A 55074-nucleotide genomic window follows, 5' to 3' on the forward strand; every position below is an offset into this window, starting at 1 on the left:
GATCCACATTTCCGCGCCCAAGCGCTAGTGGCCACGCTCTCAAATACGTTTGAAACCGCCTTCCTTCACCGCCAGAGCGTGGTGGAGGAGGAAATCGATTTCATGGGCCATGTGAACAATCTGGTCTATCTGCGCTGGGCGTCTGAAATGGCCGGGCGCCATTGGGAAACGGTGGCGACGCCGGACATGGTCTCGGCGGGCCTGTGGGTCGTAATCCGCCACGAGATCGATTATCACCGCGAGTTAAAACTTGGCGATGAGGTGGAGATGCGCACCTGGGTGGAACCGCCCAAAGGCCTGCGTTTTCCGCGTCATGTCGATATTCGCAAGGCGGGTGCTGATAAACCGTCGGCCAAAGTCCTCACGACGTGGACCTATATCGACGCCAATACCCGTCGCCCGTCGCGCATGCCGGCGGAGACACGGGCGCTGTTTTATCCGGAGTGAGCTTTCACATCGCCTCGAGTTTTTCTGACCCCTGTTTCGCAAGATCAGGCGTAAAACAATTCAGCTAGAGTCATGTTTCTACTCGTCACCCTCCGACTTGATCGGAGGGTCTCTATGACGAGATCGTCCGGTCAAGCCGGACGATGACGATGGTTTCTCTTTTTCGTTTCCTTGCGTTCAATTGCTCGCGAACCGCGAACGGCGATGAAACACTACTCAGAAAGCACCGCCTCCAGCCAAGCCGTCATTTCCGCCATATCAAAGTCGGGATCGTGCTGACCGCCCTCGGTGCGGACATGGGTATAAGTCGCCCCCGCCTCCTCAAGCACGGCAATCATCTGATCGGCCTGAGCCGTCGGCACGATCGGGTCATCGGCAGAATCAATGAGATAAAGCGGCGGATCATTGGCATCGGCATAGGTGGCCGGTGAGGCCTGTACCACCAGCGGCGCCTGGGTCCGGAAATGATTGTCCATGCCCCAGTACGGCTCGCCCAGATACATCACAATGGTCTGGGCGGCATAGGAGTTCGCCTCGTTCGGATCCCCGGTGAAAACATAGGGCGCGGCAATGCCGACATAGGCCTGCAAGGCGGCGGACGTCTGATCCACAGGGTCCACGCCTTCGCCGGGCGCATCATCCATCAGCGCCGCCATGGCCGCGAGGTTCCCGCCCGATGAATGACCCAGCGCGCCAATCCGGTCGGGATCAATCCCGAACTGATCGGCGGCAAAACGCACGAACCGGACCGCCCGGCGTGTATCATTCACGGCGGCGGGAAACTGGTTACCCGGTGAAGAGCGGTGATTGATGACAAAGGCCGTAAAGCCGTCCGCGTTCAGCGCCTGCACAACGGCGCGCATATAGTCATAGCCCTCCAGGTCTTTCAGCGGCGGCGCGGAATAGATCATGGGCCGGAAAAAACCTGAGCCAGGCACCACGATGACGCCCAGACCGTTGGACTCCCCGGTTGGCGCATAGACATCCATCAGCATGGCGGCACCGGACACCATGCCGTACACGACATTCTCGGCAGCCGGCGTGATCTCGATTTCATCCTGCGCAGAACCGGCAGCGGTCAACAGGACCGCGCCAATAGCGGCAGCTATCAGGTGTTTCATCTCTGGCCTCTCCCCAAATGCATCGCGGTCAGTGTGAACGCTGTTTACCGGCGAGGGAAGGGGGATTTGTCTTCGTCATCCCGGATGACACGAAGCGGCAGTCCGGGACCCATTCCGGAATGTTGCCATTTCAGCATGGGTTCCGGGTTCGCACCTGCGGCGCGCCCCGGAATGACGAGAATTAGAGCGCTATTCCTTAACTCCCAACCGCCCCTCAACGCCTACTGCCTCCGCCGCCGCGTTCAGCTGTTTCACGGTTTCCGGATCCAGCGGAATGCCGGATTCAGACCGGCGCTTGCGCAGGGCGCGTTCCGGATCGCCGGGCGCAATAACCGGGCTGTCCCAATCAGCCGGCGGGGAGGCGGTGGCATAACTCCACATCGCTTCCATCTCACGCTCCATGTCGGCGGGATCTCCGAACGCATCCGGTTGCATAACAATCGCCAGCATCTGATTGCGGATCCCGCCGCGGCGTTCATTGCCGGGCTGGATTGTTCCGCCGCCTGAAAACGCCCCGGCCAGCAATTCCGCCGCGAAAGCGAGGCCATATCCTTTGTGATCTCCAAAGGGGGCCAGCGCGCCTTTTTGTTCAAATCCTTTAAAACCGGACGGATCATCCGTTGGCATTCCGTCCGCATCAATGATGGAGCCAAACGGGACCCGCCCGCCCTTATTGGCCGCCACGCGCGCCTTGCCCATGGCGATACGGCTGGTCGCCATGTCGAGCAAGAAGGCAGGTTTTGCGCCCGTCGGGGGCAGGGCGATACACACCGGATTTGTGCCAAAGCGGGCATCGGTTCCGCGATAGGGTGCAACCATCGGATCGTGATCGGTGACGTTCACAAAGAAGAGCGCCGCAAAGCCTTCCTGCGCGGCCAGCTCGCCATATGCGCCAATGCGGCCCAGATGATGGGCATTCGAGACTGTCACCGCACACAGGCCCAGCGCGTCAACCTTGGGGAAGGCAGCCTTCATGGCAAAATCGCCGGCCACCTTGCCCCAGCTGTCATGGGCCGCGACTTTCAGAACCGCGCCCTTGTCATGGAGAATTTCCGGGTCGGCAGTCACATCCACCAGACCCTCTACCGCGTGTTTTACATAGGCGGGTAACAGCCCGATTCCATGACTGTCATGCCCGGCCAGATTGGCCCCGACCAGATGTTTGGCGACGGTGAGGGCATCAGCAGGCCGGGCACCCGATTTTTCCAGAGCCTCGCTTGCGAATGCGGTCAGTTCAGCCGCTTGAATGCGCAGATCACCGGGTGTCATTACCGCCGCCTCCGCCGCTGTCATCCTCGACCTGCTCTTCCGGCCGCTCATGCGGCGGAGCCCAGGCGCGTTCCAGCGCGTTATCCCGCCCGGTTGCCCTGTCATTGCGCATGGTTTCTTCCATCATGTCATTCTGCCGCCGGGCAATGTCGAGATATTCCTGATTATCGAAAACCGACACGCCTTCGCGCCAGGCTGCGGCCAGCTTGCGGATGGTTTCCTTGTCATGGCGCACGAAATACCGGACGGCTTTTTCCGCTTCGAACGGGTGCTCACCCAGACCTTCCAGAGCGCTGCGCGCGGCGCGGACAGCACTGTCAAAGGTCTCGCGAATGATGTCATTCGCTCCTGCGGCATAGAGTTGATAGACGTGATGACGGTCGATGGCGCGCGCCACAATGTGAATGTCGGGCCGTTCGCGCCGGACATGTTTGACCAGCTCGGTAATCTGGTCCTTGTCGTCGATGGCGGCGACAAACTGCCTCGCCTCCTTCAGTCCCGCAGCCGCCAGCAGGTCGGGCCGCGTGGCATCGCCATAGAAGGTCTTGATGCCGAACTTGGCCATGTTCTCGACAAAATCGCTCTTGTGTTCCAGCACCACGATTTCATAGCCGCTGGCCCGCAGCACGCGGTGGACGATTTGTCCGAACCGGCCATTACCGGCAATGATGGTGGTGCCGCGCTGATCGATTTCATCGGCCTCATGCTCCGGCTCGGCCGCAGTGAATTTCTTGGCGAAGACCTGCTCGTAAAGAATGAAGAGCAAGGGCGTCACCAGCATGGACAGCGCCACCAGAAGTGACAGGAGCGGCTGCAAATCCGCCGGGATGACATTGTTCTGCACGTTGAAGGACAACAGAACAAAGCCGAACTCGCCCGCTTGCGCCAGCGCCAAGGTCGCCAGCCAGCGATCGCGGCCCTTGATGCCGAATATCATCGCCGCGACATAGACCACCGCGCCCTTGATAACGATCAGCCCGACCAAAAGCCCGAGGATCAACAGCCAGTCTGCAATCAGCACGGCAAAGCTGATGCCCGCACCGACCGTGATAAAAAAGAGCCCCATCAACAGCCCGCGGAAGGGCTCAATATCCGCTTCCAGCTCATGCCGGTATTCCGAATTGGCCAGCACCACCCCCGCCAGGAAAGTGCCCAGCGCGGGCGACAGGCCGACCAGCGTCATCAACAGGGCGATGCCAATGACCAGGAACAGGGCAAAGGCGGTGAACATCTCGCGCAGGCCCGAACGGGCGATAAACCGGAACAGCGGCCGCACCAGATAGCGCCCGCCGCCAACGACAATCGCAATCGCCGCCAGCACGGTCGGCGCATAGGCCCAGCCCGGCAATTGTTCCGTCAGATTAAGATTGGGGCCATGCCCGCCATCGCCATGGTCATTGCCGTGATCATCGCCGTGCCCGCCGCCATGATCTGCGCCATGCGCGATCACCTCTTCGGCGCCCGAACCCATGATCTCCGGCAGCGCCAGCAGTGGCAGAAAGGCCAGCATGGGAATAACGGCGATATCCTCGAACAACAGGATCGAGAAACTGGCGCGGCCGCCTTCGGTTTTTTCCAGCGACTTTTCTGACAGGGACTGCATCACGATCGCTGTGGAGGAGAGCGAGAAAGTCAGACCGATGGCCAGCGCAACCGTCCAGCCAACGCCCAGCGCCATCGCAACCGCGGCTATCAGGACAGTGGTCACGCCAACCTGGATGCCGCCCAGACCGACCAGCCGCGCGCGCATATCCCACAGCGCTTTGGGTTCCAGCTCCAGCCCGATCAGGAAGAGCATCATCACCACCCCGAACTCGGCGAAATGCTGCAAGTCCTGGGTTTCCGACCCGACCAGGCCAAAGACCGGCCCGATCAGCACCCCGGCGATCAAATAGCCCAGCACCGACCCCAGGCCGAGCCGCGTTGCGATCGGCACCAGAATGACGGCAGCGGTCAGATAGATCGTGGCGTCGAGAAGAAATCCGCCCATGGCTCAGCCCTCTTCCGTCAGCGACTTTACCTGACCATTCATCAGGGGCAGGCCGCGTGCGGCTTCAATGTCCAGCGTGCGGTCGCGCAACGCCGTTATCAGCGCTTTCCATTCGGCGATATGTTCATTGAGACGGTTGTCCCCATGCGCATGACCAGCCCGGAAAAAGGTAAAAGGCGGCAAATAGACCATGCCGCACAGATCCGCCGTCTGTTCGATCGGTGACAACAGCGTGCGCACCGGGAAATGATTATAGCCTTCTTCGCGATAGGCCTCTTCCGGCCCGCCCGCCGTCATGGCGTTGAACAGGATCTTGCCTTGCAGGGCGTCGCCGCCGGGGCCGTACGCCCAGCCATATTCCAGCACAATGTCCTGCCATTCTTTCAAAATGGCCGGCGTCGAATACCAGAAGAAAGGGTGAAGCAGGATGACAACATCATGCCCGGCCAGCCGGGCCTGTTCGGCATCCGCATCGATGTCCAGCCGCGGATATTCGGCATAGAGATCCGCCAGCGTGACGCCCTGAATACCCGTCAGGGCCCGGCGCATCGCCTTTCCGGCAAATGACCGCCGCGGCGACGGGTGCGCTGCCAGAATCAGAATGCGCCGCGTCTCGCTCGATGTGTCCACAAGGCTCATGCCGGCTCCCTCGGCCCGTCATCCCTAAAAGCAAGCATAGGCGGCTGTCTGGCGGGGCGCCATGACAAAGGCGATGAATCGATGAAATCGCCTGCTTGCGCGCAGCGCAGGCTTTTCGTATATCGCCTGTCCTCGCGGCGATGGCTGGCTAGCCTCGCCGATTGCGTGGCGGAGTAGCTCAGCTGGTTAGAGCAGCGGAATCATAATCCGCGTGTCGGGAGTTCAAGTCTCTCCTCCGCTACCATTTTCACCCCCCAATTTCCCTTCGCACCGACTCAGGCCAGTCTGCCAGATATCCGGAATCGCCAAGGGGAGGGCGTCATGCTGAAAGATTTCAAAGATTTTGCCATGCGCGGCAATGTGGTCGACCTTGCGGTCGGCTTCATTCTGGGCGGCGCGTTTTCAACCATCGTCAAATCCATGGTGGATGACATTCTCATGCCGCCGCTGGGTCTGGCGCTGGGCGGGGTGGATTTCACCAATCTTTTCATCACGCTTGGCGAAGGCGAGTATGAAAGCCTGGCTGCGGCTCAGGAAGCCGGCGCAGCGACCATCAATTATGGTCTCTTCATCAATAATGTAATCGCCTTTCTAATCCTCGCCTTTGCGCTCTTCCTCATTATTCGCGGCATGAACAATATGAAGAAGAAGGAAGAGGAAGCCCCAGCAGCTCCGCCAGCGCCACCAAAAGAACAAGTGCTGCTGGAAGAAATCCGGGATTTGTTGGCGAAAGAGCGCGCCTCTTAAGCGCGCTTACGCACTGCGGACATAGTCCCAGACTTTGGAGATGGCGACGGAGCCTTCGCCCACGGCGGAGGCCACGCGCTTGACCGATCCGGCGCGGACATCGCCAACAGCGAACACGCCGCCCAGCGAAGTTTCAAACGGCGAGTCGTTGCCGACATCCTGACCGGTCAGCACAAAGCCGCGCGCATCTTTTTCGACAGCTTCGGGCAACCAGGCGGTGTTCGGCGCCGCCCCGACCATGATGAAAAGACCGCACACGGATAGCATGCGCGTTTCGTCTTTTGCGCCGTCATGAATGTCGATGGCTTCCAGCCGGTCCCTGCCGCCCAGCGCGGTGACCTGCGTATTATAATGGACGGTGATGTCCGGATCGGCGTCCAGCCGGTTGGTCAGATAATCCGACATGGAGGCGGCCAGTGACGCGCCGCGGACCAGCACATGGACATGGCTGGCCTTGCGGCAGAGATACATGGCCGCCTGGCCTGCGGAATTGCCTCCGCCAATGATCGCCACTTCCGCGCCGGTGCAATAGCGCGCCTCGGATTCGGTCGCCGCATAATAGATGCCATTGCCCTCGAACTCGCTGAGGCGATCCAGCGGTAGTTGCCGGTATTGCACGCCGGTGGCGATGATGACCGCTCTGGCTTGAATAATCGTCCCGTCACACAGGCGCGCGGCGAAATCCCGCTCTCCTCGCTTTTTAACCTCGATAACCCGGCGCGGTACAGCAAACTGGGTGCCGAATTTCAACGCCTGAACTTCGCCCCGCCAGATCAGGTCGCCGCCCGAAATCCCGGTGGGAAAGCCCATATAGTTTTCAATCCGCGACGACGTGCCGGCCTGTCCGCCAATCGCGATCTCATCGACCACCAGCGCGCTTAAACCCTCCGCCCCGGCATAGACGGCCGCCGCCACGCCGGACGGCCCGCCACCGACAATCAGGACATCAACAGTGGCGGTGTTTTCAAGGCTTTGATCGAGGCGCAGCAGCCGGGCGACATTCTGCGCCGAAGGGTGTTCGACCCGCTCATGGCCATTATGGACGAGGCGCGGCTCGCCCTTCGGCCCGGCATACCCTTCCTGATCGCCCTCTTCGATGGTGAGCCGCCGATGCGGCACCATGTTGCGCGACAGGAAGGCCTCGACCTGACGCAAATCGCGGCTCATTTCCGTGCCGATCAGGGTCAGTGCGCTATCGCCAGACTCCAGTATCCGCCGCCGGCGCGCCGCAAACACGGTGACGATAATGTCGCTCATCTCCGGGGTCTGGGACATCAGCCGCAACATGGTCTCGCGCTCGACCGCGATGACTCGGGTGGCCTGTGCGGTGCGCAGCATCAGTGCCGCCCCGCTATTGCTCAGAAAGCTGATATCGCCGGCATATTGTCCGGGCCCCAGCGTGTTGGGCAAAGCTCGCTCATCGGTTCTGGCATCGACAACTTCTACTTCACCTTCAAGCAGATAGTAGAAATGCGTCAGCACCTCGCCCGGCCGGACCAGGACATGCCGTGCCGCGAGGTCCCGTACCTCACCGGCTTCGCGGATCAGCTCCACATGCCTGTCGTGCAAAGGCGTGCGCTGCATCTGGCGCAAATCGGGGGCGAGACTTTCCATGTCGGGCAATCCTGTCGGTTTTCATAGAAACTATGGCACGCCGCGCCTGGATGTCACCCGTGCAGATTGCGGGCGTTAACCATCTGGCCACTCTGTTCATGCCCTTCTAGGCATAAGTGATTCGCTTTTGCCAGCGGCGGGGATGCGCGTGTTTGGATTAACTCTTTCGGGACGCCTCAAAAAACAGAAGAAAGCCGAGGCGTTGGCGGCCAAGGCACGAGACGTCAATGAAGGCGCGCTGGAAGAGATCGACCGGGCCCGTATGGAGATCTATTTCCGCAGCGGCCTGTCTGCGGTCCCGATGAATGTCGTCAATGGTGTCATCCTGGGGGCCATGCTGATCGGCGAAGCACCGGTCATGTGGGTCGCGGCCTGGTTTGTGTTTGGCGTGGCCGTTGCAGCTAGCCGATATCTGTTGGCCCGTCATGCGATCAAGCGGGGCGGACGTCTACCGCCCTTGCGCGACAAGCTGTTCCTGGTGCTAACCGCCCTGTCGGGATCGACCTGGGGGGCCGCAATCTTCCTCCTCCCCCTCGGCAATATCTCGGTTGCCCATTTCGCGGTGGCGTTCATCATCGCGGGTATGACAGCCGGTGCCGCCATAACCGCTGCGACCCGGCCCATTGGAATTGTGGCCTATAACCTACCCGCCTTGTCCATTGTTGCGGTTTATCTGGTGATGATCGGAACGGTTCCTGCGCTGGGCCTCGCGGCGGTGCTCTACCTCTATCTCTTCGTTACGATGCGGCTATCGAAATCCTACCGCGACACGTTGAAAGACGCCTTTGAGGCCAACGCCTCGCTGGAAGGCGCGCGGATCCGCGTGGAAACACAGGCGAAAGCTCTGCGCGAACTGGCCAAGCGCCACGAATCGACCGCCAAAAAAGGCGAAGAGGCGATCAAGGCGAAAACTGCATTCCTCGCCAGCGTGTCGCACGACATTAAAAATCCGCTTTCGGGCATTATCGGTGTTTCGCGCCGGATCTCCGAAGACACGTCGCTGGATTCCGATACCCGCAAGAAGAACCGCCAGATCTATGAAGCCGGTGAAATGCTGATGCGGTTTGTCGGCGATCTCCGCGACGTTGCCAGTCTGGAATCCGGACAACTGTCCCTGACCCCGAGTGAAATCACGGCAGAACGGCTGGCGCGCGATACCCGCATGCTATGGGAACCCAAGGCCAAAGCCAAAGGGCTGGAATTCGAGGTCAAGGTCAAAGGTGACGCAAATTTGGTCATCGCTGGCGATGCTGCGCGCCTGAAACAAATGCTGTTTACCTATGTGCGCAACGCATTCCGCTATACGCACAACGGGCGGATCATGGTTCGCCTCAAAGTGACCGAAACCGCCGGCAAGGCTTCCCTGTCCGCGAAGGTGCGCGATACAGGGCGGGGCGTGCCACGAGAGGCTGAAGGCCGGTTGTTCAAGAGTTTCTTCGAAACCGATGATGATGGCATCCGCGTCATGGAAGGCACGTCGACCGGTCTGACGATCACACGTCATCTGGCCGAAATGATGGACGGAACCGTCGGTTTCGAGCGCCCGCAGGATGGCGGCTCCGCCTTCTGGTTCCAGGTGGAGTTACCGAGCCTTCAGCGCCATGAAGGCAACAATGAACCGGTCAGACAACCGGTTGCCGCAACCGCGATTGAGGATAGCGGGCCCGCAGCCCTGCAAACGGCTCCGGGATCCGGTCTGCCAGAGCGTCCGCTACGGGTTCTGGCGGCAGAGGACAATGCCATCAATCGCACGGTCATCGAGGGCTTTCTTGTGGCCAAGGGCTGGTCGGTTGACTTCGCCGAGAATGGCGAACAGGCGGTGGAAGCCGCAAGCAATCGGGCATTTGATGTCATTCTGATGGACATGCGGATGCCGGTTATGGACGGGTTGGCGGCCACGCGGGCGATCCGTGATTTGCCGACAACTGCGGCCATGACGCCGATTGTCGCTCTGACGGCCAATGCACGCCGCGAAGATGAAGCCGCGTGTCTCGCAGCGGGCATGGACGGGTTTATTTCCAAACCGATCGACACCGATCGGCTGTTTTCAACCATTGCCAATGTGCTGGCGGGTGAAAGCGTTTCCCAGCCAGCGGCGAAGGCCAGCTAGCCCCCCGATTCTGCACGCACCCAGTCGAGAAAGCCGGACGAGCTGCCATCCTCCTCGACCAGCCATTCCAGAATGGCCGGTTCCTCATACGGATGCACCGCCTTCACACGCTCAGAGCAAGCCTGACCTCGTGCTGTTTTGAGGATCATCACCCATTCGGCCTCTTCCTGCATCTTGCCGTCCCAGCGATAGAGCGAGGTTCCGGCCGGTAAAAGATTGGCGCAGGCGATCAGCCGCTCGGACAGCAGGGTATTGGCGGCAGCTTTCGCTGACGCCATATCTGGCCAGGTCGTATAAATCAGCGATACCTCTGACATCAGAGACCGTTTAGCCCTATAAGGCCGCGCCATGAAGTCTGAAACCGAACAAAGCGCACTCGTCCTGTTTTCCGGCGGCCAGGATTCTGCCACCGCGCTCGCCTGGGCGCTGGACCGGTTTGAGCAGGTTGAAACCGTCGGGTTTGATTACGGCCAAAGCCATGATGTCGAGCTGCAGGCGCGCCAGCGCATCCGCACGGGTCTATCCGATCTGAACCCGGCATGGGCGAACCGGCTGGGCATGGATCATCTCATTGATCTTCGCGGTTTTGGCGCGCTGGCGGATAGTGCCCTGACGGCGGAAATGGAAATCGCCTGGCATGAGGATGGCCTGCCCACTACATTCGTACCGGCGCGTAATCTTGTTTTCCTGACAGTGGCGTCCGCGCTTGCCTACCGGCGTGGAATGCGGCGTATGGTCGGGGGCATGTGTGAGACCGATTATTCCGGCTATCCCGATTGCCGCCGTGCCACCATTGATGCGGCAGAAAAAATGCTCGCGCTTGGTCTGGAACGGAAAATGCCGATTGAGACCCCGCTGATGAAGCTTACCAAGGCCGAGACCTGGGCGCTGGCCAGTGAGATAGGCGGGCAAAAGTTGGTCGCGCTAATCGTGGAAGACAGCCACACCTGTTATCGCGGCGATCGCTCGACACGCCATGACTGGGGCTATGGATGCGGTGAATGCCCGGCTTGTGAATTGCGGGCCAAGGGCTGGCGCGACTGGCTTGCCGGCAAATGACCTATGCGGTGAAAGAAATCTTTCTGACCGTACAGGGAGAAGGCGGCCAGGCCGGACGTCCGGCTGTCTTCTGCCGCTTTGCGGGCTGTAATCTCTGGAGCGGTCTGGAACGCGATCGGGCGAGCGCGGTCTGTAATTTCTGCGATACGGAATTTGTCGGCACGGACGGGCCGGGCGGCGGTAAATTCAAGACGGCCGAAGCCCTGGCCATGGCGGTAGCGGAGAAATGGCCGGGCGGTGGAAAGCCGCTTGTGGTGTGCACCGGAGGAGAGCCGCTGCTTCAGCTGGATGATCCGCTAATTGCCGCCTTCAAAGCGCAGGGCTTTGATATTGCCGTTGAAACCAATGGCACGATCGCGGCCCCTGCCGGGATTGACTGGCTGACGGTCAGTCCGAAAGCCAATGCCGAACTGGCGCAATTGTCCGGCGACGAATTGAAACTTGTCTTCCCGCAACCAGAACATGACCCGGCTCAATTCGAGCATCTGAAGTTCAAACGCTTTTCCCTGCAGCCCATGGACGGGCCGCGCCAGATGGAAAACGCCACCAAGGCATTTGAATACTGCCTGGCGCACCCGAAATGGTCACTCAGCCTGCAGACCCACAAATGGATCGGGGCGCCCTGAAGCGCCCCGTCCGCAAATAGCTTGCCTTCAGCTATGAGCCTGAATTGACGGTCTCTTCCAGACTGCGGGCCAACCGGACCGCGAACCGGTCAAAAGTCCGGTGTGTGTCCGTCCACACGCTGGCAAACTGGGCATCGCGGATATCCGGCGTTTCCCAGCTATAATCGAAAGTCGCGATCACATTGCCCGAGGCATCATGCAGTTCGGCGGTCAGATGAGCGCCACCGCGCCCATAGCTTTGCCAGCTCACTCCGGACGCGCCCTGTTGGGCAAAGGTCGGCCGGTTCGGTGTCGCGTCCTCGATTGTGACGTGCAGAACGGCAGAAGTGCCGCCGTCACCCAGCATGGAAATACCACGAAGCTCGCGCTCCAGATCCGCATTCAGCGTCCGGATCAGGCGGTCAAATTCACGAACGCCATATTCATCGCCCTTGTCGAACAGGGTCTCGCCAATCTCGATGTTTGCAAGAGCCACAGGCCCGGTCGGTGATGCGGAATAATTCGCGCTCAAGCCTTGCGCGAATGCCGGAGCCGCCAGAACGGCTGCGGCAAGGATGGATACAAGATAGCGCATGGACGCTCCTCCCTGTAATGCAACTGTCCCCGATGAACGAAACATAGCAGGCGGACGCGGCGCTGTCAGGTTAACTTATTCGCGTCCGCCATCATCTTCGTCATCATCGTCCTCGCCATCGCCGGGAATGGCGGTGCGCACGACGGCTTCGCCGACATTACCGGCAGTTTCCAACGCGGTGCCGGTGGTACGAACAGCGGTTTCCGCCACCATGGAGGTGGCGCCGATCACCAGACAGCCGGACAGGGCCGGCGCGGCGAGCAAAAGTCCAAGGCCAATAAGAATACGCCGGGCGGTCATGGGGCTCTCCTGATTTCTAGGTGCCCCATCATGATCGCCCGGCAAGAATTCACAAAGCGTGAAAGATAGCTAGCGCGTGTCAGTCAGCACCAGCTCGGCATTTTCCAGAGCCGTGATGGTGAGCGTCTCGACATCCTTGATCGCCGCGCCATCCCGCGCCCTGACCGTTTCGCCATTGACCTCGATCACGCCCTTGGTCGAGGCCAGATACTGGTGCCGGCCCGGCTTTGGCGTATAGGTAAGGCTTTGGCCCGCTTTGAGCGTGGCACCCATCACCCTGGCATCAGCCCGGATCATCAACCCGCCTTCCTCCTCCGGCTTACCGGAGGCCAGAACCACCAGCTCGCCGGCGCGGTCATCTTTCGGAAACTCCATGGCGTCCCAGCGGGGCTGGCCGCCACGCTGATCAGGCACAATCCAGATCTGGAAAATCCGCGTCAGCTCGTCTTCCTGGTTGTATTCGGCATGGCGGATGCCTGAGCCTGCTGACATCACCTGGACATCACCGGCCACCGTCCGGCCCTTGTTGCCGAGGCTGTCTTCATGGGTAATGGCACCATCCCGGACATAGGTGATAATCTCCATGTCCGCATGGGGATGCGGAGGAAAGCCGGTCTGGGCCTTGATTTCATCATCATTCCAGACACGCAGCGCCCCCCACCCCATGCGGGACGGATCATGGTATTCGCCGAAGCTGAAATGGTGTTTGGCATTCAGCCAGTCGATATTGAACCGGCCAAGACTGTCAAAAGAACGAACGTCGATCATGTGAACCTCCAATGTGTGACGGCCACCGAGTGGCTGTGTTGGAGGCAGAGTTAGGTCAGGCCGCACACGCAATAAATGCGACTTTGAGCGGCTTATTGTTTCTCAATTGGACATAATTAAGATCAGTCCTGCTGCAGCCGGACATCAATCGGATTGCCGCCCTTGAAGTGAATATCGCGCTGCGGGAAGGGGAAGGCGACATCATTGTCAGCGAAGGCTTTCCAGATGGCGAGCAGCACTTCACTGGACACATTATTCACGCCCTGGCCGGGATCCGCGATCCAGAACCGGATTTCCAGATCAATCGCATTATCTCCGAACCCGCGTAAGAGGCATTTTGGTGCTGGCGAGCTCAGCACGCGGGGCACGGTCTGGGACGCCTCCACGGCGAGTTCCATCGCCTTGGGAACATCGGTTGAATAATCAACGCCAATCGCGCGCTTGATCCGCACAGCATGGTCAGAGAAGGACCAGTTGATCACTTTCGTGGTGATGAACTCCTCATTCGGGATCAGGTGCTCCATCCCGTCACGCGTGATGACCGAAGCAAACCGCATCCCCAGCGAATTCACGCGGCCATAGGTTTCTTCCAGCGTAATCACATCGCCCGGCTTGATGGACCGGTCGAGCAAGAGGATGACCCCCGAAACCAGGTTGGAGAAAATTTTCTGCAGGCCAAAACCAATACCCAGGCCAACAGCACCGGAGAAGATCGCCAATGCGCCAAGCGGAATGCCGAGGCTGGACAGGGCCAGAAGAAAGGCCGCCGCCAGCAGCGTGACCTGAACAGATTTGCCGATCAGCAGCCGGGCGGACGGGTTGAGGCTCGGCAACTTGTTGATCCGTGCAGACAGTATCGACGCGGCGCGCGAGGCCAGCCAGTAGAATATAATTAACAGGACAAGCGCCTGGATTGCCGACAGAACCGAGACGCGTCCGCCCCCGACGCTGACCCCCAGCGCATCAAGGAAATTGGCGGTCGGTTCCAGCCAGCCAAGAATATTCATGGCGGCCAGAGTCCAGCCGGTAATCGCAACAGTTCGGGACCAGAAGGGCTCGCCGATAAAGCCGCTAATCCCGCGGATGATCGCCCAGGCACCCATCAAATTGGCCGCAAGCCTCACCCAGAAAAACTCGAACTCCAGCTGTTGCAATGCAAACAAGGAGGCTGACAGGAACAGCCAGGCGACCGCTGGGCCTGTGATCAAGGACAGGAAGCGCACCGCGTCCGCCCGGATCCGCCGCAGGAAGGGCAGGCTGAAAATGCGCTCGAGCAAGGACCGGATCGGTTTGCGCAAGGCAAAGGCCAGGACGACCCCGACCACGATCAAGCCCGCCTGAATGCCGAAATTAATGCTGACGACTTCCGACTGAATCCAGGCCCAGACTGTGTCCAGGCGATCCTGCCAGATCTCCGGATCGGCCAGCTCTTCCAGATCAGGCGCTTCGATCTGCGGAGTCTCTTGAGGGGGTGTCGAGGTGGTCATGGTGCGCCACGATAGGCGCAAACGCCTTGTTTCGTCGAGACTTTACTGGCCCTCGCGCCGCCAACCCCAGCCCAGAGCTGCCACAATCAGCAAAAGGAAAAGCAGGGCCGGCAAGAGCGGTGAGCGCTCTGCGCCACGGACAATGTAGCGCTCATTACGCTCCAGCCCGTACCAGTTCCGCCCGGACGCATCCGCACCGGCGCGTGTGCGGCGGATGCCGGGCAGGTCAGGAGCCGCTCCGGTGCCGAGCGCATAGCCGCCGCCGCCCGTGGCCTCGACCAGCGGGTCCAGCACCTCGCCTGTCGTGCGAAGATTGGCGTATTCCAGCGGGTTAAGCGGACCGAGCGCAGCCACTGCGGTAAGATCACCAGAGCGCAAACGGACAAGACCCGTCTGCTCATTGGCATCTGTTGTCACGGCAAACCGTCCCGGCTCGCCGGTCGCGGTCATGTCGAGCGTTTCGGTGCGGCCGGAAGGCCATTCTAGCTCCAGTGGCGGAGGTGCGTCATCCAGCGTGGTGCGCTCAGCCAGCAATTCGCCGTCGAACACGGCCGCTGACAGGCGTTCTTCATCCAGTTCCGGCTCCCCCATCAGCCAGTGTGCGACCCGGCGGAACATTTCGCCATGCGGACCACCGCCCTGATAGCCGCGGGCCCAGAGCCAGCTTTGATCTGACAGCACGATTGCTGCACGTCCGCCGCCAGCACGGGCCAGAACCAGCAAAGGTCCACCATCGGGCGCTTCCAGCAAGGTTTCTCCCCCCAGGACAGACGCATCAATACGCCGGAACCACTCGCCCCAGGGGTCCTCGCCCTCAATCGGGGCGAGATTGGCGGTCACCGGGTGGCGGGATCCGGCATCGGTGACTTCCGGCCGGAAAGCCCCGGTCGCAATGATACCTGTCGGCCGGGCGGGAATAACGGCCGCAAGTGGAGAGCGGTAGATGGACATGGCCTGCCCGAAGGGCGGCCCGGCCGTCACCAGAAGTGCCCCGCCATTGTCCACATAGCGGGCGATATAGTCGAAATAGAGCGGCGGCATGATGTTGCGCCGCCGGTAGCGGTCGAAAATGACCAGATCAAACTCGGTCAGCCGTTCTTCGAACAATTCGCGCGTCGGAAACGGGATCAGCGATAATTCATCTACGGGCGTGCCATCATTCCGGTCCAGCGGACGCAGAATGGTGAAATGAACCAGATCAACCGACGGGTCGGATTTCAGAAGGTCACGCCAGGTGCGCGCGCCATTATGCGGCTCGCCGGTGACCAGCAACACCCGTAGCCGGTCGCGAACACCGGTCACCGAAACCGCCGCCCGGTTATTGATCAGGGAAAGCTCCTCGGGGCCGGGCTCGACTTCAATCTCGATGACATTCGCGCCGCGGTTGTCGATCAATGCCGTAACCCGCGTATCATTGCCGATCGTAACACGCGCATTTTGCGGTTCGCCGCCATCCACCCGGAAGGTCAGATTGGCGGTGCCGGACATCGCTTCATCTTCCACGCGGATAACAAATTCGACCGGCTCGTTGACGAGGCCATAGCGAGGGGCTTCGACGATCACCAGCCGCCGGTCGCTTTGATCCGGATTGCCGGCGATCAAGTGATGGACCGGCGCGTCGATATCCAGTGCGTCGACATCTTCCGGCACGTCATGCACCCGCCCGTCGGAGGCAATCACAATGCCCGCCAGCCGGTCACGCGGAATACCGGCCAGCGCGGCCTGCATGGCCTCGATGGCCAAAGTGCCGGTCGCATCATTGGCGATTTCTGCTTCGACCAACTCCAGTTCCGGATCAACTTCGGCCCGGGCCCGCAAATCAGCGAGCGCAGCCTCGGCGGCCTCACTGCGGCCGGGAATATCCATGGATTCAGACCGGTCGATGACCGCCAGCGCGATATCCGGCAGGGCTTCGCGTTGTTCTTCCACCAGCGACGGGTTCAACAGTACGGCGGCAATCAGAAGGATTGAGAGGCTGCGCCAGAGCCAGCCATTGAGCCGCCGCACGGCCCCGGCGAGCGTCGCCAGAAGGGCCAGGCTGGAAAGCGCCGCAATCGCCCAGATCGGGATCAGCGGAGCGATGTCAACAGTTGTGGCCGCCGCGTTCATTGGCCTAGCCTTTCCAGCAAGGCGGGGATGTGGACCTGATCGGCTTTGTAATTCCCGGTCAGGGCATACATGGCGAGATTGACCCCGAACCGCCGGGCCATTTCGCGCTGACGTTCGCCCCCTTCAACCGGATAAAGGGCGCGTCCATTTTCATCCACCGCCCAGGCTGAAGACCAGTCATTCGACCCGATAATCACACCCGAGGCCCCGTCACGGGACGCCCCGTCCGGATCGGCTTCCACCCAGACGGCTCCACCGGACACCCGGCCCGGAAATTCCTGAAGCAGGTAGAAAGACTTGGTCAGCACATGATCGGGATCAACCTGGGCTAGCGGTGGCACATCCACCGCATCCAGAAGCCGGGCCAGTCCCGGGTGCGGCGCGCCCGCGCGGGTAATCGCAACATCCGCGTCCTGCGTATCAAAGATGATCAAGCCGCCCGATTGGATGTAGGCGGAAACGCGCGCAGCCGCGTCATCGGAGAGGGCCAGGGCATTATTGGTGACCGGCCAGTAGATGATCGGGAAAAAGACCAGCTCGTCGCGCTCGATATTCACCGCCATGGGCGCTTCGGGCTCCATGGCGCTGCGCCGCCAGATCTCGCGCGACAGACCGGCAAGACCGGCGCGGCTGCGCTCGTCAATCTCGCGATTGCCGGTCTCGACATAGGCAAAGCGTAAATCCAGCGCGGCGGTCATCTCGAAGCTGTCGGCAAATTCGGCGTCCTGCGCCTCGGCGCCGGGCATCGTCCAGACGAGGCCAATCGCTGCCAGAAGGCCGGCCACGGCATTGCCGCGCGGCAATCTCAGCCGCGGGAAACGTCCCGCCAATGCCAGCGCGATCAGCGCATCAATCACCAGCATGGCCAGGGCGAGGGCCAGCAGCGGACCGGCAAAGCGGATCTCGCGGGGCGCTTCCAGATTCGCAAAGGTCACACCCGGCAGCGATCGGGGCAGGGCCGTAATTTCATCACCTGCGCGCAGGATGTTCAACGCGGCACTGGAGGCACCCAACCGGTAAAGCCCCGGCGGCGTCACCGGGCTGGCCATGGCGTTTTCCCAGCTTTGAGCCGGGACCGGACGGGCTGAAACCGGCGGGTTGGACAATCGTCCATCGCCATCAAGGGCGCGGTCGATCACATACGCACCAGCCTGGGCCGGCGTCGCTGTGCCGCCCTGCGCCAGCGCGGTCACGCGGCGCAACATGCGGGGGAAAAGCCCCGTCAGCGGCAAGTCCGACCAGCCCGGCCCGGCGGTTACGTGAAAGAGGACCACCCAGCCTTCACCCTGACGCATGGCGGTGACCAGCGGAGTGCCATCTTCAAGCCGCGCCCATACGCGGTCGGACGAGGCTGTGCCCGGTTCAGCCAGGACTTGCCGGGACACGGTGGCCTCGGTCGGGATAGCCAATCCGGCAAAAGGCGAATCCGCGCCGAAGGGCGCGAGATGTTGCGGGTCTTCCCAGGACAGCGCGCTGCCAAACAGCCGGCCGCCTTCGCGCAGCTGTACCGGCAGAAGATCATCTGTCCGGGCCGCCAGCCGCGGTCCGGCAAAGCGGATTAATAACCCGCCGCCTTCCACAAAGCTGCGGATGCGCGGATCATCGGTGCGGGCAGCATCTACCATGACCAACGCCGCAGAATTATTGGCCAGCAAGGCATCGAGATCATCGCGGCGGGGTTCGGTGAAGGGCTCGATCGCGCGCATGATGTAATGCAGGTCGGACAAAAGCGGCTGACCATCCTCGCTCGGCGCATCAATCACGCCCACGCGAGGCCGCCGCCAGGCATCATCGGTGAGTTGTGTGCCGCCTGCGGATGTCTGACCTTCAATACGGATCGCCGTGACCCGGTTCCGCAAGTCCAGCGGTAGCTCGATATGGGTTTGCGCCCGCGTGACGCTGGCTTCAAGTGTGACTTCTGTGCTGGCCACAGCGCGGCCATCTTGTGCCGTCGCAATCAGGGAGACCGTACGCGGCAGGTCAGCATCAATACGTTGCACCTCAACGGCAAACCCGTTCGGTGTCGCCAGCGGGACACCCAACGCCAGCGCCGACCGGCCCGGACCGGGCAATACGCCCGTCACCGGACCCAGCGGGTCTAGAATTTCTGCCAGCGCCCGTGCGCCTTCGGTGTCGATGCCATCGCTGATCCAGATCGACTGAAGATCGCCGGGCAGGCTGCCATCCTCCACGGCCTGGTTGATCCGGGCAGCGGCCAGCGCGCGATTGGGCGGCCAGGGCTCGACCTGTGCGCCCTCCAATGCCTGACGGGCGGAATCAGGATCGCCCATGACAAGTTCCGCATCCGGCGTCGCATCGGCGGTAAAAACAATGGCCGCAGTGCGGCCGTTTTCTTCGGCCAGATCCAGCCGGTAATTGGCTTCCCGCACCATATCGCGCCAGGCTGAAGCCGAGCCCCAGCCATTATCCATCACGATCAGCAAGGGCCGGTTGGTTTCGGTTTCCAGCTCCGGTTGCCAGACCGGGCGGGCCAGTGCGATGATCACCAGAGCCGCCAACAGCAGGCGGAACAGGATCAGCCACCAGGGCGCGTGATGCGGGGTTTCCGCATCATCCGGAGAATCCTTGAGTAGGCGCAAGGGCGGAAAAATCGCCCGCTTGGGCGGCGGCGGAGTCGCGCGCAACAGGCGCCAGAGAATCGGAAGGGTCAGCAGGCCCAGAAGGGCCAGCGGCGCGGCAAAGGCGAGCGGACCAAGCGCAAACATCTCAGACCTCCCTCGCCAATGCGCGATATAGCGCCAGCACGGCCTGTGTGGCAGGGCGGTCCGTGCGATGGGTTACCAGCGTCCAGCCATAGGACCGTGCCAGATCCGCTAGCCGCGCGCCGTGATCTGCCCAGCGCGCGCGGTAGGATTTGCGCGCCTCTTCCGCCCGGCCGAATAACAGCGTTTCGGCTTCATCGACGGCTTCAAACCGTGTGCGGCCTTTGAACGGAAAATCTTCCTCCATGGGATCAATGATCCGCAGGAGCGCGCCACCCGCTTGCAAGGCCGCATAGCGCGACAGGCGTGCGCGCCAGGTCTCAATCGGATCGAGAAAATCACTGGCCAATATGACCCGGCCATATTTGAAAATTGGCGCGGCTTCCACCGAGGACAGGCTGCCTTCACCGGTCGCCAATCGCAACGAGACCCGCTCCAGCCCCAGCTCGCCACCGCGGGCGCGGGAGCTTTCGCCCAGGGCGGCAATGCGTTCCCCGCCGCGGCTTAAAAGCGCGGCCATGGCGATCATGCACACCGCGGCCCGATCCTTTTTCAGCGGTAGATCCCGCGCGGAGCCGAAATCCATTGTCGCCGACCCATCGCGCCAGAGCCAGACGGTGTTGGCGGCCTCCTGCTCGTTTTCGCGGACATAGAGATCCGTGGATTTCGCCGACATTCGCCAGTCGACAGCGGCCGCGCCATCTTCGGCGCGGTGATGACGGTATTCCCAGAACGTCTCACCCAGCCCGCGCTTGCGCTGGCCATGTACGCCCATCACCACGCTGCTGGCGATCCGCTCGGCCTCGGCCACCAGCTCACCAAAAGGCGCAGAAACAGCTTCGCCAGCCTGGCGGAGCTCGACGGCGCGTTTGGTTTTATCGCGGGCAAAGGGCGAGCGCATGGGCGCGGGTTTCCTTTAGGCGGCTTTCGCAGCAAGGCGGGAAATCAGGGATTCCAGCGTCAGACCATCGGCGCGGGCCGCAAAAGATAGTGCCATACGGTGCTTCAATACCGGCTCGGCAAGTGCCGCCACATCTTCGGTCGACGGGGCCAATCGTCCCTGCAACAGCGCGCGGGCGCGGCAGGCCAGCATCAAGGCCTGACCGGCACGCGGCCCCGGACCCCAGGACACGCCATGCTGAACGTCCTTGTCGTCGCTTTCATCCGGGCGGGCGAGGTGCACCAGATCAAGGATGGCTTCGACGACTTTCTCGCCAACCGGCATGCGGCGAACCAGCGCCTGCAAATCGATAATCTCTTCAGGGGACAGAACGACTTCCGCCTCACCTTCAGAGGACCCGGTTGTCGCCAGCAGGATATCCCGTTCGTCGCCGCGTTCCGGATAAGGAATGTCGACGCGAAGCAAGAAGCGATCGAGCTGGGCCTCAGGAAGCGGATAGGTGCCTTCCTGCTCGATCGGGTTTTGCGTCGCCAGCACATGGAACGGTGCGGGCAGATCATGACGCTCGCCCGCCACGGTCACGAACCGCTCCTGCATGGCCTGCAGCAAGGCGGCCTGCGTGCGCGGGCTGGCACGGTTGATCTCGTCCGCCATCAAGAGGCGGCAGAACACCGGCCCGGGAATGAAGCGGAAGGAGCGCTTGCCGGCCTTGCTTTCTTCCAGCACTTCAGAGCCGAGAATATCGGCCGGCATCAGATCCGGCGTGAACTGGATCCGCTTGGTATCCAGACCCGTGGCGATCGCCAGCGTGTCAACAAGGCGCGTCTTGGCCAGACCGGGCGCGCCCACCAGCAGGGCATGACCGCCCGACAGGATGGCGGCGAGGCAAAGCTCCACTTGATCTTCCAGGCCGTAGATCACTTTTGCGATCGAGGCGCGGGTCGCGGCCAGACGGTCGGCGGCGATATCGGCGGCTTTCACGATATCCATCGTCGCCAGGGAGTCTTTTTTGGCTGCCGCCGTTTTCCGCGGCGCGCGTTTGGCAGCAGGCTTTTTGGCCGCCGCCGTCGTCTTGCGGGCGGCGCTTGCGGTCTTTTTTGCGGGGCTGGCCGGTTTTCTCGCCAAGGTACTCTCCCTAAATCCTGCTTGTAAGCTGATGTAAGACTAGCGCGTCCGATTGCCCGGTCACGTCAATTTGTGAAGAATGACGGCGCGCCAACGGAGTGTCCATGCCTGTCGACCATACAACTGAAGACATGATGCAGTCCCTGTTAAAGGCAGCGGAATCCGCTGGCGAGGGATTTCCGCCGGTCGAGACGTGGAATCCCACCCATTGCGACACTATGGATCTGGTCATCCGCCGCGATGGCAGCTGGTGGCATGAAGGGCGGCGCATTACCCGCGAGCGTCTGGTAAAGCTGTTTGCCCGAATCTTGCGAAAAGATGACGATGGCGTTCATTATCTTGTGACGCCGGTCGAAAAACAGGCGGTGCAGGTCGAGGCCGCGCCCTTTGTGGCGATCCGCGTCGACCGGACTGAGGAGAAGGGCGAGCCGGTGCTCGTGTTCACGACCAATCTCGGCGAGGTCGTGGCGGCCGGCCCGGATCATCCTCTCCGCGTCGAGATTGATCCAGCAACGGGCGAGCCGGAACCCTTCATCCTGATCCGCGGACGGTTGGAAGCGCTGATCAACCGTGCGGCTTTCTATGAATTGGTCGGGGCCGCCGAAATTCGCGAGGAAAACGGCGAGAAGCGCCTCTTTGTCACGTCGAGAGGGGTGGAGTTCGAGCTGGGACGCGCCGAATGACACCCAAGACCATCCTTGAATTGATGGACGCCAGGCTCGATCACCCGGAACGCCCCGCGCACCAGCCGGCCAGGGGTGACGGCGATCTCAATGGTTATTCGGCTCCCAGCGGGCGTCCGCTGAAACAGGCGGCCGTACTGGCCCCTCTGATTCTGCATGGCGGCCCGCCGCGCTTTCTGTTCACGCTGCGCGCTGAGCATCTGACAAAACATGCCGGGCAAATCTCATTTCCTGGAGGGCGGCGCGAACCGGGTGAGAGCCTGACCGAAACCGCCTTGCGCGAGACACAGGAAGAAATCGGCATCGATCCTGAATATATTGAAATTCTTGGCTGTTTTGACCCCTACGAGACGGTCACAGCTTTTCAGGTAACACCCTTCGTGGGGGTGATTAAACCCGGTTACACGGTCACGCCGGATCATCAAGAGGTATCCGAGGTCTTCGAAACCCCCTTTGATTTTCTGATGGATGCGTCCAATCATGAGCGTCATGAGAGAGAATTTCGAGGACAGGTTCGCCGGTTCTGGGCGATGCCGTATGAAGACCGCTATATCTGGGGGGCAACCGCTGGCATGCTTAAAGCCCTGCATGACCGCTTGTTCGGAGACGTAGAATGGCGCGACTAGCCCTCATTGAAATCCTGCTTTTTGCCACGCCCTTCATCCTGTTTGCGCTGTGGCGGCTGTCCATGCAGGCGACAGCCGAGGTCGTGGATCACAAACCGGCGCCCGTTCTTATCCTGTCAGCGATTGGCGGTTTTCTGGCCGCAGGTGGATTCGTTGCACTGGTTCTGTTTTCGCATTCCGGCGATTCTGAACATACCACCTATGTGCCGCCGCGCCTCGGTGAAGGCGGCATTGAACGTGCCGAATTCAATGACAACCCGACCGAAGAGCAGCGCGGTGATACCCGCAATTTCGGCGAACAGTCCGACTATACCGGCGCAACCCAGGGCGAAGAGGATGATGGCGGCGGGAACACCGATGACGGCTCGCCTCAACCCCGCTGACCATGACTGGATGACCGCGCCCGCCACGCGGCGGGTGATGAATGCGCTGGAAACAGCCGCGCCCGGCGGTTCGCGCTTTGTGGGAGGATGCGTCCGGAATGCGCTGCTGGGTGAGCCGGTGGCGGACATTGATATCGCCACCGTCCTGGAACCTGACGCCGCCGCAGCAGCGCTGGAAGCAGCAGGCATCGCGGTTCACCCGACAGGCCTTGCACACGGCACGATCACCGCGGTCGCCAATCATCAACCGTTTGAAGTGACCACGCTACGCCGGGATGTTTCCACCGATGGCCGCCGGGCCACCGTCGCCTTCACCACAGACTGGGCAGAGGACGCCGCCCGGCGCGATTTCACTATCAATGCGCTCTACGCGAACGAAGAGGGTGAAATTCTCGATCTCGTCGGCGGGCTGAAAGATATACCTGATCGCCGCATTGTTTTCATCGGAAAGCCGGAAGACCGGATCGCCGAGGACTATCTGCGTATCCTGCGCTTTTTCCGCTTCTTTGCGTGGTATGGGAAAGGCGAACCGGATGCGGCCGGGCTGGCCGCCTGTGCGGCCATGACCGATGGGCTCTCACAGCTTTCCGCAGAACGCATCTGGATGGAAACCAAGAAGCTGCTCGCGGCCCCGGACCCTGCGCGCGCTATTGAGTTGATGGCCGAAGCTGGCGTGGCGCAGGCACTCTACGGCACTGAGCTTAAGATTACCCGCCTGTCCCGCCTGATTGAGCTGGGGGGCGATGAGCCGCTGCTGCGGCTGGCGGCCTTGTTGCCGGATCGAGGCGTGGGCCAGATTCGCAAACTGAAACTTTCGAATGAAGAAGCGGGCCGTCTGCGCAAGCTGGCGGATGGAGGTTTGTCGAGAGAAATAGAAGCGAAGTGGCCAACGCGCGCCGAACTGGAAAAGCTCGTCTACCGCCATGGCAATCAAGCCATCGCGGATCAGCTTTTTCTTCTCTTCGCCGAAACGCGTGAGCCACCTGAAGGCTGGGGCGGCGCGATCGGCCATGTCCTGTCTTTTGCCGCACCGGAGTTTCCCGTGACGGGTGCAGATCTCAAGAAACGCGGACTATCCGCTGGCCCGGAAATGGGTCAGCTACTTCGTCGGCTGGAAGAAGAATGGATCGAGAGCCGCTTCCGGCTCGACAAACACACTCTGTTAGGTCGGCTCTGAACCCCCTCACCCGGAACGCTTATCGCTGCGCGAATTCGCGTCCTTACCCTCTCCCCTTTCAAAGGGGAGAGGGAAGAGGAAGGCGGCCATTGTAATGGGCGGCTTTTGAGGGTGAGGGGTTCTAGAAATGATCCAGGTGTTCTGGAGCCCTCCTTCGAGGCTCGCTTTCGCAAGCTCCTCAGGATGAGGTTTTAATATTTTTCGTCATTCCGGGGCGAGCGAAAAGCGAGCGCCCGGAACCCATGCTGCGATTTTGAAGTTCCGGCATGGGTCCCGGACATGGCTGAAGCCTTTCCGGGATGACGAGTAAAAAAACATCTCATGCTGAAGTGCTTTCCGTCAGGAAAGCTTCGAAGCACAAAAAAAACCGGGTTGCCCGGGCTCGACCCGGGCAGCCATCTCTCAAATATGATGGACCCCCGGATCAAGTCCGAGGGCCCCGGTAATCGCCGATCAAATTGGGAGAGAGGCTATGGCCATTTCGCTTCGGGTGGCATGGACGACAGGATGGAGTTCACATTCCCGCCGGTCTGCAGGCCGAATTTCGTGCCCCGGTCATAGAGCAGGTTGAACTCGGCATATTGTCCGCGGCGGATCAGTTGTTCCTCGCGGTCCTCATCCGTCCACGGTGTTGCCATGCGTTTGCGGATGATGGCCGGATAGGCTTCCAGGAAGGCCCGGCCGACATCTTTCGTAAAGTCGAAATCGGCCTGCCAGTCGCCCGTGTCGTGGCGGTCGTAGAAAATCCCGCCGACGCCGCGTGGCTCATTGCGGTGCGGCAGCCAGAAATATTCTTCGCACCATTTATCAAAGCGCTCATAGAAATCATCGCCATGTTTATCGCAGGCGGCCTTGGCCGCACCGCAGAAGGAAATGGCGTCCTCGAAATCCTTCTTGCGCTGATAATCCTGCGTCGGGTTGAGATCCATGCCGCCGCCAAACCAACCCTTTGTGGTCACGATAAAGCGCGTATTCATATGCGTGGCGGGGACGTGCGGATTTCGCATATGGGCGATCAGAGAAATACCGGACGCCCAGAAACGCGGATCTTCCGCCGCGCCGGGAATTTCCTTGGCAAATTGCGGTGAAAACTCGCCATGCACGGTCGAACAATGCACGCCGACTTTTTCAAAAAGCCGCCCGCGCATGATGGCGGCCACGCCGCCGCCCTCATCTTTCGAGCCATCACCGCGCGACCAGATATCACGCTCGAACCGGCCGCGCTCGCCGGGGTAAAGATCAGCCGGGGCTTCGTTCTCCAGTTTTTCAAACTCCGCGCAGATCATATCGCGCAAATGTTCAAACCACTCGCGGGCTTTGGCTTTTTCTGTGTCCAGCGGCATCGTGGTGGTCTCCGGATTGTCGAGCATTTCGCAGTTTTCCTTGGTGCGGGATATTTGCCCGCAATAAAACCCTACTTTGATTGCGGTTGTATGGGGCGTTGCGCCGCAGGCGAAGACGCGCAAGTTTTATCCGAGGCGGATCGCAACCTTTGGGAAGAGGCATGTTCGACAATCCGGAACTCGCTACACAGATTGCGCTGGGCGTTCTCGGCGGGGGGCTCGGCCTGATGATCGGGCTGATCATCGGCCAACCTATGGGCGCGCCAGGAAAGCTTGTTGCCGTCTTAATCGGGGCTGCATCGGCGGCAGCGAGCGTGGTTTTTCTTACGCCGCTGGTTCTGCCGCATTCGCAGAGTTTTATCGCCTCTTTGAACGCACCGGATGAACGCACCGTGCTGGAAGCGCGGCTGCGCGAAGAACCCCTGATCAATGCTTTTCTCGACCGGTTCCCGGATGAGACGGGCGGGTTTGTGACCCGCTTGCAGGAAGCGTCTGAAACAGGGGGAAACTCGGCCGTCGATCGCGAAATCATCATCCTGCTGCGGCAATTCGAACTGCGGACTTATGCCGAAGCGATACCGCGCGCTTCCGATATGGCGGTCCGATTCACGTTCGAAAGCCTGCGGGACATGGTTCGAGAAAACCGTGCTGACCCGGAATTTTGCCGCGCCTATGGAGTGCGGCCAGATATCCCGGCAGCAGCTGTCATTGCGTCGCGGCGCGATGAAATACCGGGCTTCAGCGCATATATTGGAATGCTGGTTGAACTCTATAACGAGCCAGCCGCGCCAGCAGTTTCCATCGATTTCGAACAGCGTAACGGTCTGTTGCGTCCTGTCGGCACCGCTATGCGCGCCAGCCGGACGCCGGGTGAGGACTGGTATTGGAATCAGCGACGCCCGCGCACCGAGGCTGAGTATGTGCAGAACTGCACGACCCTGCTGCGCATGTTCGAGATCATCGAATCACAGCGCGATCCGGAAATGGCGATGCGGGCGTTTTTCGCCCTGACGCAGGAGTAAGTCAGGCCAGCTGACGCATCGCCTCGGCGAGCGCGATGCCGGCACTCATCGATACATTCAAAGATCGCGCGCCTTTCGCCATGGGAATCACCACGCGTTCATCGGCATTCTGGTGCACCTCATCGGGTACCCCGGCGGATTCCCGGCCGAACATCAGCTGGTCACCGGGCTGAAAAGCAAAGTTCCACAAGGGAGTCGCGCCTTTTGTGGTGAACAGGATCACGCGGCCAGGTGGCCGTGTCTGCTGCCATTTTTCATAGGATGAATAGCGCTGATAGTCTGTCAGGGGCCTATAATCCAGCGCGGCGCGGCGCAAAGCCTTGTCTTTCAGGGGAAAGGAACACGGCTCGATCACGTCCAGCCCGGCCCCGAAACAGGCGGCCAACCGGATCGACGCACCGAGATTTTGCGGAATATCTGGTTGAAAAAAAATCAGCCTCATTCTATGCCGCGCTCACCATTGATCGGGAGGGATGCGGCGTGATGCCGCCTCGCCCTTCGTTATGCATCGATATACCTGGAGGGGGACAGTCGGAAGACTAGATCCGCATCCAACCGAAAATGACCGCACCTTGCGGGGAGAAACCAGGTAAGACCGAGAGGTTGACCGTGACTGAGCAGACAACAGAAGAACCGACACGCCGGGACTTTATCTATATCGCAACCGGGGGCGCTGCTGCCGTCGGCGGAGCCATGTTCCTGTGGCCCTTCATCGATCAAATGAACCCGGCCGCAGACACGCTGGCGCTGGGTTCCATCCGTCAGGACATTTCCGGCATCCAGGTAGGCCAGGAAATCACCGTCATGTATCGCGGTGGCCCGGTCTTCATCCGCCGGCGCACGCCGGAACAGATCGCCGAGGCGCAAAACACGCCGCTGGAAGAGCTGAAAGATGATCTGGCCCGTAACGAAAACCTGCCGGACAGCGCGTCCGCGATCGATGCGAACCGGGTGCTGAACCCGGAATACCTGATCGTGAAAGGCAATTGTACGCACCTTGGCTGTGTGCCGAGCAACCCGACCACGGGCAGTGGCGGTGAGTTCAATGCCTGGTTCTGCCCCTGCCACGGTTCGCACTATGATACGTCTGCGCGTATCCGCCGCGGCCCGGCACCGGAAAATCTGCCGGTCCCGGCCTACATCTTTGAAGACGGCGGCATCGTGAAGCTGGGTGCCAGCCCGGAAGAAGTTGCTGTAGCCGGATGGAGCGTCGCATGAGCCATCAGTCGACCTATGAACCGAAAACCGGTTTTGAAAAGTGGCTGGACGCGCGTCTGCCGATCGTCCGTCTCGGATATGACAGCTTTGTCGATTTCCCGACGCCGCGGAATTTGAACTACTGGTACACGTTCGGCGGCATTCTGGCGGTCATTCTGGTGGCCCAGATCCTGACCGGTGTTGTGCTGGCCATGCACTATGTGCCGCATGAAGACATGGCGTTCGCCAGTGTCGAACGCATCATGCGCGACGTGAATTATGGCTGGCTGGTCCGCTATCTGCACTCCAACGGCGCGTCGATGTTCTTCCTCGCCGTTTACCTGCACATGTTCCGCGGGCTCTATTACGGCTCTTACAAGTCGCCACGGGAGCTGTTGTGGATCATCGGTGTGGTGATTTACATCCTGATGATGGCTGCCGCCTTCATGGGATATGTCCTGCCGTGGGGCCAGATGTCTTACTGGGGTGCCATGGTGATCACCAACCTGCTGGGCGCGGTCCCGGTCGTCGGTGAAGCCATCCGTGAGTGGCTGTGGGGCGATTTCTCGGTGGGTAATGCCACGCTGAACCGCTTCTTCTCACTGCACTATCTCATCCCCTTCCTGATCCTGGGTCTGGTGATCCTTCACGTCTGGGCGCTGCACGTTCCGGGGAATAACAACCCGACCGGCGTCGAGGTGAAGGGCAAGGGCGATACGCTGCCCTTCCACCCGTACTACACGGTGAAGGACGGCTTCGCGATTGTGGTGTTCCTGCTGATTTTTGCCGGCTTTGTGTTCTACGCACCTAACGTGCTGGGCCATGCCGACAACTATATCGAGGCCAATCCGCTGGTGACGCCGGCCGAGATTGTCCCGGAATGGTATCTCCTTCCCTTCTACGCAATCCTGCGGGCCATCACCTTTGATATCCTGTTCATCGACGCCAAGCTGGGCGGCGTGATTGCCATGTTCGCCGCGATCGGCGTTCTGTTCATCCTGCCCTGGCTGGACCGCTCGCCGGTCAAGTCGATGCGCTATCGTCCGCTGGCCCGCTGGTTCTTCCTGGGCTTTGTCGTCGCCTGCTTCGGCCTTGGCTGGTGTGGTGCGGTGAACCCGGACAATCAGGTGCTGGGCACGCCAATGACCTTCCTGGTCATGAACCAGATCCTGACGGCGTATTATTTCGCATACTTCCTGATCATCCTGCCGCTGCTCAGCTTCTATGAGAAACCGAAAGAGCGGCCGGTCAGTATCGAGGCGTCTGTGCTGGGCAGTAAAGCGCCCACCGCGGCCCCCGCTGAATAGGACGGAGAGACACGATGAAACGCATTCTTGTTGCAATCGCTGCCCTTTCCGCCCTGGCGGCGCCAGCTGCTGATGGTGCGGGCGATGCCTACAGCCCGGAAAAGCATGAGTGGAGCTGGGAAGGTCCGTTCGGTCGGTTTGACGACGACCAACTGCAGCGCGGCTTCCTGGTCTATCAGCGCGTCTGTGCGTCCTGTCACGGGCTGGAGCTGTTGAGCTTCCGCAATCTGGGTCAGCCCGGCGGACCATTCGAGTTTATTCCGGATCCGGAACACGAAGGTGAAATGCTCAGCTTCGCAAACCCGAACGACAACCCGGTCGTCATGGCCATCGCGGCGGAATACATGATCACGGACGGGCCGGATGATTTCGGCGACATGTTCGAACGCCCGGGTATTCCGGCCGACAATTTCCCGAGCCCCTATGCCAATGACCGTCAGGCCGCTGCCGCCAATGGCGGCGCCTTGCCGCCCGATCTTTCGGTCATCGTGAAAGCCCGTCACTATGGCGCGGATTACATCCGGTCCCTGCTGCTGGGCTATGAATATGACGTGCCGGAGGATGTCGAACTGCTGCCGGGTCTGAACTACAACCCGTACTTCCCGGGCGGCATGATCGCCATGGGTCCGCAGCTGTTCGAAGGCATGATCCCGTATCAAGACGGCTCGCCGGAAACCCCGGAGCAATATGCCGAAGATGTCACGGCCTTCCTCGCTTGGGCCTCTGAACCGCATATGGAACAGCGCAAGCGCATGGGTCTCGGCGTCATGATCTTTCTGACGATCTTTGCCGGCCTGTTGTGGTTGGCCTACCGTCAGGTCTGGGCGAATGTGAAGCACTAGAAAATGCTTCAACGTCTATGGAAAATGGCCGCTAGCGCGTTTGCGCTGGCGGCTTTTTCTATTCCGGCTTCAGCCGCACAACCCAGCGACTTCCATGTCCTTGATGTGATCGAAGGCCGCTGGGGCTGGGTTGTCCCCGAAGGAGAAGAATCGCCAGCATCTTGTGCAGAGGGCGGGGTCCGGATCTGGTTGAACGAGGATCGCACGATTTACTACTCGCAATATCCGGAAATGGATGAACCGAATGTCGCGCCGATCCTGCAGGTGCAACAGAACTGGATTTTCATCCAGTATGAAGGCGAGGAGCGGACGACGGATGCTGGCGAAACCGTTGCCTGGGTCTTGTTCATGACCAGCCCGGACCGGTTTATCTGGATCCGTCAGGACTGGATCGGCAGCGGCGGGTCTACACGCCCGCTGGAACGCTGCATCTCACCGAATCTGACCTGATGTCTCATTGGAAGCTCGGCATAGTTGGCGGCTCGGGACTGTATGATCTTCCCGGACTTGAGAACGTCAGAAAACAGGCAGTGGAAACGCCCTGGGGCGCGCCATCCGGCGAATTGACTCAGGGAACGCTGAACGGCGTCGAGCTGGTTTTTCTGCCCCGCCACGGCCCCGGTCATGTCATCCCGCCCAATGAAATCAATTTTCGCGCCAATATCGCGGCGCTGAAGATGGCGGGGTGTACGGATATTCTTTCGGTTTCCGCCTGCGGCTCGCTGAAGCAAGAGCTGCCGCCCGGACGCTTTGTAGTCGTCGATCAGTATATCGACCGCACCAAATCGCGCGTGAACTCATTCTTCGAGACCGGGTGTGTGGCCCATGTCTCGATGGCTGACCCGGTTTGTGCCCGGCTTGCCGGCCTCGCCGCTGAGGCCTCGGAAGCGGCCGGAGCGCCCGTCACGCGCGGCGGTACCTATCTGGCCATGGAAGGTCCGCAATTTTCTTCCCGCGCCGAAAGCGCGCTCTATCGCAGCTGGGGATGTGATGTCATCGGCATGACCAACATGCCTGAAGCCCGGCTCGCGCGCGAAGCCGAGCTGCCCTATGCCGCCATCGCGATGGTCACCGATTATGACAGCTGGCATGAAACAGAAGCTGCGGTCGATGTGCCTGCCGTGCTGCAGGTGATGGCACAAAATTCGCACCTGGCCCGCAAAACAATTGCCCGTCTGGCGGAAATAGTGTCGGATAGGGAAAGGACGTCCTCACCACAGGGGATCGAGACCGGACTGGATACGGCGATCATCACGCCATCCGCTTCTCGCGATCCGCACGTGGTGAAAAGGCTGAAAGCCATTGCTGGCCGGATCCTATAAAGGCGCGTTCTGCTGGGGGTGTAAGTTGGGGATATGTGTGTGCGTGTAGTTTGCGGAATCCTGCTGGCTGTCGGCTTGGGCGTATCGGCAGGGGCCGATGGTCCGCCTGTGCCGCGTTATCTGGCTGAAAATGCGACAGCCGCTGTTGTAGAGGTCATTTGCCGGTTCGGCATGACCAATCGTGGCTCTCGCAGCCGAGGCGTCCTGTTGGCCGGCGGGGGCGACAGCCGTCGTTCGGAGGTCATCATCACGACCGGGCATGGTGTGCGCTATTACAATTCGGCCAGCCCGCGCCAATGCTGGATTGTTGATTCCGAAGGGACAGAACACGACATCATCTCGGTTATCCGCCCGACGGGCATGAATTCGTCCTTTGAGGACTGGGCGATTATCCTCACCGCAGATGATTTCGCGCATCCGGAATGGCGTCTGCCGGTGGCCTGGAGTGCGGCTGAGCAAACCAGCCCGCGTCATGTCGCCCTCATCAGCCCGGATCACCTCGCCACGGACTGTCTGCTACGCCAGAGTGACCGCATTGTTGATGGCGGGGAACGTGTCCGCATCCATAATTGCGGGTCGCGGCATGGCCTGTCGGGCGCGCCGCTGATTACGCTCGAAAATGGCCGCCCCGCCGTGGTGGGCGTCAATGCCGGCCGCGTGACAGGCTTTAATGGGGCCTCTATTGCGGTTGTGTTCAATGAGGGGCTTATCTCTTCAACTCTGGAAGGCACATTAAGCAGGGCCAGCACAGGCTTTGAGTAGACGCCGCGCGACGCGGCCTCTATCCCTTCTCCGAACGCAATTGAGAGAACGCCATGTCGCTCCTGATGTTTGTGGCGGGCCTGGCCCTGCAAGAGGCCGCACTTCCCGCTGCGCCTACACGTCCCATGATCGAATGTTCTGAACACTTACACGATGACCGCGCCATACGCCGGTGCCTTGATGACTTGCTGAATGCCGCCGAAGACGGGTTGGATGCCGCGCTGGACAATGCCCGCACCGAAGCGCGCGAGATTGATCTGGATATGCCGGGTCTCGCCAATGCGACCGGGCACCTGGATTCGGCTCACACGGCCTGGATCGCCTATCGCGATGCGGAATGCGCCCGCCGGGCTTCGCTGATGCTGATCGGTGAGGATGGCGAGGCCATTGCGACGGATTGCCAAATCGCGCTGACCCGCGCCCGGACACGGGAGCTGATTGAGCAATGAACGTGATCCTGCACATCGGAAACAAGCGGTTATCCTCCTGGTCGATGCGGCCCTGGCTGGCGCTGAAGCAAGCCGGCGTTGAGTTTGAAGAAAACCTGGTCCCGCTGGATGTTCCTGTAACCCGCGAGCAATTGGCGGAAATCTCACCGGTCGGCACCGTGCCTGTTCTGGAGATCGACGGGCAGAAAATCTGGGACTCATTGGCCATCTGCGAATGGGCGGCTGAGCAATCCCCGTCGCTCTGGCCTAAGGACGCCTCTCTGCGTGCCACGGCCCGCGCCGTGACCGCGACCATGCATTCCGGTTACGCAGCGCTGCGCGCGACCTTGCCGATGGACCTGCAACGGCCCAAAGGCGCAACGGGCATGGGGGTCGCCTGCTGGGCAGATATCGAGGCTGTTGAAAAGCTCTGGTCCGAGGTCAAAACCGGCGAGGGCCCCTATCTATTCGGAGACTGGTCGATTGCCGATGCGTTTTTCACGCCGGTAGCGACACGGTTCGACACCTATCAGGTGCCAATCTCAGAAACCTCACAGGCCTATGTCGACACGCTCCTAAACGATGCGCATTATCAAGACTGGCTGGCCGGAGCGAAGGATGAACCCTTCCCGGCGCTAGGGGACGCATAATGCAATTCATCAAGGACGCCATCCGCACCATTCCGGACTATCCCAAGCCGGGGATTAAGTTCCGCGATGTCACCACCTTGCTCAAGGATGCGCGGGCCTTCCGGGCCGCGATTGACGCCATGGTCCAGCCCTGGGCCGGCGCCAAGATCGACAAGGTCGCCGGCGTGGAGGCACGTGGTTTTATTCTCGGCGGCGCGGTTGCGCACCAGCTCTCGGTCGGTTTCACGCCGGTGCGCAAGAAGGGCAAGCTGCCTTCGCGCACGCTGGAGGAAAGCTATGAGCTGGAATACGGCACGGATTCCGTGGAAATCCACGCCGATGCCGTTGCCGAGATGGAGCGCGTTCTGCTGGTCGATGATTTGATCGCTACGGGGGGCACGGCCGAAGCCACCGTCAAACTCCTCCGCCGCGCAGGCGCGGAAGTCGTCGGCGCGACTTTCGTGATTGATCTGCCCGATCTGGGCGGCGCCAAACGCCTTGAAGCGCTCGGCGTGCCCTGTGCCAGCCTGGTGAGTTTCGAGGGGGATTAACCCCCGCGCTCCATTAATTCCCGCACATCTTCCACAAACGCTTCGAGTGAGGGGTGGTGGATGTACATCATGTGCCCGGATTCATAATAGCCGAAGGTCACACGGTCCTGATCAAAGCCCGGCTGGTTGAACATCAACTCGGCTGAGAAAAACGGTGTAGCCAGATCATAATAGCCTTGCGCCACCAGCACTTCGAGATCCGAGTTCTGGCGCATCGCCGTCGCCACCCAGGGCGCGACATTGATATAGGCATTGCCCTGACCATGATCGCGGTTCCAGCCACTAAAGGTTGGCCCGTCGATCACCGAATATTCGTCGGTAATATCAACGCCCAGCGTATCGGTGAAATAGTGCAGCATGGCGGCTGTATACCCGCCATCAATGCCATAGGCGGACGGATCATATTCCGGACCTTCGCTGACCGCATCGGCCTCCGCGCCGGTAAAGCGGCTGTCCAGACGCCCGACTGACAGACCATCGTCGCGCAACAGCTCGCGCATGAAGCGGCCCAGCGTCACCCGCAGATTGGCGCGCATCAGATAATCTTCAGACAAGCCGATATAGCTGGAGAGCTCTGCGGCGACGGCGCGTTGCTCGTCCTCAGACAGCCGCGCCCCGCGTAGAAGGGCGGGCATATAGGTGTCATAGGCAAAATCGCGCGCATCATTCAGGAAAGTTTCCAGATCGCCATTCCAGGCGGATTGATCCACGCGCTCATGATACCAGGCGGTGGCGGCAAAGCCGGGCATCAGGCCGACAAAGCCGACATCATTGCCATCGGACGTATCATCAAAGCGGAAATCCAGAACGGTGGAGATCAGGCCCACACCATTAAAGGACACATCCGTCCAACCGCCCTGCATTTCGTTCAAGAGCGCCGCGATCCGCGTCGTGCCATAACTTTCGCCCAACAGATATTTCGGCGAATTCCAGCGGCGGTTCTCGGTCAACCAGCGGCGGATAAATGCGCCCAGCACGCGGGCATCCTCGCGAATACCCCAGAACCGGTCGCCATCCTCTTCACCCAGCGGCCGGCTCCAGCCAGTCCCGACCGGATCGACAAACACCAGATCGGCCTGGTCGATGATCGAAAACTCGTTCTCGATGATGGAATAGGGGGCCGCGCCGTCATCCAGCGCATCGGACGGCAAATCAACCCGATAGGGGCCGAAAACGCCCATATGCAGCCACAGGCTGGCCGAGCCGGGCCCGCCGTTGAAGATAAAGGCGACCGGTCGGCTTTCCTGATCCGCAACGCCCTGACGGATATAAGCCGTTGAGAAGATGGAGGCATAAGGCTCGCCATCATCGCCGGCCATGAAGGTTTCGCTGGCCACGACCGAATAGCGCACGCGCTGACCATTCGCCGTGATCTGGCCTTCGCTTTCATAGATGCGGCTGCCATCCTCGCGCAGATTTTCCGGCGCATCCTGTGCGGCCGCAGTGCAAGCGCCCATCGCAATCGCGGTAAAAATGGCAATCCAGCGTTTCATAAAAGCCCTCCCAGACCTGTTGCGCGCGAAGATAAAGCCTTCCCGCAAAGGTGCAAATGACGATATGTCAAAGCCATGAACTATCGCCACGCCTTTCATGCCGGAAACTTCGCCGATGTGTTGAAACACGCCGTTCTGGCGCAGTGCTTTGCCCATCTGAAAAAGAAGGACAAAGCCTTCCGCTATATCGACACCCATGCCGGGATCGGCGCGTATGATCTGACTTCTGAAGAGGCCCTGCGCAATCCGGAATGGGAGGGCGGCATCGCCAGGGTGATCGCCGCTGACAAACCGGCGCCTGTGGCCGAGGCTTTGACGCCTTTGCTGGACGTCGTCGCCGCTATGAACCCGGACGGTCTGAAAGCCTATCCGGGATCTCCGGAACTCGCCGCGCGTCTATTGCGGGGTCAGGACCGCATCCAGCTTTGCGAGCTTCACCCGGCCGACGCGAAGACGCTGGATAAACGCTATGTGCGTGATGCCCGTGTAAAGGTCGAAGCGCGCGATGGCTATAAAGCGCTGAAAAGCGTGGTTCCCCCGCGTGAAAAACGCGGCGTGGTGTTGATTGATCCACCCTTCGAGCATCGCGATGAGATGGCGCATATGGCCGAAGCGGTCCGTAGCGCGCTGCCGAAATGGCCGACGGGCACGTGGATTTTCTGGCGGCCTCTAAAAGACCTCTGGGCGTCCGAACGCTTTGATGTCGGCCTGGCGGAGTGGTTGTTCGAAGAAGAGCTCGCCACACCGGAAAAACTCCTCCGCGCTGATCTCTGGATCCGTGATCTCGAAAGCGAGGGCAAGCTGGCTGGCGCGGGCGTGGTCGTCATCAACCCGCCCTATACACTGGAAAAACAACTCCTGGCACTTTTACCCTGGCTCGCCGAGACGCTGGCGCAAGGCGAGGGCGCAGGCTGGCGGCTGGATGGCTGCGCAACGGATGAGAGCCTGTCTGTGGAGGAGTTTTAGTACTCTTCCTCCTCCCAGAAGGGATACCAGGGGGGAAGATCGCTGGATGGTTTCAGCGGAAACTCCGGCGGACGTTTTTCGAGAAAACTCATGACGCCTTCGGCGGCATCCGGGCTCATGCCCGCATGAAGAATAGCTTTGGATTCAATACGATGGGCGTCCATGGGCGTATGCGGGCCTAGCATCCGCCAGGCCATCTGGCGCATCACCGCGACCGAGACTGGCGCCGTTGTGGCGGCCAATTCCTCTGCATAGGCATTTGCGGCCTCCAGCAGCGCGTCCGGTGTCTCATAGAGCGCTTTGACCAGCCCGGCCTGATGCGCCTCTTCGGTGCGGAAAGTCCTCCCTGACATGGCCCAGTCCATCGCGGTAGACACGCCGACCACGCGCGGCAGGAACCAGCTGGCCGCGCCATCCCAGGCAATACCCCGCCGCGAGAAGGGATAGGCCATTTTCGCGCCGGTCACGGCAATACGCACATCCATGGGCAGGATCATCGTTGCGCCAATACCCACAGCCGGGCCGTTAATGGCGGCTATGACCGGTTTAATGGATTGGAAAATCCGCAGATTCATCACCCCGCCGCTGTCGCGCCAGCGTGGGTCGCGATCGTCCAGCTCGCCCTGTTCCTTGGCCTGGCTGACAGCGTTGAATGTCTCGGCACCGGTCGACAGATCCGCGCCTGCGCAAAACGCCCGGCCTGCCCCGGTGAAGATCACGGCGCGCACCGCATCGTCCGCATCGGTTTCATCCAGCGCCGCGCAAACATCATCGCGCATGTCGTGCGTGAAGGCGTTCATGGCTTCGGGACGGTTCAGCGTGATCGTGGCGATGGGCCCGTCGATCTCTAGCGTGATTGTGTCAAACGCCATGGGCGGTTTCTCCGTCATCCGTGCCTTCTCCGAACAGCTCGCCTCGCTCGGTGAGGTAGACCACGCCGAAAGCCGCCAGTCCGGTTAATGTCTGCCCGGCAATCAGGGGCAGCGTGGTATCATTATAAAGCTGGCCGATTGTGGCCCCGATGGCCGCGCCGATGACGCCCGTGCCAAAGCCATAAACCGCCGAAGCCGTGCCCGCGATATGCCCGACCGGCTCCATCGCCAGCGCGTTGAAATTGGCTGCGATGAGGCCCATCAGCATCATCGCCATCGTCAATAAGGTCAGGAAAAGATAGAGGTTATCCAAGCCGATCAGGATGAGGGCGGTATGGCCGGCGCTGATAGTAAAAAACCCGATCAGCGCCCCTTGCGACAGGCGGCGCTGGCCATAACGGATCACCAGCCGCGAGTTGACGAAATTCGTAATTGCCATACAGCCAGCCATGATGGCAAAGGCAATCGTCCAGCTGGTGCCCAGCTGGAAATGTTCGGCCAGCAATTGTTCCGAACTGCCCAGCATCCCGTACAGCCCGCCGAAAAAGAACGCTCCGGACAGCATGTAGCCGACCAGCTGGCGGTGCCGCAGCGTATCCCGGAAAAGGGCCATGGATTGGCCGAAATTCAATTCGCGCCGGTATTCCTCCGGCAATGTCTCCGGCAGCTTGTAAGCCAGCCAGAGCGCCAGCGCGCCAGCGGCAATCAGCAGGAACCAGAATATGCCCCGCCAGGGCACGATGAATAACATCAACTGGCCCAGGCTCGGCGCGATCACCGGCACAGCCATGAACACCATCATCGCCACGGATACCACCTGCGCCATGCGCCGTCCGGAGGTGAGATCGCGCGCCACCGCTGTGCCCACCACCCGCGCCGCGGCGATCGTCATGCCTTGTAGAAAACGCCCTGCGAGCAGGCTTTCAAACGACCAGGCGAGCGAGCAGATCGCGGTGGCGGCGATATAAAGGATCAGCGCGCCGAGAATGACCGGCTTGCGGCCCCAGGCGTCCGATAGGGGTCCGTAAATCAGTTGGGCAAAGCCGAACCCGACCAGAAAAGCGGTCACCACATATTGCCGGTGGTTTTCTTCGGCCAGCTCCAGATCCGTCGCGATCTGGGGCAGGGCCGGCAGCATCATATCAATGGAAAGCGCGACAATGCCGGTCGACATGACCAGCAAAAACACCAGCTCCCAGAATGACATGAGCTGGCGTTCGCCAGCAAAATGCTTGTCCCGCATCGCGTCCTCTTCCCGGGCGCGACGGTGCTGCGATCACCGGCAATTGGCAAGTTGCGAATGCATATTCAACGAACAATAAAAAGTAGTATTTTGGAGTGAGCGCAGAGGGTCCGCCAGCTTGGTTCGAGGTGCCGGGTTTCGCTAGACGTTAAACTTGAACAACATGACATCGCCATCCTGGACGATATAGTCCTTGCCTTCCTGGCGTAGCTTTCCGGCTTCGCGCGCCGGGCCTTCTCCGCCGAGGGAGACATAGTCCTCATAGGCAATCGTCTCTGCGCGGATGAAGCCGCGTTCGAAATCACCATGGATGACGCCGGCCGCTTTCGGGGCGGACCAGCCTTGCTGGATCGTCCAGGCGCGGGATTCCTTCGGGCCAGCGGTGAAATAGGTCTGCAAGCCCAAGAGCTCGTAACCGGTGCGGATCAGGCGGTCGAGGCCGGCTTCTTCCAGGCCAAGTGTTTCGAGATATTCATCCCGCTCTTCATCTTCCAGCAGCGCCAGCTCGCTCTCAATCTTGGCAGAAATGACCACAGCCTCGGCACCTTCTTCCCTGGCGCGGTCAATCACGCGCTGGGAATAATCATTGCCATCGCCCGCGCTATCTTCATCCACATTGGCGATGAAGAGAACCGGCTTGGAGGTGAGAAGCTGGAGCTTCTTCCATTCTTTCTCGTCCTCTTTGTCGATCTCGGCGAAGCGGGCCGGTTTGCCATCCTGCAGCTGCTCCAGCGCGATATCGACGAGTTTCAGAGCAGCCTTGGCGTCCTTATCGCCCGTCTTGGCCTTCTTCTCGAGGTTCGAGCGGCGCTTTTCCAGGCTTTCCAGATCCGCCAGCATCAGCTCGGTCTCTACCGTCTCCAGATCGGCCAGCGGATCGATCCGCCCATCGACATGAGTGATGTCATCATCTTCAAAACAGCGCAGTACATAGGCGATGGCATCGGTTTCGCGGATATTCGCCAGAAACTGATTGCCCAGCCCTTCACCCTTGGACGCGCCTGCGACGAGACCGGCAATATCCACGAAATTCATGCGCGCCGGGATGACTTCCTTGGATTGGGCGATCGCGGCAATCTTCGCCAGACGCGGTTCGGGCACAGCGACATCGCCGACATTTGGTTCAATGGTGCAGAAGGGATAATTCGCCGCCTGCGCCGCAGCAGTTTGAGTTAGCGCATTAAAGAGCGTCGACTTGCCCACATTCGGCAGGCCTACAATGCCGCATTTGAAACCCATGGATCTTTTCCGTTCAAAATTGTCGCGCGGGCGTAAACGGGTTAGGCGTCCGCATCAAGCCTTCAGCGCGGATGGAATGTCGGTCGCGGCAAAATCCGTACCCTTAAAGAGCAGCGGTTCACCGGTTTCCTTCGCCAGCGCATAGGCAAAACAATCCCCGAAATTCAGCTGGGCCGGATGGCCCATGCCTTTGCCGTAAACCCGGAAAGCTTGCCGTGCTGTTTTCGCCATGGAGACGCTGACCGGGACGATATCAATTCCCGCCGCATCGATGAAATCGTCCAGAACGTGAGACGCCAACGCACTGTTTTTACTATCGACGCGCAAACTGACTTCCAGCCAGTTGGCGGCGGAAAGGCGGACTTGATCTGCATTTTCTATCGCTGAACGGAAATTCCCGGCTTCGCGTTCGCCAAACAGAACTGCCAGAATGGCCGAAGAATCGATGATCATTCCGGCAGGCCGTCTTCGCCATACAGAAAATCATGGTCTGCAGATGTCAGGCCCGCAAACTCATCACGCGGAAAACGCCGGAGGATCTCGCGAATCTTCTCGGCCTTCGCCTTCTTGTTCGCCTCACGTTCACGCCGGGCGATTTCAGCCTCCAGTGCCGCACGCACGGCTTCGGTGATGTTCTGCCCGCTCAACTCGGCCAGTTTTCGCGCCAACCGGTCGGTTTCCGGATCCTTGATGCTCAAAGTCATGAGGCAACCTATACACCTCAGTGGGCAACCTGGGAAGAAAATTCGGAACTAGCTGTCGGTTTCGTCCTTGCCCGGCGCGGGCGCGAGATGCGTCACGCGGGTCTGGAAAGCGTCATAATCCTCGTTGGCCAGCAGGGGAACAGAGCGTGCGATCGCGTCCATCAGATCGCCTGCCCAGCCCTGATCTGCCTTGGGAATGTCTGACAAGACATAGCCGGTGACCCGGTTTTTATCGCCGGGATGTCCAATGCCGATGCGCCCGCGGCGAAACTCGCCATCGATATGGGCTTTGATGGAGCGCAACCCATTATTCCCGGCATGGCCTCCGCCGGTTTTCAGACGGAATTTGCCGGGTGCCAGATCCAGCTCGTCATGGAAGACCACGATCTTGTCGGCGGGAATGTTGAAATAGCGCGCCGCTTCGCCCACGGCGCGGCCGCTTTCATTGTAATACGTGCCGGGTTTGAGCAGCAGAACTTTCTGCGGGGCTTTATCCGTGTCGATCGTGCCGCCACAGGCTGCGCCCTGAAAGCGCGCCTTCCATGGGCCCAGCGACCAGCGATCGGCAATCTCATCCAGCGTGAGAAAGCCGATATTATGCCGGTTCTTCTTATATTTCGCGTCCGGATTTCCCAGACCGACGATCAATAGCATGGCTGGCCCCTTTTAGGTTGGGGCTGAAAGAGTCCTAGTCGTTGGACTCTTCGCCTTCGGCCTCACCGTCTTCGCCCTCAGAGGCCTCGGTGGCTTCGCCGTCTTCGCCCTCTTCGCCTTCGACGTCATCTTCTTCGTCTTCGACAGCGGCGCGTGCGCCGGCCACGGTGGCGATGGTGAAGTCGCGATCATCGATCGTCGGCTTGATGCCTTCCGGCAGGGTGACGTCGGAAATGTGAACGGAATCACCAATCTCCAGACCGGAGATATCGACCTCAATCGATTCCGGAATGGAGCCTGCCGGGCAGGACAGCTCGACAGAGTGACGCACCACGTTCAGGGCACCCCCGCGCTTGAGACCTGGCGACTTGTCTTCGCCCAGGAAGACCACCGAAACCTCAACGTCGATGACGGAGTCGGCGTCAACACGGAACAGATCGACATGCAGCGGGAAATCCGTCACCGGATCGAACTGAACGTCTTTCGGGATCACAGATTGCTTTTCGCCATCATGCTCGAGCGTGACCATGTTCGACAGGAATTTGCCGGAATGGATCGCTTTGCGCAGCACGTTTTCACGGATCGCGATGGAAACGGGGCCAAGCTTGCCGCCATAAAGCGTGCCGGGCACGAAACCTTCGCGGCGCGCAGCGCGAGCCGGACCGGTGCCGGTATTGTCGCGAACGGAAACGGGAAGAACGATGTCGCTCATCGGTCTGATCCTTAAAACAAGAAAGGCCGCGTCGATGCGGCCAATCGGGGCCGTGCCCCAAGCCAGTTGAATTCGAGCGGCGGCATATAGCCGATCAGTTAAGGGCGCGCAACCGCCAGAGGCGAGGATTCACAGCGGTGCAATCGGTCAATCAAACAGTTTGGAGACCGACTCTTCATTGGCGATCCGGCGGATCGCTTCGCCGAGGAGCGGCGCAATCGAGATTTGCCGGATTTTCTTGGCTTTCAAAGCGTCTTCACTGACCGCAATGGAATCGGTGATGACGATTTCGGACAATTCGGAGGTTTCGATGCGCTCGACCGCTTTGCCCGACAGAACACCGTGGGTGACATAGGCAGCAACACTGGTCGCGCCATGTTCTTTCAGCTTTGCCGCCGCATTGCACAGCGTGCCGCCCGAATCGCAGATATCGTCAAAGATAATGCAATCGCGGCCGTCGACCTCGCCGATGATGTTCATTACTTCTGACTGGCCCGGCTTGGGCCGGCGTTTATCGACGATGGCAATGTCTGCACCGATGCGGCTCGCCAGCGCGCGGGCGCGCACCACACCGCCCACATCCGGTGAGACAATCATCAGTTTCGACGTGTCGTAATTGCGCGTCAGATCGTCTTCGAACACCGGTGTAACGAACAGATTATCCGTCGGGATGTCGAAAAAGCCCTGGATCTGCCCGGCATGGAGATCCAGCGTTAAAACGCGATCCGCGCCGGCTTCAGAAATCAAATTGGCCACCAGCTTGGCCGTAATGGGCGTCCGGCCACCGGTTTTGCGGTCCTGCCGCGCATAACCGAAATACGGGATAACCGCAGTGATCCGCTTGGCACTCGCACGTTTCAGCGCGTCGATGCAGATCAACAGCTCCATGATGTAGTCATTCGCCGGTTTTGACGTCGACTGGATCAGAAAAATGTCTTCGCCACGGATATTCTCGGCAATGCGGACGAAAATTTCGCCATCAGCAAACCGTTCGATATGACAATCTGTCAGGGGGGCGTCGATATAATCGCCGATTGATTGGGCCAGAGGCTCGTTCGATGTTCCCGAAACGAGTTTCAGAGGGGTCCGTCCCGCCATCGGTCCGCCTTATGTTTGCCGCGCCTGCGCGAGGCCATACCAAAGCTACGGCGATTCTTGAACCGCAAAATCATCCGTTGGCGGTAAATCCCGGCGGTTTTGGCAGGCCGGGTGTGGATAAGGTCACGACCTGGAACAATTCACCCATCTGATCCGGCTCTATCAGGCGCATCAGCTGGCGCGCGATGCGGCCTTTTTGATCGGGCTTGGCTTGCAGCAGGGTCGCCGCCCGCATCTCGATGCCAAGCGCTTTCAGGAAAGTGCCTTGCGAGACCGGTCCTGAGGCTTCAAGGCCCGCCGTGCCGGCGAAATGCGTCAGCTGTTCAAAATCCACCCGTGCGGTGAGATCGGCCGTGCCGGGCGCGTCCAGCGGATCGGTCTTTTGATGCTGGCGGATCGCCTGAAACGTATCACCGGGCTCGCTACTCGCAGGGCCATAATCGATAAACAGGGCACGGCCGGGCTGATCCGCAAAGCGGTTGGCCAGAGCCTCCACCACTTGCTGGTCACCCGGCCGGAACTCTACCAGCGTGCCATCAGGCAGATCACGAAGGCGCTGCGGGATCAGATCCGCTTCAACGCCAAGTGCGGGCCCCATGACGAACTGGAAGCCGCCGTCCTCATTGAGGCCTACCAGCCGCTCATTCCAGCGGTCGCCCTGCTTGACGGCCTGACGCACCGGCAGACAGTCGAGGAATTCATTACCCAGGATGATGGCCGGGCCAGCGGGCACGTTTTCAATCCGGTTTACCCAGCTGGCTTGCACGCCCATCGGCGTCAGCGTCTGGCCCTGGACCATTTTCAGCGCCGCGCTGGCTTCTATCAGCGTAATCTGCGCGGCCTCGAGAAACCCCGGAATGGCGCGGCCGGCGCGGACAATATCCGACATCATCTGCCCGGTGCCGGGACCCAGCTCAACGAGCTGAAAGGATTTGGGTTGGCCCATATCCATCCAGACTTGCGCGCTCCAAAGCCCGATCAGCTCGCCAAACATCTGGCTGATCGCTGGCGCGGTGATGAAATCCTCGCCCGCCCCGATCGGGTTTTTGGTGGCGTAATAGCCCTCCATCGGATCAAACATCGCCTCGGTCATAAAAGCGGCGATGGAGATCGGCCCGCCATTGCGGATCCGTTCGGCAATCTTGTCGGCAATCGGCATGGGCTTATGCGTCAGCAGCCTTGGTCGGGGCAGGGGCTGGATCATTCTTCAGCGCGCGATGGATTAGCCAACCACCCGCGATAATCATCGGCAAGGACAGCAGCATGCCCATGGTGATATAGCCGCGCAGGGCTTCGGGCATGTGCGAATCCGGCTCACGCACCGTTTCCATCAAAGCGCGCGAGACACCGTAGATGAACAGGAAGAGGCCGGTGTTCAGGCCGGGCCGTGCCAGCGAGCGGAACTGCCAGGTGGCGATATTCACCACGACGAAAATCAAAACGCCCTCCAGCGCTGCCTGATAAAGCTGGCTGGGATGGCGCAGGGCACACAGAGGATCATTCGCAAACCGCATCGCCCAGGGCACATCCGAAACACGTCCCCAGAGCTCGCCATTGATGAAGTTTGCCATCCGGCCAAAGAAGAGCCCGATGGGGGCGACGACCGCCGCAGCATCTGCGATCTGCCAGAGATCGAGTTTTCGGGCGCGGGCGGTGAAAAACAGCGCAATGGCCACACCGATCAGCCCGCCATGAAAGGCCATGCCGCCTTCGGTAATGCCGGTGATTACCCAGAGCGGGCGCTCCCAGATCGCGTCGGTCTGGTAAAACAGCACATAGCCCAGACGCCCGCCGCCAATGACGCCAATGGTCGCCCACAAAAGCAGATCATCGACGTCTTCCACGGTAAACGGAGAGCCTTTCGGCTTGGCGCCTTTCGGCACCCAGAGGCGCGGACGGCGCGCCAGTGCCACCACATATCGCCAGCCCAGCAATAGCCCGGCGATATACGCCATTGCATACCAGCGGACGTCGAAGCTCCACCCCTCACGGATGATATCCAGCGGGATGGAGAAGATCACCTCGTCCAGCAGCTGGAAAGTCGATTGACATGCTCCGATCATGAAATGTCCTGCGCTGGCCTGCCACATTGCAAAGGAGGTTCTGAAATCGCATATACCGGGCCGTATGGAAAGAAGGCCACAACATGCAAACCCGTAATCCGCTGCTGAATGACATCGCTGATCTGATGACCGACGCCTTTTCGGCGGCTCAGGCTGCCGGTGAAGAAGCCCAGACCGTCTTCCGCGCTCAGGCTGATAAAGCGGTCTCGCGCATGGATATGGTCAGTCGCGAAGAGTTTGAGGCCGTTAAAGCGACGGCCCAGGCCGCTCGCGATGAAGCCGATGCCTTGAAAACCCGCCTTGAAGCCTTGGAAAAGGCGATGACCCAGCCCGCCAAAAAAGCTCCAGTGCACAAAACTGCGACCCGCAAGGCGGCTGCGGCGAAAGCCAGTCCCGCCAAGTCCAGCGCAGCAAAGAAACCGGCCCGGAAATCCACAGCCAAGTCCAGTGGAACAACGGCGAAGCGCCAGTAATCCACGGCTCCCCGCTTCTGCGGGGATTGCAAGGCTTTCAAAACACACAATAGGCTTGCCTCAGGTGCCGGGCGATTCGAATACATCGCGGCGCTCACAGGAATTGCGGAGCCATCCGCGCAAAAAGAGTATCAGCGCATGGAATTAGCGACTGAAGATCACGTCATCGAAACCGATCCGCTTGACGCTGTTGAGCAGGCGGTGATCGCCGAACAGCTGCCGTATGAGCGCGACGAGATGGGGGAGTTGCATCTCTCGGCGCCGGGGGCCTGGCGCGATCATCAGATTTGGTTCGCCTGGCGGCCCGATCATGAAGCCATCCATATCTGCGCCAGCCTCGAGCTGAAAACGCCGAAGGCGCGCTTCCGCGAGGTTTGCGAACTGACCGCCCGGCTGAATGAAAAGCTCTGGTACGGGCATTTCGATGTCTGGGAAGAAGATGGCGGCGTGGTCTGGCGTCATGGCGTGCCCTTGCCGCCGGGTGAAACGCTTTCAGCGGCTCAGGCCGGCATGTTGATCGCCGCCGCCCGTGAGGCAGGCGAACGCTTCTATCCCGCCTTCCAGTTCCTCGTCTGGGGCGGGAAGACGGTTGAAGAAGCGGCGCAATCGGCGATGTTCGAAACCATCGGCGAGGCGTAAGCGCTTGACGCTGGATGGCCGCATAGCCCTCATTGGCGCGGGACGTATGGGAACCGCCATGGCGGCGGGCTGGCTGCGTGGGCGGAAAGGCTTGCCAGCCGACCAGTTGCTGGTTGTTGATCCCTCGCCGTCTGATGAGGCCGCGGCTTTCTTAAAGGAGAAGGGTCTCAAGCGCGTCGATGAGATCGGCCCGCGCATGGCGAGCGACATCTCCCTTGCCGTGCTGGCGGTAAAACCGCAGGTCTTCCCGGAAGCGGCCGCATCGCTCTCAACCGTCCTGAGTGAAGACTGCGCCATTGTCTCGGTGATGGCCGGAGTGACCATCCGCACCATGGAAGAGGCGCTGGGCGAACGCCCGGTCATCCGCGCCATGCCAAACACGCCCGCTGCGATCGGGCAGGGCATCATTGTCGCCAACGCCAATGCCGCCGGTGAGGCCTGGACCGGCACCGCTGAAAAACTGCTCAAAGTGGGCGGCAGCGTGGAATGGGTTGGCGATGAACGCATGCTGGATGCGGTCACTGCGGTTTCGGGATCCGGCCCCGCCTACTTCTTCCTGCTGGCTGAAGCGCTGGCGGGCGCCGGCGAGGCAGAAGGCCTGCCGCGCGAACTGGCCGAGAAACTGGCGATGGAAACCCTGATCGGGGCCGGAGCCCTGTTGAAGGCGTCCGGCCTGACCCCGCAGGAGCTCCGCCGGCAGGTCACGTCTCCGGGCGGCACCACACAGGCGGCACTGGATGTGATGATGGGCGGCAGTGCGCTGCCGGAACTCATGCGCCGGGCGGTCAATGCCGCAGAACGCCGGGCGCGTCAGCTCAGCGATCCGAACCGGGGCTAACCCCCTTTCGACACATCCCGCCCGCGGCGCATCAGGTGCTCGCCGCCATCGACCAGGATGGTTTCCCCGGTCATGGCCGGGCTGGCGAGGATGAAGCGCACGGCGCGGACAATGTCTTCGGGCGTGGAGCCGCCCTGCATGGGATTGTCGACATGCAGCCGGTGGAATTCCGCCTCGCTCATCTCCGGAGCAGGCAGGGTGAGGCCTGGAGAGATTCCAACAACGCGCAGGCGCGGGGCGAATTGCATCGCCATGGTTTCGGTCGCGGTGGCCAGTCCGGATTTGGCGAGCGTGTAGCTGAAATGATCCGGGTTTAGATTAGAGAGCTTCTGATCCAGTAGATTGATAACGCAGCCGGAATTGCGCTGTGTATGGCTTTCCGCCACGACAGAGGCAAGGAGCGCCGGGGCGATCAGATTGATAGTGAGGATGCGCTGCATCTCACCGGCATCGAGCGCATCGGCACTGTCATAATCAAACACCGAGGCGGAGTTCACCAGTACATCAATAGGCCCCAACCCGCGCACCAGCGTGGCCAGCGTATCGACGTCTGACAGATCAAACTGCACGGCTTCCGCTTCACCACCGGCTGCGCGAATCCGGTCTACTGTTTCGCCCGCTTCATCGGCGGACCGATTGAAGTGAACCCAGACTTTCAGCCCGTCTTCGGCGAGCGCCTTGGCGATGGCTGCGCCCAGACGCTTGCCAGCACCGGTAACCAGCGCGATTTTATACCCCATGAAAGCCTCCCGGCCCGAACGTCCCCCCACTGTCGCGGAAGATACCGCAGCGCCCCCGGAAGAGGGCACCACAGGCCTGTCCGGACCGGAGGTGATTGCATCTTACGTCAAGCGGCTGCCAGCGAAACCCGGCGTCTACCGCATGTATGGCGAAGATGGCGGCATTCTTTATGTCGGCAAGGCCAAGAACCTGAAAAACCGGGTGACGAGCTATGCCAAGGGGGGCGGGCATAACAATCGCATCGCGATGATGATCGCGCTGACGCGCTCGATGGAATTCGTGGTTACAGAGACCGAAACCGAAGCGCTCTTGCTTGAAGCCAATCTCATCAAGCGTTTAAAGCCGCGCTATAATGTGCTGCTGCGGGATGACAAATCCTTCCCTTACATCCTGATCCGCACCGACCATGATGCACCGCAAATCCGCAAGCATCGCGGCGCGCGCAAAGTGAAGGGCATGTATTTTGGCCCCTTTGCCAGCGCGGGCGCGGTGAATGCCACATTGAACACACTGCAAAAGGCTTTCCTGTTACGCACCTGTACCGACAGCGTCTATGAGGGCCGCACGCGCCCTTGCATGCTTTTCCAGATCAAGCGCTGCGCCGGGCCGTGCGTCGACCTGGTCTCGAAAGACGATTATCAGGAACTCGTCGATGAAGCCGAAGCCTTCCTGCGGGGCCGCTCCAATGCGCTGCGCGAGGAACTAAGCCAGAAAATGGCGGAAGCCTCCGAGGCGCTGGACTTTGAAGGCGCGGCCAGGCTGAGAGACCGCATTCGCGCTATTGCCGCCGTCACAACCGATCAGGGCATCAACCCGGATGGCGTCGAAGAAGCCGACATTGTGGCGCTGGCTCAGGAAGGCGGGAAGTCCTGTGTGCAGGTCTTTTTCTACCGGGCGGGCCAGAACTGGGGCAATCAAAGCTTCTTCCCGCGCCATGAGACGGATGCCGAACCGGCAGAAATTCTCGCGGCTTTCCTGGCGCAATTCTATGATGACCGGCCCGCACCGGCGCTGATCTTGACCTCGCACTCAATTGAAGAAGCCGAACTGATCGGCGAGGCGCTGACCCTGCGTGCCAGCCGGAAGGTCACGGTCACCGCCCCGCAGCGCGGTGAAAAGCGTAAGCTGGTGCAGCGCACGGCATCAAATGCCCGCGAAGCTCTGGGCCGCCGCCTGTCGGAAAGCGCCACACAGGCCAAGCTTCTGTCGGGCGTCGCAAAGGTCTTCAAGCTGGAAGAACCACCGCAGCGGATCGAGGTTTATGACAACTCCCACATTCAGGGGTCAAACGCGTTGGGCGCGATGATTGTCGCCGGACCGGAAGGTTTCTCCAAAACCCATTACCGCCGCTTCAACATGAAGGGCGATGATGCCGCCACCAATGACGACTTTGCCATGATGGCGGCCATGCTGCGCCGGCGTTTCTCGCGGCTTTTGAAAGAACGCGAGGAGGGCGCTCCGGTACCTGATCTGGTGTTGATCGATGGCGGCAAGGGCCAACTGTCGTCTGCGCTGGACGTGATGGAAGAACTCGGCATCACCGACATTCCCATCGCAGCCATCGCCAAAGGCCCGGAACGCGATGCGGGGCGGGAAGCTTTTTACGTGCCCGGTCGCGCGCCTTTCAAACTGCCGATGAATGATCCGGTGCTGTATTATCTTCAGCGCCTTCGCGATGAAGCGCATCGTTTTGCTATTGGCGGCCACCGCGCCAAGCGGCAGAAAGCGATGCGGGAAAACCCGCTCGATTCCATTCCCGGGATTGGTCCCTCGCGCAAGAAAGCCTTGCTGGCTCATTTCGGCTCTGCCAAGGCGGTAGAGCGCGCCGCGCTGGCGGATCTTGAGGGCGTGGAGGGCGTGTCCGCGGCCATGGCCAAACGCATTCATGACTGGTTTCAGCAATGATGTTTAACCTGCCAAATATCCTCTCTCTCTTCCGCCTGATCGCCGGGCCGATTGGCGCGTTAATGCTGTGGGCGGCTTTTATGTCCGACACGAATGAAGAAGCGACCCGCTGGTGGAGCTATGCGCTCGCCTTTTTTATAGCCGGGGGTGTTTCGGATTTTCTGGATGGCTGGCTGGCGCGCCGGATGAACCAGGTTTCGGCTTTTGGCGCGATCATTGATCCTATCGCCGACAAGGTCTTCGTTGCCAGCTTCCTGATTGCGATGGGAATCTGGACGGGTCTGGCGCTCGCGAGCTACGCCATCGCCGCGATAATTGCGCGGGACGTTGTGATCACCTTTGTGCGGTTTTCCCGTCTTGGACGAGAAGACGTGCCGCTGCCGGTCTCCTTTGCCGCCAAGTTCAAGACGGCGTTCGAAATGGGCGCGATTGGCTGGTATTTCGCCTTGGCCATCCTGCCGGGCGGGAATCAGCCCTGGGCGCTGGAGGTCTGGCTGTGGATGCTGTGGCTGGCTGCAGCATTGAGCCTCTATACCGGGCTCACCTATCTTTGGGGCATCCGCAAGACTTCGTCGGGATAAGTGATCTGCCGCATCTGTGCTAAGCGGCTAAGACAGCGCCGCATCCAACGGCGAGGAAGACCATGACCGATCCGTCCGAAACCCACATTCTGGTCGTCGATGATGACGACCGCATCCGCGATCTGCTGAAGCGTTTCCTGGAACAGCGCAGCTTTCGCGTTTCTGTCGCGGAAGATGCCGCGAAAGCGCAGGGCAAGATGCGGTCGATGGAGTTCGATCTGATTGTGCTGGATGTGATGATGCCGGGCATGGACGGGTTCGAACTGACCCAGGCGGTCCGTGAAACTCGCGAAACGCCCATCCTTTTGCTGACCGCGCGCGGCGAGGCCGAGGACCGCATCAAAGGGCTGTCGCTGGGCGCCGATGATTATCTCGCCAAACCGTTCGAGCCGGAAGAGCTGGTCCTGCGGATCAATTCGATCCTGCGCCGTATGCGTCCGTCGGCGACCGAACCCCGCAAAGTGCGGTTTGGCGGGTTCGAATTCGATATTTCCAACGGGGCGCTCAACAACGGGGCGGATCGTGTGCGCCTGACCGGCGGAGAAGAAACCCTGCTCAAAGCCCTCGCCCGGACGGTTGGCGAAACGGTTTCGCGATACGATCTGTCCGAACTCACCGGCGGGGGCGAACGCGCGGTCGATGTCCAGATGACGCGCCTGCGCCGGAAAATCGAGCTTGACCCCCGCCAGCCGGTTTATTTGCAGACCATTCGCGGAGAGGGATATAAGCTGATTGCTGATGCCATCTTCGAGGATTAGGGCGTAAACGCTTGGGGCCATTGAAAAGATATCTGCCGAAAAGCCTGTTTGGCCGATCCCTTCTGATTTTCGTGGTTCCCGTCGCGGTGATGCAGGGGCTGATCGCCTGGGCGTTTTTCGAACAACATTGGGAAACCGTCACGCAGCGCCTGTCAGAAGGTGTGGCCGGTGATGTGGCGATGATGACCGAGCTGTTTGAACAGGGCGGCGAGAATGACCAGGTCTTCGAAGACCTCGCCAATGCGGCTTATCGCAATATGCAGCTCTCGGTCGATTTCCGCGAAGGTGAGCTCTTACCCACCAGCCGGCGGTCGTCCTTTTTCCGGACGCTGGACCGGACCCTGCGGCGCTCCCTCACGGCGTCTCTGGACAATGACATCTGGTTCGATACCACGCGCTATCCCGCCTATGTGGACATTCGTGTTCAGACCGAAACCGGCGTGTTGCGATTTATCGCTGTACGCGAGCGGGTGTTCGCCACGACCGGGCATATCTTCCTGCTCTGGTTGTTTGGCGCAACCGCGCTGTTAAGCCTTGTTTCCGTGATCTTCATCCGTAATCAGGTCAAGCCGATCCGCCGCCTGTCAGAAGCCGCCACCCTGTTTGGCCGCGGTCAGGATGCTGACGGGTTCAAACCGGCCGGCGCGCGTGAAGTGCGCGAGGCGGCTCATGCCTTTATCGATATGCGCCAGCGCATCACCCGCCATCTGGAACAGCGCACCTCGCTGCTGGCGGGGGTCAGCCATGATCTGCGCACGCCTTTGACGCGGCTGAAATTGCAACTGGCGATGATGCCCGGCGGGCAGGAACGCGAGGATGCGCAAAAAGACCTCGCCGAGATGGAACACATGCTGGAGGAATATCTGGCTTTTGCGCGCGGTCAGGTCAGCGAGGAGACCGTCGAAGCCGATATCTCGGCCCTTGTGGAAGAACAGGTGGAAGCCGCCCGCCGGTCTGATCCGGACATTGCGTTGAGCGCCGATCCGGGCATTCACGCCAATGTCCGGCCAGGCGTCTTGAAGCGCGGCATCGGCAATCTGATTGCCAATGCCTGCGCTTATGGTTCGAAATGCGAAGTGTCCGTGCGCAGTGGCCATCGCCGGCTGGAAATCATCGTCGATGATAATGGTCCGGGCATTCCCGCCGCGCAGCGCGAGGAAGCCTTCAAGCCTTTTTCGCGGCTGGATGAGGCCCGCAATATGAACCGCGAAGGGGTGGGGCTGGGCCTGGCGATTGCGCGCGATGTCGCGCGGGGCCATGGCGGCGAGGTGGAACTCGGCGATAGCCCGCTGGGCGGTTTGCGCGCGGTCATGCGATTACCGCTGGCGCAACAGACAGCGGACGGCTGATCACAAGCGATCTTGGTAAAAGTGGGCACCGGTTTTGCGGTTCGGGATCGCGGCGAACAAGAGCGATCCCAGCAAAAGTGTTGAGCGGTTTTGCGGTTCGGGATCGCGGCGAACAAGAGCGATCCCAGCAAATGTGTTGAGCGGTTTTTGCGCTTCGGGATCGCGGTCAGAAAAAAGTGTGCGCTCCCGGGTCGGGTCGCACCATATCTTCCGCTTCAAGGAGGGGTGAGAGTAGCTGCGGCACCGAAAACCGTATGCCAGCCCCTGCGAGGGAGGGTGGAGCCAGCGTGGGCACCGGCACCGCAGCCGGGAGCGCACGAGTGGACCATCGCAAAACCACGCTGAACGCCATCTGACTGCAATCGACTTTGTTTGGCCGCGTGTGCGGCATGAATATGGCAGCTGAATCCCGTACAGTTTTTCGCGCTTCACGCGAGTGCAGCACAGATCATTCGCGATTCAGGCTTTGTCTTGCGGTTAACTTGTGCTTAACTGCGCTATCTGCGCCGGGGGGCTTGATGACGCATAAGGAAATTCAGGAATGAAGACATATATCTTGGCCGCGGCAGCTTTCGGGCTTGCCGCTAGCGGTGCCGCTTTTGCCGATGGCATGGACAATGCGATGGGCAATACGGTGCGCATAATCGTCAATGATGCCGGTCAGGGCTTTGACGTGTTTTTCGAAACCGATGGCAGCTATTCCGACAGCCTCGGCCGGTCCGGCGCCACCTGGGCGTTTGACGAACAGCTCTGTGTTACCCCACCGGCGGAGTCCGGCGGCGACACGACCTGTGGCCCCTGGAATGAAGATCTGGCTGCGGGCGGCAGCTGGGAAACGACCGGCTGGTCCCAGGATGGGTCCAGCATCACGATTTCTATCCTTGAAGGACGCGGCCACGAAGCGCCGACCCCTCCGACGCCTCCGGCTGAATAATCCGCACCACAAAACCTTCGGGGATAATGAGACGGCCGGCCGGAAGGCTGGCCGTTTTCATTTCCGCTTCCGGAGGTCCCCATGAAACGCCCCGAACTGACCCGAATTCACGCCGCGATGGCCCGCAAGGGCTATATAATTTTTTCCAATCCAGCCGGGTTCGATCTTAACATTATCGGCGTCCGTTCAGCCAATCCGCGCGCCAATGCCTTCGATGACTGGCTGACCGTCAGCTACATCGATGCGGCTGATGGCGCCTGGGTTATCCATGCATTTGCGGCAACGACCGATCCGGGCCTGACCCATCTTCAGAACCTCTCCCATCCTGATGGCACCGCCGTGCTGAAAGAGGGGCAATACCGGGGGTCCCACCAGATCGCAACGCACCGCGGTCGCTATCAGGCGCTTTGCCAGGTCCCGGGCTATCAGTTGGCCGTCTACCGCGACGCCAATTATGATGATCAGGTTGACCAGGTTCCCGATCAGATTTTCACCAATGCCACGGGAATAAACCTCCACCGTGCCAGCCGGACCCGGCGCTCTACGACGGTCGATCGCTGGTCAGCGGGGTGTCAGGTGATTGCCGATCCGACGGATTTCGAAATTCTCATGACGCTCGCCCGGCGCGCGAAACACATTTACGGAAATCGCTTTACGTATACGCTTCTGGGTGAAACCGATCTGTGAGCGGCACGTTTGTTGAATACGTGCTAAAAACGATCGGCTCCGGTAAGCGGGGTCAGAAGAAGGGGTTTGCCATGTTTTTGTTAGGCCGCATCGGCTCGGTCAGCGCCACGCTGTTCCTGGCTTTTATTCTGGCAACGGCCATGCTGGTGGCGTTGGGCCTCTATTGGCCGACTATGCTGAATTACATTCTCGACGGGGCTGAACTGGTCGAACAAGGCCTGACCCATACCGGCCTGCCGGATCGTTATAATAATTTCGTGCGCCTCTTCCTGGGCGATGAACAATTGGCCTTTTTGTTCTTCACGATTATCGCCCGGATCATCATCGCCATTATCGGCTCGATATTCACGCGCGCGACCCAGCCGAAATCGATTGTCGACAAAGCCTTTGGCTGAACGAAAAACGCCGCTGTGGTAATCACAGCGGCGCTTCCTATCAAACCGGTTTCGGTCGCTTATGGACGATCGACTTCCGTCAGCGATCCATTGCCATAGGGCGTTTCGATGCTTTCGCAGGTGCCTTCCGGAACATAGGTCCAGGCATTGCCCTGATAATCGACGGTGGACGTGCCTTCGCAGGACGTTCCGGGGCCAGCGGCGCAATCATTCTCACCGGCCAGCGCAATGCCGTAACACTGCTCTGTGGCTTCCTCGACCATGTCATCGACAGCGCCTTCCACAGCATTGGCCATATCAGCCGCCATGTCGGATGCCGTATCCATGGCTGAATCCATCATGTCGCCGGCGTCGTCAGCGGCGGCTTCAACCGCATCACCGGCATCGGCCATGGTATCGCCTGCAGAATCCGCAGCATCATCCATGGCGGCACCGGCCTCTTCCATTGTGCCGGTATCCGCGTCATCGGCGGCTTCTTCAGCCGGCGAGCAGGCGGCGAGTGCAAAAGCGGGCAGAGCCGCCGTTAAAAGTAGTCTGGTACGCATTGGGTTCCCTTCCTCGATTCGCCCTGCTGGCAGGCGAAAAAAGGCAACTTACCATAATTTCATACAAAGGGGAGGGTTTTTTCTAAACCCTGACGCGCGCCGACAGCTGGTCTGCTGCAACGGTTCGAGGGGTCTTGTGAACCGCAGCCATGACGGCTGTGACGCCGGAAAAAGCCTTGACCCGCTCGGCAATGGCCAGCGCCAGCGTTTCGATCAGATCATAATGCTTCAGATCGGCCACCGCCTGGACCGCGTCGGCCACCTCGTCATAGTGCGCGGTTTCACTGATGGAGTCCGTCTGCGG

General features: G+C 60.4%; 61 protein-coding genes and 1 tRNA gene (2 of these 62 running past the window's edge). 32 read left to right on the forward strand and 30 right to left on the reverse strand.

Going from position 1 to position 55074, the window contains the following annotated elements; genetic code table 11:
- A protein-coding gene (gene lpdA / locus ACO079_RS13035; protein WP_421790668.1) for a dihydrolipoyl dehydrogenase crosses the window boundary here: on the forward strand, positions 1–28 show its end. 1400 nt of this gene lie to the left of the window's left edge; only the last 28 of its 1428 coding nucleotides appear in the window; its start codon lies beyond the left edge, outside the window; its stop codon occupies positions 26–28.
- Positions 28–447: an acyl-CoA thioesterase gene (locus ACO079_RS13040; protein WP_421790669.1), complete on the forward strand. Its 420-nt coding sequence runs from the start codon at positions 28–30 to the stop codon at positions 445–447. Before lpdA ends, ACO079_RS13040 begins: the two co-directional genes overlap by 1 nt.
- Positions 448–659: 212 nt before the next feature.
- Here the strand turns inward: ACO079_RS13040 and ACO079_RS13045 are convergent, their stop codons facing one another.
- The 4 genes from ACO079_RS13045 to ACO079_RS13060 all read right to left on the reverse strand — a co-directional run bounded on the left by ACO079_RS13045 (position 660) and on the right by ACO079_RS13060 (position 5466).
- Complete coding sequence (locus ACO079_RS13045; RefSeq protein ID WP_421790670.1) at positions 660–1568, reverse strand: alpha/beta fold hydrolase; 909 nt, start codon at positions 1566–1568, stop codon at positions 660–662.
- 189 nt (positions 1569–1757) lie between these two features.
- A complete protein-coding gene (locus ACO079_RS13050; protein ID WP_421790671.1) occupies positions 1758–2837 on the reverse strand; it encodes a malate/lactate/ureidoglycolate dehydrogenase in 1080 nt (359 codons plus the stop codon).
- Positions 2824–4827 (reverse strand): cation:proton antiporter, encoded by a 2004-nt coding sequence (locus tag ACO079_RS13055; protein WP_421790672.1) that lies wholly within the window; start codon positions 4825–4827, stop codon positions 2824–2826. The genes ACO079_RS13050 and ACO079_RS13055 overlap by 14 nt, the downstream gene beginning before the upstream one ends.
- 3 nt (positions 4828–4830) lie before the next feature.
- Positions 4831–5466 (reverse strand): NAD(P)H-dependent oxidoreductase, encoded by a 636-nt coding sequence (locus ACO079_RS13060; RefSeq protein ID WP_421790673.1) that lies wholly within the window; start codon positions 5464–5466, stop codon positions 4831–4833.
- 167 nt (positions 5467–5633) lie between these two features.
- On the opposite strand from ACO079_RS13060, the gene ACO079_RS13065 reads away from it, so the two are divergent.
- Together ACO079_RS13065 and mscL are read left to right on the forward strand one after the other, a co-directional pair.
- Positions 5634–5710 (forward strand) — tRNA-Met (locus ACO079_RS13065).
- Between the two features lie 77 nt (positions 5711–5787).
- Positions 5788–6213 carry a large conductance mechanosensitive channel protein MscL gene (mscL, locus tag ACO079_RS13070; protein ID WP_421790674.1) on the forward strand — a complete coding sequence of 142 codons (426 nt, stop codon included), beginning with the start codon at positions 5788–5790 and terminating at the stop codon, positions 6211–6213.
- 6 nt (positions 6214–6219) lie between these two features.
- Here the strand turns inward: mscL and ACO079_RS13075 are convergent, their stop codons facing one another.
- Positions 6220–7827 (reverse strand): FAD-dependent oxidoreductase, encoded by a 1608-nt coding sequence (locus tag ACO079_RS13075; RefSeq protein WP_421790675.1) that lies wholly within the window; start codon positions 7825–7827, stop codon positions 6220–6222.
- 148 nt (positions 7828–7975) lie between these two features.
- On the opposite strand from ACO079_RS13075, the gene ACO079_RS13080 reads away from it, so the two are divergent.
- Positions 7976–9937: a response regulator gene (locus tag ACO079_RS13080; protein WP_421790676.1), complete on the forward strand. Its 1962-nt coding sequence runs from the start codon at positions 7976–7978 to the stop codon at positions 9935–9937.
- Here the strand turns inward: ACO079_RS13080 and cutA are convergent.
- Positions 9934–10254: a divalent-cation tolerance protein CutA gene (gene cutA, locus ACO079_RS13085; protein ID WP_421790677.1), complete on the reverse strand. Its 321-nt coding sequence runs from the start codon at positions 10252–10254 to the stop codon at positions 9934–9936. The two genes, ACO079_RS13080 and cutA, sit on opposite strands and share 4 nt — an antisense overlap.
- 31 nt (positions 10255–10285) lie before the next feature.
- Here cutA and queC point away from each other — a divergent pair, with 31 nt between their 5' ends.
- Positions 10286–10996 carry a 7-cyano-7-deazaguanine synthase QueC gene (gene queC / locus ACO079_RS13090; RefSeq protein ID WP_421790678.1) on the forward strand — a complete coding sequence of 237 codons (711 nt, stop codon included), beginning with the start codon at positions 10286–10288 and terminating at the stop codon, positions 10994–10996.
- Positions 10993–11622, forward strand: a complete 630-nt coding sequence (gene queE / locus ACO079_RS13095) for a 7-carboxy-7-deazaguanine synthase (RefSeq protein ID WP_421790679.1) — start codon at positions 10993–10995, stop codon at positions 11620–11622. The genes queC and queE overlap by 4 nt, the downstream gene beginning before the upstream one ends.
- Positions 11623–11653: 31 nt before the next feature.
- Here queE and ACO079_RS13100 read toward each other — a convergent pair whose 3' ends face one another.
- The 8 genes from ACO079_RS13100 to ACO079_RS13135 form a co-directional block, all read right to left on the reverse strand.
- Positions 11654–12196, reverse strand: a complete 543-nt coding sequence (locus tag ACO079_RS13100; RefSeq protein ID WP_421790680.1) for a hypothetical protein — start codon at positions 12194–12196, stop codon at positions 11654–11656.
- Between the two features lie 75 nt (positions 12197–12271).
- Positions 12272–12496, reverse strand: coding sequence for a hypothetical protein (locus ACO079_RS13105; RefSeq protein ID WP_421790681.1), 225 nt, complete (start codon positions 12494–12496; stop codon positions 12272–12274).
- Positions 12497–12565: 69 nt separating this feature from the next.
- Positions 12566–13264, reverse strand: coding sequence for a pirin family protein (locus ACO079_RS13110; protein WP_421790682.1), 699 nt, complete (start codon positions 13262–13264; stop codon positions 12566–12568).
- 122 nt (positions 13265–13386) lie between these two features.
- Positions 13387–14751 (reverse strand): mechanosensitive ion channel family protein, encoded by a 1365-nt coding sequence (locus ACO079_RS13115; RefSeq protein WP_421790683.1) that lies wholly within the window; start codon positions 14749–14751, stop codon positions 13387–13389.
- 42 nt (positions 14752–14793) lie between these two features.
- A complete protein-coding gene (locus tag ACO079_RS13120; protein ID WP_421790684.1) occupies positions 14794–16860 on the reverse strand; it encodes a hypothetical protein in 2067 nt (688 codons plus the stop codon).
- Positions 16857–19586 (reverse strand): DUF4159 domain-containing protein, encoded by a 2730-nt coding sequence (locus ACO079_RS13125; protein WP_421790685.1) that lies wholly within the window; start codon positions 19584–19586, stop codon positions 16857–16859. Before ACO079_RS13125 ends, ACO079_RS13120 begins: the two co-directional genes overlap by 4 nt.
- 1 nt (position 19587) lies before the next feature.
- Positions 19588–20484, reverse strand: a complete 897-nt coding sequence (locus ACO079_RS13130) for a DUF58 domain-containing protein (RefSeq protein WP_421790686.1) — start codon at positions 20482–20484, stop codon at positions 19588–19590.
- Positions 20485–20499: 15 nt separating this feature from the next.
- Positions 20500–21474, reverse strand: coding sequence for an AAA family ATPase (locus ACO079_RS13135; protein ID WP_421792966.1), 975 nt, complete (start codon positions 21472–21474; stop codon positions 20500–20502).
- Between the two features lie 239 nt (positions 21475–21713).
- Here ACO079_RS13135 and ACO079_RS13140 point away from each other — a divergent pair, with 239 nt between their 5' ends.
- The 4 genes from ACO079_RS13140 to ACO079_RS13155 are packed head-to-tail and all read left to right on the forward strand — an operon-like array spanning position 21714 to position 24478.
- Positions 21714–22292 (forward strand): DUF1285 domain-containing protein, encoded by a 579-nt coding sequence (locus tag ACO079_RS13140; RefSeq protein WP_421790687.1) that lies wholly within the window; start codon positions 21714–21716, stop codon positions 22290–22292.
- Positions 22289–22918 (forward strand): CoA pyrophosphatase, encoded by a 630-nt coding sequence (locus tag ACO079_RS13145; protein WP_421790688.1) that lies wholly within the window; start codon positions 22289–22291, stop codon positions 22916–22918. Before ACO079_RS13140 ends, ACO079_RS13145 begins: the two co-directional genes overlap by 4 nt.
- Positions 22906–23301 carry a DUF6111 family protein gene (locus tag ACO079_RS13150; RefSeq protein WP_421790689.1) on the forward strand — a complete coding sequence of 132 codons (396 nt, stop codon included), beginning with the start codon at positions 22906–22908 and terminating at the stop codon, positions 23299–23301. The genes ACO079_RS13145 and ACO079_RS13150 overlap by 13 nt, the downstream gene beginning before the upstream one ends.
- Positions 23276–24478, forward strand: a complete 1203-nt coding sequence (locus ACO079_RS13155; protein ID WP_421790690.1) for a CCA tRNA nucleotidyltransferase — start codon at positions 23276–23278, stop codon at positions 24476–24478. Before ACO079_RS13150 ends, ACO079_RS13155 begins: the two co-directional genes overlap by 26 nt.
- A 470-nt stretch (positions 24479–24948) precedes the next feature.
- Here the strand turns inward: ACO079_RS13155 and hemF are convergent, their stop codons facing one another.
- The gene (hemF, locus tag ACO079_RS13160) at positions 24949–25848 is read right to left on the reverse strand and encodes an oxygen-dependent coproporphyrinogen oxidase (protein ID WP_421790691.1); all 900 of its coding nucleotides are present in this window, start codon (positions 25846–25848) and stop codon (positions 24949–24951) included.
- Positions 25849–25982: 134 nt separating this feature from the next.
- Here hemF and ACO079_RS13165 point away from each other — a divergent pair, with 134 nt between their 5' ends.
- Positions 25983–26843 (forward strand): hypothetical protein, encoded by an 861-nt coding sequence (locus tag ACO079_RS13165; protein ID WP_421790692.1) that lies wholly within the window; start codon positions 25983–25985, stop codon positions 26841–26843.
- Position 26844: 1 nt separating this feature from the next.
- Here the strand turns inward: ACO079_RS13165 and ACO079_RS13170 are convergent, their stop codons facing one another.
- Complete coding sequence (locus tag ACO079_RS13170) at positions 26845–27285, reverse strand: tRNA (cytidine(34)-2'-O)-methyltransferase (protein WP_421790693.1); 441 nt, start codon at positions 27283–27285, stop codon at positions 26845–26847.
- 167 nt (positions 27286–27452) lie between these two features.
- Here ACO079_RS13170 and petA point away from each other — a divergent pair, with 167 nt between their 5' ends.
- The 9 genes from petA to ACO079_RS13215 are packed head-to-tail and all read left to right on the forward strand — an operon-like array spanning position 27453 to position 33881.
- On the forward strand, positions 27453–28061 hold the full coding sequence (petA, locus tag ACO079_RS13175; protein WP_421790694.1) for a ubiquinol-cytochrome c reductase iron-sulfur subunit: 609 nt from the start codon (positions 27453–27455) through the stop codon (positions 28059–28061).
- Entirely contained in the window at positions 28058–29347 is a 1290-nt protein-coding gene (locus ACO079_RS13180) for a cytochrome b (protein ID WP_421790695.1), read from the forward strand. Before petA ends, ACO079_RS13180 begins: the two co-directional genes overlap by 4 nt.
- 14 nt (positions 29348–29361) lie before the next feature.
- Positions 29362–30189 carry a cytochrome c1 gene (locus tag ACO079_RS13185; protein WP_421790696.1) on the forward strand — a complete coding sequence of 276 codons (828 nt, stop codon included), beginning with the start codon at positions 29362–29364 and terminating at the stop codon, positions 30187–30189.
- A gap of 3 nt (positions 30190–30192) precedes the next feature.
- Complete coding sequence (locus tag ACO079_RS13190) at positions 30193–30639, forward strand: hypothetical protein (protein WP_421790697.1); 447 nt, start codon at positions 30193–30195, stop codon at positions 30637–30639.
- Positions 30639–31511, forward strand: coding sequence for an S-methyl-5'-thioadenosine phosphorylase (locus ACO079_RS13195; protein WP_421790698.1), 873 nt, complete (start codon positions 30639–30641; stop codon positions 31509–31511). The genes ACO079_RS13190 and ACO079_RS13195 overlap by 1 nt, the downstream gene beginning before the upstream one ends.
- Before the next feature lie 39 nt (positions 31512–31550).
- Positions 31551–32273 carry a hypothetical protein gene (locus ACO079_RS13200; protein WP_421790699.1) on the forward strand — a complete coding sequence of 241 codons (723 nt, stop codon included), beginning with the start codon at positions 31551–31553 and terminating at the stop codon, positions 32271–32273.
- Between the two features lie 53 nt (positions 32274–32326).
- On the forward strand, positions 32327–32722 hold the full coding sequence (locus tag ACO079_RS13205; protein WP_421790700.1) for a lysozyme inhibitor LprI family protein: 396 nt from the start codon (positions 32327–32329) through the stop codon (positions 32720–32722).
- The gene (locus ACO079_RS13210) at positions 32719–33351 is read left to right on the forward strand and encodes a glutathione S-transferase family protein (RefSeq protein ID WP_421790701.1); all 633 of its coding nucleotides are present in this window, start codon (positions 32719–32721) and stop codon (positions 33349–33351) included. Before ACO079_RS13205 ends, ACO079_RS13210 begins: the two co-directional genes overlap by 4 nt.
- Positions 33351–33881, forward strand: a complete 531-nt coding sequence (locus tag ACO079_RS13215) for an adenine phosphoribosyltransferase (RefSeq protein ID WP_421790702.1) — start codon at positions 33351–33353, stop codon at positions 33879–33881. Before ACO079_RS13210 ends, ACO079_RS13215 begins: the two co-directional genes overlap by 1 nt.
- Here ACO079_RS13215 and ACO079_RS13220 read toward each other — a convergent pair.
- On the reverse strand, positions 33878–35374 hold the full coding sequence (locus ACO079_RS13220) for a S10 family peptidase (protein WP_421790703.1): 1497 nt from the start codon (positions 35372–35374) through the stop codon (positions 33878–33880). The two genes, ACO079_RS13215 and ACO079_RS13220, sit on opposite strands and share 4 nt — an antisense overlap.
- A gap of 75 nt (positions 35375–35449) precedes the next feature.
- On the opposite strand from ACO079_RS13220, the gene ACO079_RS13225 reads away from it, so the two are divergent.
- Positions 35450–36340, forward strand: a complete 891-nt coding sequence (locus ACO079_RS13225; RefSeq protein ID WP_421790704.1) for a 23S rRNA (adenine(2030)-N(6))-methyltransferase RlmJ — start codon at positions 35450–35452, stop codon at positions 36338–36340.
- Here the strand turns inward: ACO079_RS13225 and ACO079_RS13230 are convergent.
- The 10 genes from ACO079_RS13230 to lgt form a co-directional block, all read right to left on the reverse strand.
- A complete protein-coding gene (locus tag ACO079_RS13230) occupies positions 36337–37212 on the reverse strand; it encodes an enoyl-CoA hydratase-related protein (RefSeq protein WP_421790705.1) in 876 nt (291 codons plus the stop codon). The genes ACO079_RS13225 and ACO079_RS13230 overlap by 4 nt on opposite strands.
- Positions 37202–38455, reverse strand: a complete 1254-nt coding sequence (locus ACO079_RS13235) for a multidrug effflux MFS transporter (RefSeq protein ID WP_421790706.1) — start codon at positions 38453–38455, stop codon at positions 37202–37204. Before ACO079_RS13235 ends, ACO079_RS13230 begins: the two co-directional genes overlap by 11 nt.
- A gap of 141 nt (positions 38456–38596) precedes the next feature.
- Positions 38597–39694, reverse strand: a complete 1098-nt coding sequence (ychF, locus tag ACO079_RS13240) for a redox-regulated ATPase YchF (protein ID WP_421790707.1) — start codon at positions 39692–39694, stop codon at positions 38597–38599.
- Between the two features lie 54 nt (positions 39695–39748).
- Entirely contained in the window at positions 39749–40147 is a 399-nt protein-coding gene (locus tag ACO079_RS13245) for a type II toxin-antitoxin system VapC family toxin (RefSeq protein WP_421790708.1), read from the reverse strand.
- Positions 40144–40398 (reverse strand): type II toxin-antitoxin system VapB family antitoxin, encoded by a 255-nt coding sequence (locus tag ACO079_RS13250; RefSeq protein WP_421790709.1) that lies wholly within the window; start codon positions 40396–40398, stop codon positions 40144–40146. Before ACO079_RS13250 ends, ACO079_RS13245 begins: the two co-directional genes overlap by 4 nt.
- A 48-nt stretch (positions 40399–40446) precedes the next feature.
- Positions 40447–41052: an aminoacyl-tRNA hydrolase gene (pth, locus tag ACO079_RS13255; RefSeq protein WP_421790710.1), complete on the reverse strand. Its 606-nt coding sequence runs from the start codon at positions 41050–41052 to the stop codon at positions 40447–40449.
- 34 nt (positions 41053–41086) lie between these two features.
- Positions 41087–41764: a 50S ribosomal protein L25/general stress protein Ctc gene (locus tag ACO079_RS13260; RefSeq protein WP_421790711.1), complete on the reverse strand. Its 678-nt coding sequence runs from the start codon at positions 41762–41764 to the stop codon at positions 41087–41089.
- 147 nt (positions 41765–41911) lie between these two features.
- On the reverse strand, positions 41912–42844 hold the full coding sequence (locus ACO079_RS13265) for a ribose-phosphate pyrophosphokinase (protein ID WP_421792967.1): 933 nt from the start codon (positions 42842–42844) through the stop codon (positions 41912–41914).
- Between the two features lie 88 nt (positions 42845–42932).
- Complete coding sequence (locus tag ACO079_RS13270; protein ID WP_421790712.1) at positions 42933–44021, reverse strand: class I SAM-dependent methyltransferase; 1089 nt, start codon at positions 44019–44021, stop codon at positions 42933–42935.
- Positions 44022–44025: 4 nt separating this feature from the next.
- Entirely contained in the window at positions 44026–44925 is a 900-nt protein-coding gene (gene lgt / locus ACO079_RS13275; protein WP_421790713.1) for a prolipoprotein diacylglyceryl transferase, read from the reverse strand.
- 83 nt (positions 44926–45008) lie between these two features.
- On the opposite strand from lgt, the gene ACO079_RS13280 reads away from it, so the two are divergent.
- From ACO079_RS13280 to proC, 3 genes are all read left to right on the forward strand, one after another.
- Entirely contained in the window at positions 45009–45398 is a 390-nt protein-coding gene (locus ACO079_RS13280) for an accessory factor UbiK family protein (protein WP_421790714.1), read from the forward strand.
- 138 nt (positions 45399–45536) lie between these two features.
- Complete coding sequence (locus ACO079_RS13285; RefSeq protein WP_421790715.1) at positions 45537–46037, forward strand: YbjN domain-containing protein; 501 nt, start codon at positions 45537–45539, stop codon at positions 46035–46037.
- Between the two features lie 46 nt (positions 46038–46083).
- Positions 46084–46875 carry a pyrroline-5-carboxylate reductase gene (gene proC, locus ACO079_RS13290; protein ID WP_421792969.1) on the forward strand — a complete coding sequence of 264 codons (792 nt, stop codon included), beginning with the start codon at positions 46084–46086 and terminating at the stop codon, positions 46873–46875.
- On the opposite strand, the gene ACO079_RS13295 is transcribed toward proC, so the two are convergent.
- Complete coding sequence (locus ACO079_RS13295; protein ID WP_421790716.1) at positions 46872–47615, reverse strand: SDR family NAD(P)-dependent oxidoreductase; 744 nt, start codon at positions 47613–47615, stop codon at positions 46872–46874. The two genes, proC and ACO079_RS13295, sit on opposite strands and share 4 nt — an antisense overlap.
- Here ACO079_RS13295 and uvrC point away from each other — a divergent pair.
- The 7 genes from uvrC (at position 47614) to ACO079_RS13330 (ending at position 54225) form a co-directional block, all read left to right on the forward strand.
- Positions 47614–49521 (forward strand): excinuclease ABC subunit UvrC, encoded by a 1908-nt coding sequence (gene uvrC, locus ACO079_RS13300; protein ID WP_421790717.1) that lies wholly within the window; start codon positions 47614–47616, stop codon positions 49519–49521. The two genes, ACO079_RS13295 and uvrC, sit on opposite strands and share 2 nt — an antisense overlap.
- Positions 49518–50102 (forward strand): CDP-diacylglycerol--glycerol-3-phosphate 3-phosphatidyltransferase, encoded by a 585-nt coding sequence (gene pgsA / locus ACO079_RS13305; protein ID WP_421790718.1) that lies wholly within the window; start codon positions 49518–49520, stop codon positions 50100–50102. Before uvrC ends, pgsA begins: the two co-directional genes overlap by 4 nt.
- Before the next feature lie 62 nt (positions 50103–50164).
- The gene (locus ACO079_RS13310; RefSeq protein WP_421790719.1) at positions 50165–50860 is read left to right on the forward strand and encodes a response regulator; all 696 of its coding nucleotides are present in this window, start codon (positions 50165–50167) and stop codon (positions 50858–50860) included.
- Positions 50861–50871: 11 nt separating this feature from the next.
- Positions 50872–52209, forward strand: coding sequence for an ATP-binding protein (locus tag ACO079_RS13315; RefSeq protein ID WP_421790720.1), 1338 nt, complete (start codon positions 50872–50874; stop codon positions 52207–52209).
- A gap of 541 nt (positions 52210–52750) precedes the next feature.
- Entirely contained in the window at positions 52751–53143 is a 393-nt protein-coding gene (locus tag ACO079_RS13320) for a hypothetical protein (protein ID WP_421790721.1), read from the forward strand.
- Between the two features lie 81 nt (positions 53144–53224).
- Positions 53225–53830, forward strand: a complete 606-nt coding sequence (locus ACO079_RS13325) for a hypothetical protein (protein ID WP_421790722.1) — start codon at positions 53225–53227, stop codon at positions 53828–53830.
- Positions 53831–53901: 71 nt separating this feature from the next.
- Positions 53902–54225, forward strand: coding sequence for a hypothetical protein (locus ACO079_RS13330; RefSeq protein WP_421790723.1), 324 nt, complete (start codon positions 53902–53904; stop codon positions 54223–54225).
- 59 nt (positions 54226–54284) lie between these two features.
- Here ACO079_RS13330 and ACO079_RS13335 read toward each other — a convergent pair whose 3' ends face one another.
- Both ACO079_RS13335 and ACO079_RS13340 read right to left on the reverse strand, forming a co-directional pair.
- The gene (locus ACO079_RS13335; RefSeq protein WP_421792970.1) at positions 54285–54521 is read right to left on the reverse strand and encodes a DUF2282 domain-containing protein; all 237 of its coding nucleotides are present in this window, start codon (positions 54519–54521) and stop codon (positions 54285–54287) included.
- A 331-nt stretch (positions 54522–54852) separates the two neighbouring features.
- Positions 54853–55074, reverse strand: the 3' portion of a protein-coding gene (locus ACO079_RS13340) for a dihydroneopterin aldolase (protein WP_421790724.1). Its footprint extends 123 nt past the window's final position; 222 of the gene's 345 nt are visible here — the last part of the coding sequence; its start codon lies beyond the right edge, outside the window; the stop codon is at positions 54853–54855.

It is taken from the genome of Hyphobacterium sp., from assembly GCF_965228115.1.
Classification (GTDB): Bacteria; Pseudomonadota; Alphaproteobacteria; order Caulobacterales; family Maricaulaceae; genus Hyphobacterium.

Excerpts from the sequence above, each read along its gene's own strand:
- ACO079_RS13045 (WP_421790670.1), bottom strand. The coding sequence starts at position 1,568 with ATGAAACACCTGATAGCTGCCGCTATTGGCGCGGTCCTGTTGACCGCT.
- ACO079_RS13050 (WP_421790671.1), bottom strand. The coding sequence starts at position 2,837 with ATGACACCCGGTGATCTGCGCATTCAAGCGGCTGAACTGACCGCATTC.
- ACO079_RS13055 (WP_421790672.1), bottom strand. The coding sequence starts at position 4,827 with ATGGGCGGATTTCTTCTCGACGCCACGATCTATCTGACCGCTGCCGTC.
- ACO079_RS13060 (WP_421790673.1), bottom strand. The coding sequence starts at position 5,466 with ATGAGCCTTGTGGACACATCGAGCGAGACGCGGCGCATTCTGATTCTG.
- mscL (WP_421790674.1), top strand. The coding sequence starts at position 5,788 with ATGCTGAAAGATTTCAAAGATTTTGCCATGCGCGGCAATGTGGTCGAC.
- ACO079_RS13075 (WP_421790675.1), bottom strand. The coding sequence starts at position 7,827 with ATGGAAAGTCTCGCCCCCGATTTGCGCCAGATGCAGCGCACGCCTTTG.
- cutA (WP_421790677.1), bottom strand. The coding sequence starts at position 10,254 with ATGTCAGAGGTATCGCTGATTTATACGACCTGGCCAGATATGGCGTCA.
- queC (WP_421790678.1), top strand. The coding sequence starts at position 10,286 with ATGAAGTCTGAAACCGAACAAAGCGCACTCGTCCTGTTTTCCGGCGGC.
- queE (WP_421790679.1), top strand. The coding sequence starts at position 10,993 with ATGACCTATGCGGTGAAAGAAATCTTTCTGACCGTACAGGGAGAAGGC.
- ACO079_RS13100 (WP_421790680.1), bottom strand. The coding sequence starts at position 12,196 with ATGCGCTATCTTGTATCCATCCTTGCCGCAGCCGTTCTGGCGGCTCCG.
- ACO079_RS13105 (WP_421790681.1), bottom strand. The coding sequence starts at position 12,496 with ATGACCGCCCGGCGTATTCTTATTGGCCTTGGACTTTTGCTCGCCGCG.
- ACO079_RS13110 (WP_421790682.1), bottom strand. The coding sequence starts at position 13,264 with ATGATCGACGTTCGTTCTTTTGACAGTCTTGGCCGGTTCAATATCGAC.
- ACO079_RS13115 (WP_421790683.1), bottom strand. The coding sequence starts at position 14,751 with ATGACCACCTCGACACCCCCTCAAGAGACTCCGCAGATCGAAGCGCCT.
- ACO079_RS13120 (WP_421790684.1), bottom strand. The coding sequence starts at position 16,860 with ATGAACGCGGCGGCCACAACTGTTGACATCGCTCCGCTGATCCCGATC.
- ACO079_RS13125 (WP_421790685.1), bottom strand. The coding sequence starts at position 19,586 with ATGTTTGCGCTTGGTCCGCTCGCCTTTGCCGCGCCGCTGGCCCTTCTG.
- ACO079_RS13130 (WP_421790686.1), bottom strand. The coding sequence starts at position 20,484 with ATGCGCTCGCCCTTTGCCCGCGATAAAACCAAACGCGCCGTCGAGCTC.
- ACO079_RS13135 (WP_421792966.1), bottom strand. The coding sequence starts at position 21,474 with ATGGATATCGTGAAAGCCGCCGATATCGCCGCCGACCGTCTGGCCGCG.
- ACO079_RS13140 (WP_421790687.1), top strand. The coding sequence starts at position 21,714 with ATGCCTGTCGACCATACAACTGAAGACATGATGCAGTCCCTGTTAAAG.
- ACO079_RS13145 (WP_421790688.1), top strand. The coding sequence starts at position 22,289 with ATGACACCCAAGACCATCCTTGAATTGATGGACGCCAGGCTCGATCAC.
- ACO079_RS13150 (WP_421790689.1), top strand. The coding sequence starts at position 22,906 with ATGGCGCGACTAGCCCTCATTGAAATCCTGCTTTTTGCCACGCCCTTC.
- ACO079_RS13155 (WP_421790690.1), top strand. The coding sequence starts at position 23,276 with ATGACGGCTCGCCTCAACCCCGCTGACCATGACTGGATGACCGCGCCC.
- hemF (WP_421790691.1), bottom strand. The coding sequence starts at position 25,848 with ATGCTCGACAATCCGGAGACCACCACGATGCCGCTGGACACAGAAAAA.
- ACO079_RS13165 (WP_421790692.1), top strand. The coding sequence starts at position 25,983 with ATGTTCGACAATCCGGAACTCGCTACACAGATTGCGCTGGGCGTTCTC.
- ACO079_RS13170 (WP_421790693.1), bottom strand. The coding sequence starts at position 27,285 with ATGAGGCTGATTTTTTTTCAACCAGATATTCCGCAAAATCTCGGTGCG.
- ACO079_RS13180 (WP_421790695.1), top strand. The coding sequence starts at position 28,058 with ATGAGCCATCAGTCGACCTATGAACCGAAAACCGGTTTTGAAAAGTGG.
- ACO079_RS13185 (WP_421790696.1), top strand. The coding sequence starts at position 29,362 with ATGAAACGCATTCTTGTTGCAATCGCTGCCCTTTCCGCCCTGGCGGCG.
- ACO079_RS13190 (WP_421790697.1), top strand. The coding sequence starts at position 30,193 with ATGCTTCAACGTCTATGGAAAATGGCCGCTAGCGCGTTTGCGCTGGCG.
- ACO079_RS13195 (WP_421790698.1), top strand. The coding sequence starts at position 30,639 with ATGTCTCATTGGAAGCTCGGCATAGTTGGCGGCTCGGGACTGTATGAT.
- ACO079_RS13205 (WP_421790700.1), top strand. The coding sequence starts at position 32,327 with ATGTCGCTCCTGATGTTTGTGGCGGGCCTGGCCCTGCAAGAGGCCGCA.
- ACO079_RS13210 (WP_421790701.1), top strand. The coding sequence starts at position 32,719 with ATGAACGTGATCCTGCACATCGGAAACAAGCGGTTATCCTCCTGGTCG.
- ACO079_RS13215 (WP_421790702.1), top strand. The coding sequence starts at position 33,351 with ATGCAATTCATCAAGGACGCCATCCGCACCATTCCGGACTATCCCAAG.
- ACO079_RS13220 (WP_421790703.1), bottom strand. The coding sequence starts at position 35,374 with ATGAAACGCTGGATTGCCATTTTTACCGCGATTGCGATGGGCGCTTGC.
- ACO079_RS13225 (WP_421790704.1), top strand. The coding sequence starts at position 35,450 with ATGAACTATCGCCACGCCTTTCATGCCGGAAACTTCGCCGATGTGTTG.
- ACO079_RS13230 (WP_421790705.1), bottom strand. The coding sequence starts at position 37,212 with ATGGCGTTTGACACAATCACGCTAGAGATCGACGGGCCCATCGCCACG.
- ACO079_RS13235 (WP_421790706.1), bottom strand. The coding sequence starts at position 38,455 with ATGCGGGACAAGCATTTTGCTGGCGAACGCCAGCTCATGTCATTCTGG.
- ychF (WP_421790707.1), bottom strand. The coding sequence starts at position 39,694 with ATGGGTTTCAAATGCGGCATTGTAGGCCTGCCGAATGTGGGCAAGTCG.
- ACO079_RS13245 (WP_421790708.1), bottom strand. The coding sequence starts at position 40,147 with ATGATCATCGATTCTTCGGCCATTCTGGCAGTTCTGTTTGGCGAACGC.
- ACO079_RS13250 (WP_421790709.1), bottom strand. The coding sequence starts at position 40,398 with ATGACTTTGAGCATCAAGGATCCGGAAACCGACCGGTTGGCGCGAAAA.
- pth (WP_421790710.1), bottom strand. The coding sequence starts at position 41,052 with ATGCTATTGATCGTCGGTCTGGGAAATCCGGACGCGAAATATAAGAAG.
- ACO079_RS13260 (WP_421790711.1), bottom strand. The coding sequence starts at position 41,764 with ATGAGCGACATCGTTCTTCCCGTTTCCGTTCGCGACAATACCGGCACC.
- ACO079_RS13270 (WP_421790712.1), bottom strand. The coding sequence starts at position 44,021 with ATGCCGATTGCCGACAAGATTGCCGAACGGATCCGCAATGGCGGGCCG.
- lgt (WP_421790713.1), bottom strand. The coding sequence starts at position 44,925 with ATGATCGGAGCATGTCAATCGACTTTCCAGCTGCTGGACGAGGTGATC.
- ACO079_RS13280 (WP_421790714.1), top strand. The coding sequence starts at position 45,009 with ATGCAAACCCGTAATCCGCTGCTGAATGACATCGCTGATCTGATGACC.
- ACO079_RS13285 (WP_421790715.1), top strand. The coding sequence starts at position 45,537 with ATGGAATTAGCGACTGAAGATCACGTCATCGAAACCGATCCGCTTGAC.
- proC (WP_421792969.1), top strand. The coding sequence starts at position 46,084 with ATGGGAACCGCCATGGCGGCGGGCTGGCTGCGTGGGCGGAAAGGCTTG.
- uvrC (WP_421790717.1), top strand. The coding sequence starts at position 47,614 with ATGAAAGCCTCCCGGCCCGAACGTCCCCCCACTGTCGCGGAAGATACC.
- ACO079_RS13295 (WP_421790716.1), bottom strand. The coding sequence starts at position 47,615 with ATGGGGTATAAAATCGCGCTGGTTACCGGTGCTGGCAAGCGTCTGGGC.
- pgsA (WP_421790718.1), top strand. The coding sequence starts at position 49,518 with ATGATGTTTAACCTGCCAAATATCCTCTCTCTCTTCCGCCTGATCGCC.
- ACO079_RS13310 (WP_421790719.1), top strand. The coding sequence starts at position 50,165 with ATGACCGATCCGTCCGAAACCCACATTCTGGTCGTCGATGATGACGAC.
- ACO079_RS13320 (WP_421790721.1), top strand. The coding sequence starts at position 52,751 with ATGAAGACATATATCTTGGCCGCGGCAGCTTTCGGGCTTGCCGCTAGC.
- ACO079_RS13325 (WP_421790722.1), top strand. The coding sequence starts at position 53,225 with ATGAAACGCCCCGAACTGACCCGAATTCACGCCGCGATGGCCCGCAAG.
- ACO079_RS13330 (WP_421790723.1), top strand. The coding sequence starts at position 53,902 with ATGTTTTTGTTAGGCCGCATCGGCTCGGTCAGCGCCACGCTGTTCCTG.
- ACO079_RS13335 (WP_421792970.1), bottom strand. The coding sequence starts at position 54,521 with ATGGCCAATGCTGTGGAAGGCGCTGTCGATGACATGGTCGAGGAAGCC.